This window comes from Pseudomonas sp. B414, from assembly GCF_055408445.1.
Window position 1 is genome coordinate 111,856 of the sequence record NZ_JBUZTQ010000005.1, and the last position, 57,671, is coordinate 169,526.

A 57,671-nucleotide genomic window follows, 5' to 3' on the forward strand; every position below is an offset into this window, starting at 1 on the left:
CGGCGCCGATTTGCGCGTGGTGCAAATGCTGCTGGGGCACAGTGACCTGTCCACAACGCAGATTTACACCCATGTTGCCCGTGCCCGCCTGCAAGACCTGCACGCCCGCCATCACCCGCGTGGCTAGTCGGAGTCGGTCATGCAGGCCATCTGTGGTAGGCTTTGCCGGTTTAGAAAGCGCGCCGCCCAAACCCGTTGTTTCAGGACGGGTATCAGGGTTGGCTGCTTTGCCCGTCTTCAGGAGTTCCCATGCGTGTGATCCAGATTTTCGCCGCCGCAGCCATTGCGTTGGTCAGCACCTTCTCGTTCGCCGACACCGGCGCCGAACAAGCTATTCGCAAGAGCCTCGAAACCCTGCAACTGGATGTTCCGGTCGAGAGCATCAGCGCCAGCCCCATGGCCGGCCTGTATGAAGTCAAGCTCAAGGGCAGCCGCGTGCTGTATGCCAGTGCTGATGGCCAGTTCATCGTTCAGGGCTATATGTTCCAGCTCAAGGACGGCAAGCCGGTCAACCTGACCGAGCAGGCCGAACGTGTTGGCGTGGCCAAGTTGATCAATGGCATTCCGGTGGCAGAGACCGTCGTTTACCCTGCAATCGGTGAAACCAAGTCTCATATCACGGTCTTTACCGACACCACTTGCCCGTATTGCCACAAATTGCACGCCGAAGTCCCGGAACTGAACAAAATGGGGATAGAAGTGCGCTATGTTGCATTCCCGCGTCAGGGTCTTGGCTCGCCAGGTGACCAGCAACTGCAAGCGGTCTGGTGCTCGAAGGACAAGAAAACCGCGATGGACAAAATGACGGATGGCAAAACGGTCGAGGCGCCAAAATGCGCCAATCCGGTTGCCAAACAGTTCGCCATGGGGCAATCCATCGGGGTTAACGGCACGCCAGCCATTGTTTTGGCTGACGGTCAGGTAATTCCGGGCTATCAGCCTGCTGCGCAGGTTGGCAAGCTGGCACTCAGTGTTAAATAATCCAGCGTCGTCACGCTAAGCCTGTGACGATCATGGCGGGGCCGTTCAACGGCCCGGCTATCTATAGAGAGCCGTGGCAATCCACGGCTGTTTTTCACGGCCGACCTTGAGTCGGCCGTTTTATGGGGAGTTCAGCGTGAATCCGGTCAAAGTAGGTATCTGTGGGCTCGGGACCGTCGGTGGCGGCACCTTCAACGTACTAAAGCGTAACGCCGAGGAGATTGCCCGCCGTGCCGGGCGTGGTATCCAGGTTGCGCAAATTGCCATGCGTACGCCAAACCCTCAGTGCGACATTACCGGTACCCCCATTACCAACGATGTATTCGCTGTTGCGACCAACCCTGAAATCGACATCGTTATCGAGCTGATTGGCGGTTACACCATCGCTCGCGAACTGGTGCTCAAGGCCATCGAAAACGGCAAGCACGTCGTGACTGCGAACAAGGCGCTGATTGCCGTTCACGGTAACGAAATCTTCGCCAAGGCCCAGGAAAAGGGCGTGATCGTTGCCTTCGAAGCTGCCGTTGCTGGCGGCATCCCGGTGATCAAGGCCATCCGTGAAGGCCTGTCGGCCAACCGCATCAACTGGGTGGCGGGCATCATCAACGGCACCGGTAACTTCATCCTCACCGAGATGCGCGAAAAAGGCCGCACGTTCGAAGACGTGCTGGCTGAAGCGCAAGCCCTGGGTTATGCCGAAGCCGACCCGACGTTCGACGTTGAAGGTATCGATGCGGCGCACAAACTGACCATTCTGGCGTCGATTGCCTTCGGCATTCCGCTGCAATTCGACAAGGCCTACACCGAAGGCATCACCAAGCTGACCACTGCTGACGTAAATTACGCAGAGGCCCTCGGTTATCGCATCAAGCACCTGGGTGTTGCGCGCAGCACGGCCAATGGTATCGAACTGCGGGTTCACCCGACGCTGATCCCGGCTGACCGCCTGATTGCCAACGTCAATGGCGTGATGAACGCGGTGATGGTCAACGGTGATGCTGCCGGTTCGACCCTGTTCTACGGTGCTGGTGCAGGCATGGAGCCAACGGCTTCGTCGGTGGTTGCCGACCTGGTGGACGTGGTTCGTGCCATGACCAGCGACCCTGAAAACCGCGTACCGCACCTGGCCTTCCAGCCGGACCTGTTGTCCGACCACCCGATCCTGCCGATCGAAGCCTGCGAAAGTGCCTACTACCTGCGCATCCAGGCCAAAGATCACCCGGGCGTACTGGCTCAAGTAGCCAGTATCTTGTCCGAGCGAGGCATCAACATCGAATCGATCATGCAGAAAGAAGTCGAAGAGCACGACGGTCTGGTGCCAATGATCCTGTTGACCCACCGGGTGATCGAACAGCACATCAATGACGCCATTGCCGCGCTTGAAGCGTTGCAGGGCGTAGTCGGCCCGGTCGTTCGCATCCGCGTTGAACATCTTAATTAATTGATAGTGCCAGGCGGCAGCTACCTGCCGCCTGGCACTCAAACCGAAGGTTTGAAACCATGCGCTATATCAGCACCCGTGGCCAGGCACCGGCCCTGAATTTTGAAGATGTGTTGCTGGCCGGTCTGGCCAGTGATGGCGGTTTGTATGTACCGGAAAACCTGCCGCGCTTTACCCAAGAGGAAATTGCTTCCTGGGCCGGCCTGCCGTATCACGAGCTGGCCTTTCGGGTTATGCGCCCGTTTGTCACCGGCAGCATTCCTGATGCCGACTTCAAAAAGATTCTCGAAGAAACCTACGGCGCGTTTTCCCATGCAGCTGTAGCGCCACTGCGTCAGCTCAATGGCAACGAATGGGTGCTTGAGCTGTTCCACGGCCCGACCCTGGCGTTCAAGGACTTTGCCCTGCAACTGCTCGGCCGCCTGCTTGATTACGTGCTGGCCAAGCGTGGCGAGCGCGTGGTGATTGTCGGCGCTACCTCCGGCGATACCGGTTCGGCCGCGATTGAAGGCTGCAAGCACTGCGAAAATGTCGATATTTTCATCCTGCACCCCAATAATCGGGTGTCGGAAGTTCAGCGTCGGCAGATGACTACGCTGTTCGGTGACAACATCCATAACATCGCCATCGAAGGCAACTTCGATGACTGCCAGGAAATGGTCAAGGCCAGCTTCGCCGACCAGGGCTTCCTCAAGGGCACACGCCTGGTGGCAGTGAACTCGATCAACTGGGCGCGGATCATGGCCCAGATCGTTTACTACTTCCATGCCTCCCTGCAACTGGGCGGGCCGCACCGTTCCGTGTCGTTCTCGGTGCCTACCGGCAACTTTGGCGACATCTTCGCGGGCTACCTGGCGCGCAATATGGGCTTGCCGATCAACCAACTGATCGTGGCCACCAACCGCAACGATATCCTGCACCGCTTTATGAGCGGCAATCAGTACGCCAAGGACACCCTGCACGCGACCCTGTCGCCGTCGATGGACATCATGGTGTCCTCGAACTTCGAACGCCTGCTGTTCGACCTGCATGGTCGCAATGGCGCAGCTGTTGCCGGCCTGATGGATACCTTCAAGCAAACCGGCAACTTCAGCGTTGATGAAGACCGCTGGACCGAAGCGCGCCGTCTGTTTGACTCGCTGGCAGTGGATGATGAGCAAACCTGCGAAACCATCGCCCAGGTGTTTGCCGAAAGCGGTGAAGTACTGGACCCGCACACCGCCATCGGCGTGCGTGCTGCCCGCGAATGCCGCCGCAGCCTGGATATCCCGATGGTTATCCTGGGCACTGCACACCCGGTCAAGTTTCCTGATGCGGTTGAAAAAGCCGGTATAGGAAAAGATCTGGAGCTGCCGTCGCACCTTTCTGACTTGTTTGAAAGAGAGGAGCGCTACACCGTGTTGGCCAATGACCTCATGGCTGTCCAGGCCTTTGTCAGCCTGCATGGCAACCGAGGCAAGCCTCTCTGAAGGCATTTGTCTTACGCGTTTTGAAGCCCGTCATCTGACGGGCTTTTTTGTTGTTGCGTGGCAAACTTTCCAGGCTTTCGCCCCCGTATGTTGGTGGGTGCCCGCTCAAGGATGGTGTCATGTCACGTATTCATCAGACATTCCAGTCATGGATGTACCTGGTGCTGCTCATGGGGTTGTTGACCTGTATGCAGCCAGCCCTGGGCGACCATGGATTGCCTTACAGGCTCACGGCAAGTTTTGTCGCGCTCAAGCCGTTGCAACTGAGCCCCGCTGAACAGCAATGGCTGGCCCGTTACGCAACGCTGCGTGTCGGTATCGCCCTTGGCGATTATGAACCGGTCGATATCATCGATGATCGCGATTACTACCAGGGCCTCAGCGCCGATTACCTGAGCATGGTTCGCGACAGGCTGGGGGCGTCTGTCGAGGTTCTGGGCTACCGCAAACGCGATCAGGCAGTTGCCGATCTGCTGGCCGGTAAAATCGACATCCTGACCAGTGCCAGCGGTTTCGAGCGGGGAATAGAGGGCATTGCCTTCTCCCGGGAGTACATGGCTGACCAACTGGTAATGGTCGGTCGCGCCAGTGACTTTGAGCCGGTTAAAGACTGGGCCGGTAAAAAGCTCGGCTTTATAGACGGTTCTGTCGATATACAGACTGCCCACGGGTTTTACCCTGACAGCGAAATCATCCTCGTACCCAATTTACAGAGCGCGATGGAAGCGTTGTCTGAAGGGGATATCGATATTTTTATCGGTAATGAACTCATGGTGCAGTCATTCAAAAGTGTTCGGCCTTATTCCGGTGTGCGCATCATGGGTGACAGCAGCTTGCCTGCTCCGGGTTTTGCATTTGCTACCCGCCGTTCTGAGCCGCAACTGACCGACCTGCTCGACAAGGCGCTGGAAAACATTGATGAGGCCATCTCACGCATGGTTCTGGCACGCTGGACGAGCGGCCTTGAAGGCAGCATTGCGCAGCAGAACATCAACCTGCTTACCGACGAGAACGAGTGGATCAAGCGTCATCCGGTCGTGACCCTGGCAACCCAGCAGTTCCCCTTGTACGCCTTCAGGACCGGGGATGGACGCTGGGCGGGGTTAAGTATCGATATTCTGGCGCGCATATCACGTATGACCGGGCTGCAGTTTGTTCACAAAGAAGCGTTTTCAACGGCGCAGGTTCTCGACATGCTTAAAAGTGGCGAGGCGCAAATGAACTCAAGCCTCTCCAGAAGCCGCGAGCGTAAAGCCTTTCTTGACTTCACTTACTCATATGGCGGGGCACCCTGGGTATTTGTGGTGCGTGTCAATGACTCCCGGCTGGGCTCACTGGATCAACTGGCGGGCAAGGTGTTGGTACTTCCGGCCAGACACGCCCTCGAAGACCTGATTCGGCGTGAGTACCCTGCAATCACCTTGCGTTTGGTCGATACCTACGCCCAGGCCCGTCACGCAGTCGCCAAGGGTGAGGCGGATGCAACGATTCAGACTGAGACTCAGGCTCACCTGTATCCGCCAGGGCGTTTGAAGGTAGGGCGCAGTGTCGATGGGCAATGGGCTGCCGCCAGTTTTTCGATAAATGCCCAATACCCTGAGCTGCTAAGCATCATGAACAAGGCGCTGGAGGCTATGCCAGCAACTGAAGTTCGAGCGTTGCGAACCAAATGGCTGGGGGGGGTTGGCAAGCCTCTGGTAATCGAGAGCGGCTTGTATCATTCGGCCTGGTCGTACTGGGCCATTGCGGCTTTGATTGCTGTTGGGTTCATGCTGTTTTCTTGGAACTGGTTTCTGCGCAGACAGCTCGTGATCGGGCGCCAGTTTGAGCAAACCCTGCGGGAGCGTTTGGAACTCAATCGGCGTTTTTTTGATGGGATTCCCAGCCCGATCTTTGTGGTTGGCCTTGAAGGTGAGTTGATCACCTGTAATCAAAGCTATGAAGAGCATTTGTCCGTTCAACTGGAGCAGGTTTGTGGGCTGAAGGTTACTGATATCAATCTTTTTTCACACGAGTTGGCTGAGCAGTTTCAGCGTGAATTCATGGGCATGCTCCAAAGCCGAAAACCTTGCTACAAAAAACGCTGGGTGGAGTTTAAAACGGGGGGCATGGAAATCTATCAGTGGGTCGTCCCGTTTTATTCTGTAACCGGGCGACTGGAGGGGTTGGTCGGGGGGTGGTTCGACAAATCTGAAACCAGAAAATGGGCCTCGAAAGCCCGTATTAGCTTGTGAGTGTCCGGTTGTGGAATTTTCCTACTAGATTTACAGATATGTCCTATGTTTCTTGGCAGCTTGGCCTACTAAGGTTCACCCCTTCAGTAATCTTGGGTTTAACTCCTTAAGGCCTCCAGATGCGACCTCTGAAAGTATTGATTCTTGAAGACAACCCCTTTCAATTGATGGTGTTGCATCAAATGCTGAACGCTTTCCGTATTTTTGACGTTGTGACGGCTGAAAGCGTGGACTCTGCCCGCGATTCGCTGTTGCGGCGCGGCGCAATGGATGTCGCTATTTGTGATCTCTATATGGAAGGGGTATCAGGGTTGGAGTTGATCAACGAATTGGCCCAAAAGCGCAGTGCGACAGCGTTGATCATTTTGAGTGCTGCTGCGCCCCAGGTTGTCGAAATGGCAGCCCGTATGGCCCGCAGGCAGGGCCTGAAGGTATTGGGCTGTTTGTCCAAGCCTGTGAGCATGGGCGGGTTGGGGCAATTGCTGGACTCCTATCAGAGCACCCGGGTAATCGCCGGAGGCATCAGGGCCAATTAATTGCCACGGCCAAGGAACTTCCCAAGGCGTTGGTATGTCTGATTTTTCATCAACAGGAGCAGGCTTATTGCTCCGATGCTTGTAGCCCGTTGAGCGGGTCTGTATGACCTTGTTAAACCCCGGGCAGCCTCCCCACTGCTCGGGGTTTTTTTATCCTTTTTTATCCTTTTTTGTCATTGAACATCCAGTTTTGACAAGGGTGCAGGCCCTACTTTCATCAACACTTCATTGACGTTGCGAATGACCTCGCGGCCTTGCGGTGTGTCTGAGCAGCCGACATAGATGGACTGATAATCAGGTGCGCCCTGAATCGGAAAAAATATCAGCGCGTCAGATGACAACCCTTGCTGGCTGGCTTTGGCCTGAATTTCCGGCCAATACCCCAACAGGGTCGGCATGCGCCCTGCATGCTGCATCTGCAGCAGGCTGCCCAGCGGATCGTTACCATAATGCATGACAATCTGACTGGCAGGGCTGAGCGCCAGCTGGTTATCGATCCACACGCCATAACTGCGCTTGGCGATAACTCCAAGCTTCAAGGTTTGTGCTTTGAGCAACGCCTGCAAATCCACCTTGTCATCATGAATAAAGGGTTCGATCAGTGGGCGGTCCTCGCGCAGAATCGCCATGCCGTTGCTGTGCATGGTCGCAACAGGGGTGGAGTAGACAATCGAGCGAGCCCGAGCGGGGTTCCAGATCAGGGCCGGATCACAGTTCAGGGCCGGTTCTTCAAGCATTTGCAAGGCGCGAGCCCGGTTAACCCGCAGGACGACATGCTGGTATTGCGGCATGCTGGCGATCAGGACAGGCATCATCTGGTCGATCATGCCCTGACCTTTTTTCTCCCCCTCGAACACCGTCAACGGCGGCAGATCACGCAGCAGCCAGGTGAGCTTTTGCTCGGCCTGACTGTCAACTGCCCAGCACAATATCAGTGAGGTGATCAGGCCAGGGCAAAGGCTTCGCCATTTCGAGCGATAAGTCATCGTGCTGGTCTCCTTTGGATGCCACAAAACATGGCAACTGGCCTAAATGGCACCCGATTGCTTGAGGGTGCCGATCGCCGCAGCGTCGTAACCCAAGCCACTCAATACCTCATGATTATGGGCGCCCAATTCGGGCCCGACCCAATCGGCCGAGCCGGGCGTATCGGACAGCCGTGGCACGATGCCGGGCATTTTGAAGTCTTTGCCGTCAGGCAGTTTGGCTTGCAGAAACATTTCCCGAGCCAGAAACTGTGGGTCGCTGAACATGTCTTCTGCCGAGAATATCCGGCTGGCGGGCACTTGCGCGGCGGTCAATTGCTCAAGCACCGTCTCAAGTGGCAATGAGCCGACCCAGCGATCAATCACGCCGTACAACTCGTCGCGACGGGCGTCACGGCCATCGTTGCTGGCCAGCGCCGGGTCATTGGCCAGGTCATCGCGGCCAATGATCTGCATAAAGCGCTTGAAGATGGCGTCGCCATTGGCACCGATCTGAATGTGCTTGCCGTCCAGGCTGGTATGGATCGAAGAGGGGGTAATGCCTGGCATGATATTGCCCGTGCGTTCGCGGATAAAACCGAACACATCGAACTCCGGGACCATGCTTTCCATCATGGCAAAAATGGCTTCGTAGAGCGCCACGTCCACCACCTGGCCCTGGCCGCCGTTGACCTCGCGATGACGCAAGGCCATCAGGGCACCTATCACGCCCCATAGCGCGGCAATCGAGTCGCCAATCGAAATGCCGGTGCGCACCGGCGGCCGATCCTCAAAGCCTGTGATGTAACGCAGTCCGCCCATGGACTCGCCCACCGCGCCAAACCCAGGCTGGTCTTTCATCGGCCCGGTCTGGCCAAAGCCGGACAGGCGCACCATCACCAGCTTGGGGTTCAGTGCATGCAACACATCCCAGCCCAGCCCGAGTTTCTCCAGCACGCCGGGGCGGAAATTTTCGATCAGGATATCGGCGTCGGCCAGCAACTGTTTGAGAATGGCCAGGCCATCCGGGTGCTTGAGGTTCAGGGTCAGGGATTTTTTGTTGCGCGCCTGGACGAACCACCACAGCGACGTACCCTCATACAGCTTGCGCCATTTTCGCAGCGGGTCGCCGCCATCGGGGGACTCGACCTTGATCACCTGTGCGCCAAACTCGGCGCAGATGCGCGATGCAAAAGGCCCGGCTATCAGGGTGCCCAATTCGACGACTTTGAGGCCTGAAAGGGGTTTGGTGGCGAGCGGCATGTGGAATCCTTGTCCAAAGGGCGAGCGAGTACAGCCTTTTAACATAGGTGGCGGCTGGCAAGAAGCTGGCCGATTCGTTCAATGGCAGTGTATCGGTTAGACTTGCCGCCTTTCTCCGTATCAAGAAGCCCGTTCATGGCACAGCCGTCCACGACCTACAAGTTTGAACTCAACCTCACCGATCTCGATCGCGGGGTCTACGAAAGCGTCAAGCAGACCATCGCCCGTCACCCTTCGGAAACCGAAGAACGCATGACCGTGCGCCTGCTGGCCTACGCTTTTTGGTACAACGAGCAGTTGTCTTTTGGTCGTGGTCTGTCTGATGTAGACGAGCCAGCCCTGTGGGAAAAAAGCCTGGATGACCGTGTTCTGCACTGGATCGAAGTCGGCCAGCCCGATGCCGACCGACTGACCTGGTGCTCGCGCCGTACCGAACGCACCAGCTTGCTGGCCTATGGCAGCTTGCGTGTGTGGGAAGGCAAGGTGATCCCGGCGATCAAAAATCTGAAAAACGTCAATATCGCTGCCGTCCCGCAAGAGATTCTTGAGGTGCTGGCCAAGGATATGCCACGGGTTATCAAGTGGGACGTAATGATCAGCGAAGGCACGATTTTTGTGACCGACGATCGCGGCCAGCACGAAGTTCAGTTGCAGTGGCTGCAAGGCGACCGCGGCTAAGCGTCACCACTTTTTTCACGTTTAAGAGACTCTCCACCCGCTTATGCGCATCGAACCTCGTCCACTGCCGCAAACCCTGCCTTTTTTGGGCGAAATGCCCGCCCTGTTGACCCGTCTTTATGCAGCGAGGGGTGTGCAGTCGCAAGCTGAACTGGACAAGAGCCTGGCGCGGCTGATCCCGTACCAGCAGCTCAAGGGCATCGATGCTGCGGTGGATTTGCTGGTGGTGGCGCTTGAGCAACGTCAGCGCATTCTGATCGTCGGTGACTTTGACGCCGATGGCGCCACCGCCAGTACGGTCGGCATGCTCGGTTTGCGTTTGCTGGGGGCGGCCCATGTCGATTATCTGGTGCCCAACCGCTTCGAGTACGGCTACGGCCTGACCCCGGAAATCGTTGAGGTTGCGCTGACTCGTACCCCGCAGTTGCTGATTACGGTCGACAATGGCATCTCCAGTATCGAAGGCGTGGCCGCGGCGAAAAAGGCAGGTTTGAGCGTGCTGGTCACCGACCACCACTTGCCCGGCAGCGAATTGCCGGCGGCAGATGCCATCGTCAACCCCAACCAGCCTGGTTGCGAGTTTCCGAGCAAGGCGCTGGCAGGGGTAGGGGTTATCTTCTATGTGCTGATTGCTTTGCGTGCACGCTTGAACAGCCTGGGCTGGTACCAGAACAGCAAGGCGCCGAACATCGCCGAGCTGCTGGATCTAGTGGCTCTGGGCAGCGTGGCCGACGTGGTGCCGCTGGATGCCAACAACCGGATTCTGGTGCATCAGGGGCTGGAGCGCATCCGTGCCGGGCGTGCCCGGCCGGGGCTCAAGGCGATTCTGGAAGTGGCCAAGCGTGACCACTCGAAAATCACCTCGACTGATCTGGGTTTTATTCTGGGGCCGCGCCTGAATGCTGCCGGGCGTCTGGACGATATGAGCCTGGGTATTGAATGTCTGCTTACCGACGACGCCAATGCGGCGCGGGAAATGGCCGCGCAACTGGACGAGATGAACCAGGACCGCAAATCCATTGAGCAGGGCATGCAGCGCGAAGCGCTGGCCCAGCTCAAGGACCTGACCATCGACAGCATGCCGTTTGGCCTGTGCCTGTTTGACCCCGAGTGGCACCAGGGGGTGATCGGGATTCTGGCTTCGCGGCTCAAGGAGCGCTACTTCCGCCCGACCTTTGCCTTTGCCGATGCCGGTGACGGCATGCTCAAGGGCTCAGGGCGCTCGGTGCCGGGTTTTCATATTCGTGATGCGCTTAGCGTGGTAGCGGCACAGCACCCGGACTTGATCAGCAAATACGGTGGTCATGCCATGGCTGCGGGGCTGACCTTGCCCGAAGCCAATTTCCCGTTGTTCTGTGAGGCCTTTGATGCCGAAGTACGGCGTCAACTGCGCGAGGAAGACCTGACCGGACGCATGTTGTCTGACGGCAGCCTGGCGGTTGAAGAGTTTCATCTGGAGCTGGCGCGGGCCTTGCGCAATGCCGGGCCGTGGGGACAACACTTCCCCGAGCCGTTGTTCCACGGAGTGTTTCAGCTGGTGGAACAGCGTATCGTTGGCGAGCGGCATTTGAAGGTGGTGCTCAAGACCGAATGCGGCAGCGTAAAGCTAGACGGCATCGCCTTCGGGATCGATCGCGAAGTGTGGCCGAATCCGACCATTCGCTGGGTCGAACTGGCCTACAAGCTCGACCTCAACGAGTTTCGCGGCAATGAAACCGTGCAACTGATGATTGCCCATATCGAGCCGCGTTAAACCCATAATTTTCCTGGCCCCTCTCTCTCTGTGGGAGCTGGCTTGCCTGCGATGGCATCACCTCGGTTTACCTGAAAGACCGCGTCGATTGCATCGCGAGCAAGCCCGCCCCCACAAATCTGCGCACCGCCCACAACTTGAACTCCCCCTCATCCAGTGTTGTCGACTAGGCTCTAACGAAGTATCTGGAGCCCGCCCACTGGAATTAGAGGTGACCCATGAGTCTGCTGCTCGAACCCTATACCCTGCGCCAATTGACCCTTCTTAACCGCATTGCGGTCTCGCCAATGTGCCAGTACTCCAGCGTCGATGGGCTGGCCAATGACTGGCATTTAGTCCATCTGGGCAGCCGTGCCGTTGGCGGTGCCGGGCTGATTTTTACCGAAGCCACCGCCGTCACCCCGGAAGGTCGTATCACCGCACAGGATCTGGGCCTGTGGAACGATGAACAGATTGAGCCCCTGCAACGCATCACCCGCTTTATTCGCGCCCAGGGTGCCGTGGCCGGTATCCAGTTGGCCCATGCCGGGCGCAAGGCCAGTACCCACCGGCCCTGGCTGGGCAAGCATGGCAGCGTCAAAGTGGAAGAGGGCGGCTGGGTGCCTGTCGGGCCATCGCCGATTGCCTTCGACCCGCAACACACTGCGCCCATGCAACTGGATGAAACCCAGATCAATGAGGTAATCCAGGCTTTTGTGGCCGCCGCCAAACGGGCGCTGGAAGCCGGTTTCTCGGTGGTTGAGGTGCACGCTGCTCACGGTTACTTGCTGCATCAATTTCTTTCGCCGCTGAGTAACCAGCGACGTGACCAATACGGCGGTTCGTTCGAGAATCGCATCCGCCTGGTGCTGGAGGTGACCGAAGCCGTGCGCGGCGTGTGGCCGCAGGAGCTGCCGCTGTTCGTGCGGGTTTCGGCCACCGACTGGGTGGAAGACGGCTGGAACCCTGACGAAACCGTCGAGCTGGCGCGACGCCTCAAGGCATTGGGCGTGGACCTGATCGATGTATCGTCAGGCGGTACCGCAGCCAATGCCGAGATTCCGGTGGGGCCGGGTTACCAGACCCGCTTTGCCGAGCGCGTGCGCAAGGAGGCCTGCATCGCCACTGGCACGGTGGGCATGATCACCGAACCGGCGCAGGCCGAGCATATTCTGCGTACCGGGCAGGCCAATCTGATCCTGCTGGCCCGCGAACTGTTGCGTGACCCTTACTGGCCGTTGCATGCAGACGATGATTTGGGCGGTAAAAAGGCCATCTGGCCAGCCCAGTATCAGCGTGCTACCCATCGTGACCAACCGATTCATGAGTCCGACCTGCGCGACTGATAACAATCGCTTTTTACGATAAACCCGCCTGCTGGCGGGTTTTCTGGCTCCCCCTGACCCTGTTACGAGAGGATGCTTATGAGTTTGCTCGACCAACTACTTAAATCCGGCCAACAGATGCTGGAGAAAAAAACTTCTGCCCAAGGCAAGGCCACTCAGGGTGGCCTGGGCGGTCTGCTCGGTGGTTCCGGCGGCATCGGCGGCTTGCTCTCGGGCGCCGGTGGCGGTGCGTTGGCCGCCAGTGCCCTGGGCCTGTTACTGGGCAACAAGAGTGCACGCAAATATGGTGGTAAGGCGTTGACCTATGGGGGGCTGGCCGCTTTGGGCGTGCTGGCCTACAAAGCCTATGGCAACTGGCAGGCCAGCCAGGGCACCGCACCGCAAACCGAACCGCAGACCATTGACCGTGTACCCGCGCCGCAAGTGGAGCAGCACAGCCAGGCGATCCTTAAAGCCCTGGTGGCTGCCGCCAAGGCTGACGGTCATGTCGATGAGCGCGAGCGCCAACTGATCGAGGGTGAACTCAACAAGCTCAATGGTGACCCTGCGTTGCGCCAATGGCTGCAAGCCGAGTTGAACAAACCGCTGGACCCGGCCGAGGTGGCCAGAGCCGCCACTACCCCGGAAATTGCCGCCGAAATGTATATCGCCAGCCTGATCCTGGTGGATGAAGAACATTTCATGGAGCGTGCCTACCTGGAGGAGCTGGCCAAACAGCTCAAGCTCGACCCGGGCCTCAAGAGCGAACTGGAAGCCCAGGTCAAGCAGGCACAGGGCTAAAGCAGAGTACGGTATGTCTGAATAACCGCGTTGACTTCATCGCGAGCCAGCCCGCTCCCACAGATCTGCGCTGAACTTGTGGGAGCGGGCTTGCTCGCGATGAGGCACCGCTCTATATCTGATTTAAACACCTCGGCGCTTCGATCCCCTGCAACTTCCCCGTCATAATCCCCTGCTAGCCTGCCCGCCAGAAATAATTTGTTACGTATGATCAGGAAGCCGTAATGAGCGACGAGAAAGACCAGGACACCCGACTCCCGGCCGATAGCAGCCGCCGCCGATTCCTCGCCGGTGCTGCCGCACTGGGTGTAGGTGCCGCCACCTTGAGCGCTTGTGGCGGTCTTGAGCATGACCGTCCCGTTGAGGCGCAACCGCTGACCCCGGCCGAGCTGGACAAAAAACTCCACGAACAGGTCAAGACCATCGTGGTGATCTACGCCGAGAACCGCAGCTTCAACAACTTGTTTGCCAACTTCCCAGGCGTTGCAAAGCCGCTGTCGGCCCTTAAACCAGTCGACTACCAGCAGCGCGACCGCGATGGCAGTCTGCTGCTGACCTTACCGCCAGTCTGGGGCGGGGTGGCGCAGGTGGGGCCGCAGATGATCGATGGGGTGACCTATGCCCCAGGCGTGCAGTACCAGGAAATCTTGCCCAACGCGCCCTTTGCCCTGAAGGGGCCGAATCAGGAAGACCTGCCACTGAACCTGGTGACTCGCGACCTGTGGCATGTGTTCTATCAGAACCAGATGCAGATCAATGACGGCAAGAACGACCAGTTTGTCGCCTGGGGCGACTCCGGTGGCTTGCCCATGGGTTACTACGGCCAGTCGCAATACTCGCTGCGCCTGTGGGATGTGGCCCGGGAATTCGTGCTGTGCGACAACTTCTTCCAGGGTGCCTTTGGCGGTTCATTCCTCAACCACCAGTACCTGATCAGCGCAGCGGTGCCGTTCTACCCGAATGCGTCCACCTCGGTGGCCGAGGCACAAATCGCTGTTTTGCAGGGTGACGACCCTACCGGCACGCGCCTCAAACCATTGGCAAAGTCCCCGGCCAGCGCCATGACCGGCGCCCCGCAGTTCGGCCCCAGTGCCCTGACCCCGGACGGCTATGCGGTCAATACCATGGCCCCGCCTTACTGGCCGACCTGGATCCGCGACCCTGAGCGCCCTGACTACGCCAAGCCTGATCTGCCGAGTGTGCTGGTGCCACAAACCCACGAGCATATCGGCGACAAGCTGAGCAAAAAGAACATCGACTGGGCTTGGTACGCCGGTGCCTGGCAAGCCACGCTGGAGCAGTTCAAGGGCTCGGAAGGCATCCCCAAAATTCCCAACTTCCAGTACCACCATCAGCCGTTCAACTACTTCGTGCGTCAAGGCCCCGAAAACCCGGGCGAGCGCAACAAGCGCCTGCGAGACGGCGGCCTGGGCGACGAGGCCAGTACCAACCGCTTTCTGGCCGACGCCGAGGCAGGCAAGCTGCCCGCAGTGAGCTTCTACAAGCCCCAGGGCAACCTCAACCTGCACGCGGGCTATGCCGATGTGGCGGCCGGTGACCGCCACCTTGACCGTGTCCTCAAGGTGCTGCGCAACAGCCCGCAATGGCAGAACATGGTGGTGGTGTTGACGGTTGATGAGAACGGCGGCTGGTGGGACCACGTAGCGCCGCCCAAGGGGGATCGCTGGGGCCCGGGCACAAGGATTCCTGCGCTGGTGGTGTCACCCTTCGCACGCAAGGGTACGGTGGATCACACGGTGTATGACACGGCCTCGATCCTGCGCCTGATCACCCGGGTGCATCAGCTGGAAACGCTCGATGGCCTCAAACAGCGCGACGAGGCCATGAAAGCCCGCGGGCAGGCACCCATGGGGGATATGACCAATGCGCTGATGTTCTGACGTATTTCATGTGGGAGCGGGCTTGCTTGCGATGGCTCAACTTAGTCATTCAGTAGACCTTCACCGCCTGCATCGCGAGCAAGCCCGCTCCCACAGATGCACTAGATTGTTCAATCTCCTACTTATTTAGTGCGCTTTTAAATGTAGGAATATTTGTCTATTGCTGTGCGTTCTGTCTCAACGCCTGTACGAATCATTGCGTACCCTCGGCTATACTCACCATCATTTAAATGGCACCCGAGGATCGACTGTGAAGAACTGGACGTTACGCCAACGCATCTTGGCGAGCTTTGCTGTAATCATCGCCATTATGCTGCTGATGGTTGTTGCGTCTTACTCGCGCCTGCTGTCGATCGAAACCAGCGAAGAAACGGTGCAGTCCGACTCGGTTCCCGGGGTGTATTACAGCTCGATGATTCGCAGTGCCTGGGTCGACAGCTATGTGCTGACCCTGGAGCTGGTGGGCTCGATCAACCAGCGTGATCTGACCAACGAAGACCGCAAGTTGTACGCCAGCTTTGAAGATCGCTTGCAGAAAGAACTGGAAAACTATCGCGGCACCATCTTTGAGGGTGAAGACAACACCCATTTCGAGGACTTCGAACGTCTGCATAAAGAATACGATGTGTTGTTGGCCAAGGTTCTTGAACTGTATGAAAACAAGGATTTCGTCCAGGCGCACAAGGTACTCAGCGAGCAACTGGCCCCAGCATGGATGGACGGGCGCAAGCTGCTCAACAATATTATTGAAGGCAATCGCGAGTCGGCTACCCATGCGACTGACAATATTGCCCATGCGGTAATGACCGCCAAAGTCAGCATGATCATCTCACTGGTGATTGCCGTGCTGGCCGCAGCGCTGTGTGGTTTCCTGTTGCTGCAGGCAATCATGTCGCCGATGAAACGCATCGTTTCGATTCTGGAAGTGATGCGTTCCGGTGACTTGAGTTCGCGTTTGAACCTGGAGCGCAAGGATGAATTTGGCGCGGTGGAAACCGGCTTCAACGACATGATGGCCGAGCTGACCACCCTGGTATCCCAGGCCCAGCGTTCCTCGGTACAGGTCACCACCTCGGTGACTGAAATCGCCGCCACCTCCAAGCAACAGCAGGCTACGGCCACTGAGACTGCAGCCACTACCACCGAAATCGGCGCTACATCCCGGGAAATTGCGGCCACGTCCCGTGACCTGGTGCGCACCATGACCGAAGTGACTTCGGCGGCCGATCAGGCCTCGATCCTCGCCGGTTCCGGGCAGCAGGGCCTGGCCCGCATGGAAGAAACCATGCACTCGGTGATGGGCGCTGCCGATCTGGTCAACGCCAAGCTGGCGATCCTCAACGAGAAGGCTGGCAACATCAATCAGGTGGTGGTGACCATTGTCAAAGTGGCCGATCAGACTAACCTGCTGTCGCTCAACGCTGCCATCGAAGCCGAAAAAGCCGGTGAATACGGCCGCGGTTTCGCCGTGGTCGCCACCGAAGTTCGTCGCCTGGCTGACCAGACTGCCGTGGCCACCTACGATATCGAGCAGATGGTGCGCGAGATTCAGTCGGCGGTGTCCGCTGGCGTGATGGGCATGGACAAGTTCTCCGAAGAAGTGCGCCGCGGCATGTCCGAGGTGCAGCAGGTGGGCGAGCAGCTGTCGCAAATCATCCATCAGGTCCAGGCTCTGGCGCCGCGAGTGCTGATGGTCAACGAAGGCATGCAGGCTCAGGCCACGGGCGCTGAGCAGATCAACCTTGCACTGGTGCAACTGGGTGATGCCAGCAGCCAGACCGTCGAGTCCCTGCGTCAGGCCAGCTTTGCGATCGACGAACTCAGTCAGGTTGCAGTCGGGCTGCGCAGCGGCGTTTCGCGCTTTAAAGTCTGATGAGCGAGCTTCTGGCCAGGCACACCGGGGCAAAGGCGTCGAAAAAACGCCTGTTCCTGGTGTTTTATATCGGCGATGAGCGCTATGCCCTTGCCGCCACGGATGTGGTCGAGGTGCTGCCGCGCTTGCCGCTCAAGCCCATCGCCCAGGCCCCCGCGTGGGTGGCGGGGGTGTTTGCCTATCGCGACCGGATGATCCCGGTGATCGACATCAGTGCCATGACCTTTGGCACCGAAGCCGTGGCCCGCACCAGCACCCGGCTGGTGCTGGTCAACTATCGCGGGCAATTGCTCGGCCTGCTGCTTGAACAGGCCAGTAATACATTGCGTTGCGACCCGGCGGACTTTCAGCCCTACGGCCTGGATAACCGCGATGCGCCCTATCTGGGGCCGGTGCGTAAGGACGAGGCCGGGCTGTTGCAGTGGTTGAGTGTCGATGACCTGCTCAGCCCTGCGGTGTCGGCACTGATCTTTGCTCAAGGCGAAGATGATGTCTGCGCGCAGGTGGCCCCATGAGTGTTGATCAACGTTTTTTCGATTATCTGAAACAGCGTATCGGCCTGGATGTGGCCTCGGTTGGCCCGGCGATTATCGAACGTGCCGTGCGCCAGCGCTGCATTGCCCTGAATATGGCCGATAACGATCACTACTGGCAGCGCCTGCTCAGCTCCCAGGATGAACAACAGGCGCTGATCGAATCTGTGATCGTGCCTGAGACCTGGTTCTTTCGTTATCCCGAATCCTTTGCCACCCTGGGCCGTCTGGCCAGACAGCGTCTGGCAGAAATCGGCAGCCGACGTGCGTTGCGGATCCTGAGCCTGCCGTGCTCAACCGGTGAAGAGCCGTATTCGATCGCCATGGCGCTGTTTGATGCCGGCTTTGCTGCGCATCAATTCAAAGTCGACGCGCTGGATGTCAGCCCGCTGTCGGTGCAGCGTGCGCAAAATGCGCTGTATGGCAAAAACTCGTTTCGTGGCCAGCCTACGGATTTTCGCGAGCGCTACTTCAGCCCTGAGAACGACGGTTATCAATTGTCGCAGAGGGTATGCGGGCAAGTCAGCTTCACCTCAGGAAACTTGCTCGACCCCATATTGCTGGCCAGCCGCGAGCCCTATGACTTCGTGTTCTGCCGCAATTTGCTGATCTACTTTGATCTGAAAACCCAGCAGCAGGCACTGGATGTGCTCAAGCGCCTGACCCGCGATGACGGTGTCCTGTTTATCGGCCCGGCCGAGGGCAATTTGTTGAACCGCCTGGGTATGCGCTCGATTGGCGTGCCGCAGTCGTTTGCCTTTTGCCACAGCCATGAACCATTACCTGCCGCCCGCCCTGTGCCGGCTGAACCCAAGCCGTTGCCCCGCTCAAAGCCGTCACCCCCTGTACCGCCACCGGCGATCCGGCCTTTTGCCCCGCGCCCTCAAGCAGCGGTCGCGCAAAAAGCGGTTTCGCGGGTTGATGAGCCGAAGGTGTTGCTTGAGCAAATTGCCACCTTGGCCAATGAAGGCAAAAGCGGTGAGGCTCGCGCCGTTTGCGAACAGTTTTTGCAACTGCATGACCCCCAGGCCGAGGTGTTTTACTGGTTGGGCCTGCTCAGTGATGTTCAGGGCCAGACCTCAGAGGCCCAGGGCTTTTATCGCAAGGCGCTGTACCTGGAGCCCCAGCATTCAGAAGCACTGGCCCATCTGGCGGCGCTGCTGGCTTCACAAGGCGATGAAGCAGGTGCCCGGCGCTTGCAAGAGCGCGCAGCCCGTAACGGGCGTTCCACTCAAAGTGAGCGTAAACAATGAGCGCTTTAGCAGCACAAAGCTTGATTCACTCCGAAGCGCAGGCCATTGATGATTGCTGGAACCGCATTGGCATCTACGGTGACAAAAGCTGCCCGTTGTTGCCCCAGCATATTCATTGCCGTAACTGCGACACTTATGCCGCTGCCGCAACCCGCTTGCTCGACCGTTATTCATTTGAGCAGGAAAGCCAGGAGCTCCAGGCCCCGCAAGCCCATGAACAAAAGGTCGCGACCAGCTCACTGGTGATTTTTCGCCTGGGTGAAGAGTGGCTGGGGCTGCCCACGCGCTGCCTGGATGAGGTGGCGCCGATGCAATCTATCCACTCTCTGCCGCATCAGCGTTCCCGGGCCTTGCGCGGTGTCGCCAATGTGCGCGGCACCCTGGTGCCGTGCCTGTCGCTGGTTGAGCTGTTGGGGCTCGATCCTGCCGAGCCGGGTGCCTCATCATCGCAGCGGGTGATGCCGCGCATGCTGATTGTGGCGGCCCACGGCGGTGCCGTGGTGTTGCCGGTGGATGAGGTGGACGGCATTCATAATCTTGCCGAGCAAGCAATCAATGCTGCATCGCTCTCCGGTGAGCATGCCAGCGCCAAATACACCCGCGGTGTGCTGCAGTGGAAAACCCGCAGCCTGCGTTTACTGGATGAAGAGCAACTGTTGAGCGCGATCACCCGGAGCCTTACATGACCCCCGAGCAAATGCGCGACGCCTCGCTGCTTGAATTGTTCAGCCTGGAGGCCGAGGCGCAAACCCAGGTGCTCAATGCGGGGCTGTTGGCGCTGGAACGCAATCCGACCCAGGCCGACCAGCTGGAAGCCTGCATGCGCGCGGCCCACTCGCTCAAGGGAGCGGCACGAATTGTCGGGGTGGATGCCGGGGTCAGTGTCTCCCATGTCATGGAAGACTGCCTGGTCAGCGCCCAGGAAGGCCGCCTGTACCTGCAACGCGAACATATTGATGCGCTGTTGCAGGGCTCCGATCTGCTGATGCGTATCGCCACACCCGGTAATACCGTCACCCCTCAAGACATTGACGCCTATGTGGCGCACATGAATGAGTTGTTGGACCCCTCTGCGCCGAGTGTGCGCATGGCTCCACCCGAATTTGATGTGTCGCAACTGTTGCTGGCGCCGACGCCTGCTGCCCCGGCGCCACTGCTTGAGCCAGTGCCCGAACCGCAGCCCGAGCCGGAGGCGGCGCCCGATCCTGTGCGCCGTCCCCAGCGCCTGACCGAAAGCGGTGAGCGGGTATTGCGAGTCACGGCCCAGCGCCTGAACAGCCTGCTTGATCTGTCGAGCAAATCCCTGGTAGAAACCCAGCGCCTCAAGCCCTTTCTGGTGACGTTGCAGCGCCTTAAGCGCATGCAAAGCACCAACCTGCGGGCCATGGACACCCTCAACGAGCATCTCAAGGTTGCGGGCATCAGTCATGAGGCCGAGCAGGCGCTGGTTGATGCCCGGCAGATTCTGGCCGACTCCCAGCACCTGCTCAGCGAACAGACTGCCGAACTCGACGAGTTTTGCTGGCAGGCTGGCCAGCGCGCGCAATTGCTCTACGACACTGCTCTGGCTTGCCGTATGCGTCCGTTTGCCGATGTGCTGGTGGGACAAGAGCGCATGGTGCGTGATTTGGGGCGTGCCCTGGGCAAGCAGATTCGCCTGGAAATCGAAGGCGAAAAAACCCAGGTTGACCGCGACGTACTGGAAAAGCTCGAAGCGCCCTTGATCCATTTATTGCGCAATGCCGTCGATCACGGCATTGAAACACCCGAGCAGCGCCTGCTGGCCGGCAAGCCTGCCGAAGGCCTGATTCGCTTGCGCATCTCCCATCAAGCCGGCTTGCTGGTGCTGGAATTGAGTGATGACGGTGCCGGTGTCGACCTGGAGCGTCTGCGCCGCACCATCGTCGAACGTCAGCTGTCCACGGCGGACACCGTGGCGCAACTGAGCGAAGAAGAGCTGCTGACCTTTCTGTTTTTGCCGGGCTTCAGCCTGCGCGACACCGTGACCGAAGTGTCGGGGCGCGGCGTGGGGCTGGATGCGGTACAGCATATGGTGCGCCTGTTGCGCGGCGCCATTGTGTTGGAGCACACCCCGCAGCATGGCAGCCGCTTCCATCTGGAAGTGCCGCTGACCCTGTCGGTGGTGCGCAGCCTGGTGGTTGAAGTGGCAGACGAGGCCTACGCCTTCCCGCTGGCCCATATCGAACGCATGCGCGACCTGCAGCCGGATGAAATCGTCCAGCTCGAAGGTCGTCAGCATTTCTGGCACGAAGGCCGGCATGTGGGGCTGGTTGCCGCCAGCCAGTTGTTGCAGCGCCAGCCCGGCCAGAGCGACGATGAAACCCTCAAGGTAGTGGTGATTCGCGAGCGCGACGCGGTGTATGGCGTGGCTGTTGAGCGTTTTATCGGCGAGCGTACCCTGGTGGTCTTGCCTCTCGATCCACGCTTGGGCAAGGTGCAGGACATTTCTGCCGGCGCTTTGCTGGACGATGGTTCGCCGGTGCTGATCGTGGATGTTGAAGATATGCTGCGATCGGTCGACAAACTGCTCAATACCGGGCGGCTGGAGCGTATTGACCGGCGCAACCGGCATACCGCTGAACTGACCCGCAAACGTATTCTGGTGGTGGATGACTCACTGACGGTGCGTGAATTGCAACGCAAACTGCTGCTCAACCGCGGCTATGAAGTGGCCGTGGCGGTTGACGGCATGGACGGCTGGAATGCCTTGCGTGCTGAACACTTCGATCTGTTGATTACCGATATCGATATGCCGCGCATGGATGGCATCGAACTGGTTACCCTGTTGCGTCGCGATAACCGATTGCAATCGATGCCGGTGATGGTGGTGTCGTATAAAGATCGTGAAGAAGACCGTCGGCGCGGCCTGGATGCAGGAGCCGACTATTATCTAGCCAAAGCCAGTTTCCATGACGATGCCCTGCTTGATGCAGTGGTTGAACTCATTGGAGGAGCCCAGACATGAGAATCGCCATCGTCAACGATATGCCCCTGGCGGTTGAGGCCCTGCGCCGGGCGCTGGCCTTCGAGCCTGCGCACCAGGTGATCTGGGTGGCCGGTGATGGTCAGGAAGCCGTGCGCCTGTGCGCCGAGAACACCCCGGACCTGATCCTGATGGACCTGATCATGCCGGTCATGGACGGCGTTGAAGCCACGCGCCGGATCATGGCCGAAAGCCCCTGCGCCATCGTGATTGTGACCATCGACCGCGAGCAGAATGTTCACCGTGTATTTGAAGCCATGGGCTTTGGCGCGCTGGATGTGGTGGACACCCCAGTACTGGGTGGCAGCAATCCCAAGGAAGCGGCGGCGCCCCTGCTGCGCAAGATCCTCAATGTCGGCTGGTTGATGGGCCAGAGTGAAAAACGGGTCAAGTCGGTGGTGGCCCAGCCTCGCGTCCAGGGTGGGCGGGGCGCGCTGGTGGCCATCGGCTCGTCGGCGGGCGGCCCGGCAGCGCTGGAAACCTTGCTCAAGGGGCTGCCGAGGAACTTTGAGGCCGCCATCGTGCTGGTCCAGCATGTTGACCAGGTATTTGCCGCTGGCATGGCCGAGTGGCTGAGCAGCTCATGCGGACTCAATGTGCGCCTGGCTCGCGACGGTGAAGCGCCGCAGGTGGGCACCGTGCTGCTGGCAGGCACCAACCACCATATCCGTTTATTGAAGAACGGCACGTTGGCTTATACCGCTGAGCCGGTAAACGAAATTTATCGACCTTCGATAGATGTTTTTTTTGAAAGTGTTGCCCAGTACTGGAATGGCGATGCGGTGGGTGTGCTGTTGACCGGCATGGGGCGTGACGGGGCTCAAGGCCTCAAGCTCATGCGCGAACAAGGTTTCCTCACCATCGCCCAGGACCAGCAGAGCAGCTCGGTGTACGGTATGCCCAAAGCGGCGGCCGCCATCAATGCTGCGGTTGAAATCCGGCCATTGGACAAGATTGCGCCACGCTTGCTGGAGAAATTTGCCAAATGATTGGTAAAACCCGGCAGGACTGGCTTGAAGGTAGTAATTCAGGTGAACGCGCATGAACGACTTGCAGTTGGACGACGTTAAAACTGATGAAAACGCGGCCATGGTGTTGCTGGTAGATGACCAGGCAATGATCGGTGAAGCCGTGCGCCGGGGGCTGGCCCTCGAACAGAACATTGATTTTCACTTTTGTGCGGACCCGCATCAGGCTATTGCCCAGGCCATCCGTATCAAACCGACAGTGATTTTGCAGGATCTGGTGATGCCGGGTCTGGACGGCTTGAGCCTGGTGCGCGAGTACCGCAACCACCCGGCGACGCAGAATATCCCGATAATCGTGCTGTCCACCAAAGAGGACCCGCTGATCAAAAGCGCGGCGTTTTCGGCCGGGGCCAATGATTATCTGGTGAAACTGCCGGACAACATCGAGCTGGTGGCGCGTATCCGCTATCACTCGCGCTCTTATATGACGCTGTTGCAGCGAGATGCAGCCTACCGTGCGTTGCGGGTCAGCCAGCAGCAGTTGCTGGATACTAATCTGGTGCTGCAACGGCTGATGAACTCCGACGGCCTGACCGGGCTGTCCAACCGTCGGCACTTTGATGAGTACCTGGAGCTGGAGTGGCGCCGTGCCATGCGCGAGCAAACCCAGTTGTCGTTGTTGATGATTGATGTGGATTATTTCAAATCCTACAACGACAGTTTTGGTCATCTGGACGGTGATGAAGCGTTGCGCAAGGTGGCCGGTGCCATCCGTGACGCCAGCAGCCGGCCGTCGGACCTGCCGGCGCGTTATGGCGGTGAGGAGTTTGCCATTGTGTTGCCCAACACTTCCCAGGGTGGTGCGCGATTGGTGGCGGAAAAACTGCGCATGGCGGTTGAGGCCATGAAAATCCCGCATATTTCACCCGTGGCTGGCTCCAGCCTGACCATCAGTATTGGCCTGTCGACCATGACTCCGCAGCAGGGCAGTAACTGCCGCGAGCTGATTTCGGCGGCGGACAAGGGGCTTTATCTGGCCAAGAAAAATGGGCGGAATAAGGTGGGGATTGAGTGATTTTTGTGGGGGCGGTAACTGTGCCATTGCGTACATATCCGGCATTTTCGTCTAACTGAAATGCTGGTTTCGCTCTAGTAGCGAGCACTTTTGGGAAGGACCTAAAGGGAACTCGAATGTCCTCGCCCCATCGTACGGCCTTTGTGGGAGCGGGCTTGCCCGCGATGGCATCCCCGAGGATTGCCAGACAGACCGCGTCGCTTGCATCGCAGGCAAGCCAGCTCCCACAGGTTTTGTGTTGTTTCACACAGTCGTTGTTCACAGAACCATTGTGGGAGCGGGCTTGCCCGCGATGGCATCCCCGAGGCTTGCCAGGCAGACCGCGTCGCTTGCATCGCAGGCAAGCCAGCTCCCACAGGTTTTGTGTTGTTTCACACAGTCGGTGTTCACAGAACCCTTGTGGGAGCGAGCCTGCTCGCGAAGGCATCCCCGAGGATTGCCAGGCAGACCGCGTCGCTTGCATCGCAGGCCAGCTCCCACAGGTTTTGTGTTGTTTCACACAGTTGGTGTGTTCACAGAACCATTGTGGGAGCGGGCTTGCCCGCGATGGCATCCCCGAGGATTGCCAGGCAGACCGCATCGCTTGCATCGCAGGCAAGCCAGCTCCCACAGGTTTTGTGTTGTTTCACACAGTCGGTGTGTTCACAGAACCATTGTGGGAGCGGGCTTGCCCGCGATGGCATCCCCGAGGATTGCCAGGCAGACCGCGTCGCTTGCATCGCAGGCAAGCCACACAGGTTTTGTGTTGTTCATACAGTCGGTGTTCACAGAACCCTTGTGGGAGCGAGCCTGCTCGCGATGGCCTCTACGACGACTGCGACAGGTTTCCTGGGAGCAGGCGAGCCAGGGTTTTTTGCAGGGTATCCACCAGCGTGCGCGTGGTCTGGTCTATTTCGACATTGACCCGGTCGCCCACCTGCAAACTGCACAAATTGGTCAAGGCGAGGGTTTGCGGAATCAGGTTGACGGTCACTGTGTGTCGCTCTTCATCCAGGCGATCGATGGTGAGGCTGCAGCCATGCAGACCGATAAAACCCTTTTTGAACAGATAGGCAAAAGTCGACGCATCCAGCTGGAACTGCGCCGTCACCGTCTCGCCCAGTTGCTGCCATGACACTACCTGCGCGGTGCTTTCAACATGGCCGTACAGTGCATGCCCGCCATTTTCGTCGCCAGTACGATGTGAGCGCTCAATATTGACCCGGTCATTGATGTTCAAGTGTTTGAGCGTGGTGATCTCGGCCGTTCGGTGAGAGATATCAAACGTCGCGGTGTCTGCAGAATAAGCCACTACGGTCAGGCATGTGCCGTTGACCGACACGCTGGCACCGATTTCGACGTTGTCGAATAGAGAAGATTCCTGGGCCAGGACGATACGATTATGCCCTGGCTCCGGGTGTACGGACAGCACCCGGGCGGTGCCTTGAACAATGCCGGTATACATCAGGAAATTCTCCTTTTAAGCAGCATCAAACCTGTGGGAAAGGCAGTTTTATAACAGTGTTTATAGCGTTTCTGGTAGGGGGCGGCGATCGCCAGTTCGTGGATGCCTTTATCGAACTGGCTGTAGCTCACGGAGCCGCTACCCGGATACCAATCCCTGTTTGCTGACCACATAACCCCGCCAGGCGGGCTGCTGATACGCTCTGTTTGCGGTATACTCCCCGGCTTTGTAAAAATCGCCTACGAGTGCCGCCAGCCATGGAAATCAACCCGATCCTTAACAGCATCAAGGACCTGTCAGAGCGCTCCGAAACCATTCGGAGGTATCTTTGACTACGATCAAAAGCATGAGCGTCTGACCGAAGTCAATCGCGAGCTTGAAGATCCGAGTGTCTGGAACAACCCTTCGTACGCCCAGGAGCTGGGGCGCGAGCGCTCCCTGCTGGCGCAGATCGTTGAAACCCTCGATGAGATGCACACCGGTCTGGCCGATGCCAAAGACCTGTTGCTGATGTCTGCCGAGGAAGAAGATCAGGCCGCTGTAGACGATGTTGCCGCTGAAGTGGAGCGTCTGCGCGAAGCCCTTGAAAAACTCGAATTCCGCCGCATGTTCAGTGGTGAGATGGATGCCAACAACGCTTACCTGGACATTCAGGCAGGCTCCGGTGGCACCGAAGCGCAAGACTGGGCCAATATCCTGTTGCGGATGTATTTGCGTTGGGCCGACAAGCGCGGCTTCGAAGCCACCATCATGGAACTGTCTGCCGGTGAAGTAGCCGGTATCAAAGGCGCGACCGTGCATATCAAGGGCGAATACGCCTTTGGTTGGTTACGTACCGAGATTGGCGTCCATCGTCTGGTTCGCAAAAGCCCGTACGATTCGGGCAACCGTCGTCACACTTCGTTCTCGGCTGTGTTCGTTTCGCCGGAAATCGACGACAACATTGAAATCGATATCAACCCGTCAGACCTGCGGATCGACACCTATCGTTCCTCCGGTGCCGGTGGTCAGCACGTAAACACCACCGACTCGGCCGTACGTATCACTCACGTACCGACCAACACCGTGGTGAGCTGCCAGAACGAACGTTCGCAGCATGCGAACAAAGACACCGCGATGAAAATGCTGCGGGCGCGTCTTTACGAGCAGGAAATCCAGAAGCGCAACGCCGCTTCCCAGGCCCTGGAAGACACCAAGTCGGATATCGGCTGGGGTCATCAGATCCGCTCGTATGTACTCGATGCCTCGCGTATCAAGGATTTGCGTACCAACATCGAACGCAGCGACTGCGACAAGGTGCTCGACGGCGATATCGACGAATACCTGGTAGCCAGCCTGAAACAAGGGCTGTAAGTCGGCAACAAACCGTGTGCGAAGCCAGTGCGATGCCCAGAAGGCGCGCTAAAGCCCGCTTCCCCCTGCCGCAAGGCGGGGGCAACGAACCTGTGATGGAATTTTTAAAGACATGAGCGACCAACAACTCGATCCGCAAGACCTGCAACAGGAAGAAAACGCCCTGATCGCCCTGCGCAAGGAAAAACTTGCAGCCGAGCGCGCCAAGGGCAATGCCTTCCCGAATGACTTCCGTCGTGACAGCCTCTGCGCCGACCTGCAGAAGAAGTACGCCGAGGCGACCAAGGAAGAGCTGGCTGAAGCCGCCATCCCGGTCAAGGTTGCTGGTCGCATCATGCTTAACCGTGGCTCGTTCATGGTGATCCAGGACATGACCGGTCGCATCCAGGTCTACGTCAACCGCAAGACCCTGCCGGAAGAAACCCTGGCCGCCGTAAAAACCTGGGACCTGGGCGACATTATCGCCGCTGAAGGCACCCTGGCCCGTTCCGGCAAAGGCGACCTGTACGTTGAAATGACCAACGTGCGCCTGTTGACCAAATCCCTGCGCCCGCTGCCGGACAAGCACCACGGCCTGACCGACACCGAGCAGCGCTATCGCCAGCGTTACGTTGACCTGATCGTTAACGAAGACGTGCGCCACACGTTCCGTGTGCGCTCGCAAGTGATCGCCCATATCCGCAGCTTCCTGATGGCTCGCGATTTCCTTGAAGTGGAAACGCCGATGCTGCAAACCATCCCCGGTGGTGCAGCGGCCAAGCCGTTTGAAACGCATCACAACGCCCTGGACATGGACATGTACCTGCGCATTGCGCCGGAGCTGTTCCTCAAGCGTCTGGTGGTGGGTGGTTTTGAAAAGGTGTTCGAGATCAACCGCAACTTCCGTAATGAAGGCGTTTCGACTCGTCACAACCCAGAATTCACCATGTTGGAGTTCTACCAGGCTTACGCCGACTACGAAGACAACATGGACCTGACCGAAGAACTGTTCCGTGAACTGGCGCAGCTGGTTCTGGGCACTACCGACGTGCCGTATGGCGACAAGGTGTTCCACTTCGGCGAACCGTTCGTGCGTCTGTCGGTGTTCGACTCGATCCTCAAGTACAACCCCGAGCTGACCGCTGACGACCTGAACGACATCGACAAGGCTCGCGCCATTGCCAAGAAAGCCGGCGCCAAGGTGCTGGGCTTCGAAGGTCTGGGCAAGCTGCAGGTGATGATTTTCGAAGAGCTGGTCGAGCACAAGCTGGAACAACCGCACTTCATCACCCAGTACCCGTTTGAAGTGTCGCCTCTGGCCCGTCGTAATGACGAGAACCCGAACGTGACTGACCGCTTCGAACTGTTTATCGGTGGCCGTGAAATCGCCAATGCCTACTCCGAGTTGAACGACGCGCAAGACCAGGCCGAGCGCTTTATGGCTCAGGTAGCTGACAAGGACGCTGGCGACGACGAAGCCATGCATTACGATGCCGACTTCGTACGCGCCCTGGAATACGGCATGCCGCCGACTGCCGGTGAAGGTATCGGTATCGACCGTCTGGTGATGTTGTTGACCAACTCACCGTCGATTCGCGACGTGATCCTGTTCCCGCACATGCGCCCGCAAGCGTAACGATGCAGAATAAAAAGCCGCCGATTTGAGGCGGCTTTTTATTGCCTGCCAGGTAGATAAAACTTTCCATTGTGGGAGCGGCGGTGCGACGACTCGACTTGCTCGCGATTGCATCACCGCGATGCCCAGACATACCGCAGCGCCTGCATCGCGAGCAAGCTCGCTCCCACAGGTTTTACACACTAAGAAGGAATTTATCGTGAACCTTGTCAGGTCCCCCAAAGGTGCGGTAACTATCGCCGTGGCAGTGGCTGAAAGTGTTCAATACCAGGGGCGCAAGGCCAGTCGTCATGGTAGTGAGCAGCGTCGTCAGTTGATCCTCGATGCCGCCATGCGCATTGTGGTGCGCGACGGTGTACGCGGGGTCCGGCATCGGGCGGTGGCGGCAGAAGCCGGGGTACCGTTGTCGGCAACCACCTACTACTTCAAGGACATTGACGACCTGCTCAATGACACCTTCGCCCAGTACGTTGAGCGCAGTGCGGCCTATATGGCCAAGCTCTGGCAAGGTACTGAAGACAAGTTGCGCGCGATGATGGCCAGCGGTGATGGTAGCCAGCAGGCACGTGCCAGGCTGGCGGATGATATTGCGCAGATGACCGCCGATTATCTGCAGCATCAACTACAGACCCGCCGCGAGCACCAGATGGCTGAGCAGGCCTTCCATCAGGCAGCCCTGATCAATCCACGGCTGGCGGTGCTGGTGCGTGCCCATCAGCAGATTTTCCTGCAGGGCGCCGGGCAGATCTTCGAGGTGCTAGGCTCCAGGCAGCCACAGCAGGATGCCAAAGTCTTGACGGCGATTATCGCTCGGATGGAATATCAGGCCCTACTGGATGGCGCGCAGCCCGAGGCGGATGACGACCGGCTGGCTATTCTTACGCGTTACATGCACTTGGTGTTGGTTGCTCTATAGAAGGATTCAGGCATGAAAGCTTGGCGCGTGATGCTTATGGCATTGTCGTTTTTGATGTTGAACGGCTGTCTGGTGACCTTTAGCCAGGCGCCGCTTGTGGCGCAGCCGGCACCTAAACCGCTGCTGGGCAAATGGGTCAGCAAGGATGCCTGGGGCCAGGCGCGTAATCTTGAGATCAGTGCCATCGACAAAACCCGTTATCAGGCCGTGGTCTATCCCAAAGGCGAGCCCAAGGCCCGCGAGCGTTATGTGTTTATCGTGGCCCGCCACGGCAGCCGCTGGTATGCCTCGGCAGCGATACCGGCCAAATTGGGCGGCAATTACACCCTGAGCGGTTTTGAGCTGACCGATAACGGCGAACTGGTGATCTATGATCTGGACCTGGATCAAATCAAGCAGGCCATCGGCCAGTCGGCCTTGAGTGGGGAGCCCGTGGAAACCGCCGAGGGCTCGGGCACGCTGATCAAAAGCCCGTCGGCTGAAGTCTTCGCCTACCTCGACGATCCGGCCAATTCCGACGTATTTGTTGAAGCAGCCCGCTATAAACGTGTGACCAAATAACGCTGTTAATTGAAGGAAGCTGCCGGTGGACGACTACCAGCGCACGATACGCACCTTGTCTGACCGCATCGTGCTGGCACAAACCCCGATCCGCGTGCTGGATGCGGTGAAGTGGGACGACAGCATCCGCCAGGGTTTTTTAAAGGCCAAGGGCAAGCAAATGCCCGAGGTCAATCGCGACTATTACCTGGGGCGGCCGTTATCCTTTGATTCGGCGGCGGTAAAGTCCGAGTTCCAGAATATCGAGCGTGATATCACCCGTCAGTTGGGGCAGTTCAACCCGGTCGGGCAGATCATGCGGCGCATGTGCAAAGAGTACCGGATGGTGGTGCGCATGCTTGAGGCGCGCGGCACTGAAGACTTCGGGCTGATCTCCCAGGAACTTTATGGCGCGGCCTCGGATGCCTTCCATGCCGGTGATCCGACCCTGGCCGACCTGGGCCTGATGATGTCCGACTACCTGGACAATATCGACGGCCGCGGCGCACTCAAGGACGAAGCCAAGACCTTGACCGCCAAAGATGCCGTGCACTTGCTGCAAAGCCGCCTCAACAAGGTGTTTGGCGAGGCCGAGGAAACCATTCGGGTGTTCGAGTCCGATGGCATCGTTGCCGACGCGGCGGCGGGCGCCGACTACATCAAGATCCGCACCGATGCGATGTTCAACGAGCGTGACGTGCGGGCGCTGGAAGTCCACGAAGGGCTGGTGCATGTGGGCACCACGCTCAATGGTCTCAACCAGCCGATCTGCACCTTCCTGTCCAAGGGCCCGCCATCGTCCACCGTGACCCAGGAAGGCCTGGCGATCCTGATGGAAATCATCACTTTTGCCTCCTACCCCAGCCGTCTGCGCAAACTGACCAACCGCACCCGTGCCATTCATATGGTGGAGGAGGGCGCGGACTTTATGCAGGTGTACGAGTTCTTCCGTGAGCAAGGCTTTGAGATGCCAGAAAGCTATGGCAATGCGAGTCGGGTTTTCCGTGGATCGGTGCCAAATGGCCTGCCATTCACCAAAGACTTGTCCTACCTCAAGGGCTTTATCATGGTTTACAACTACATTCAGCTGGCCGTGCGTAAAGGCAAGCTGGAACAAGTGCCACTGCTGTTTTGTGGCAAGACGACCCTGGAAGACATGCGAACCCTGCGCCAGTTGGTGGATGAAGGTTTGGTGGTCGCGCCCAAATACCTGCCGGATCAGTTCCGTGACATGAATGCACTGTCGGCCTGGATGTGCTTCTCCAACTTCCTCAACCACTTGAGCCTTGACCGTATCGAAGCGGATTACTCGAATATTCTGTAAATCTTGAATTAACCACTTCCCCTTGTGGGAGCGGGCTTGCTCGCGATGCAGACCACGCGGTTTGTCAGGTAAACCGAGGCGATGCCATCGCGAGCAAGCCCGCTCCCACCTAATTTATTCAGGCGATTGGTTCAAATGAAAACCCTGGCTGTACTCTGCCTGCTGTTGACCCTCAGCGGCTGTAGTTCATTGCTGTTCTACCCCGAGCAAGGCCAGCCGATTACCCCCACGGCGGCCGGCCTGGACTATCGCGATGTCACCCTGACGGCCGCCGATGGCACGCGCTTGAACGGCTGGTGGTTGCCTGCCAAAAAAGGCGTACCGCTCAAGGGCACGGTGCTGCACCTGCATGGCAATGGCGGCAATTTGGCTTATCACCTGGGCGCCACTGCATGGCTGCCTGCGCAGGGCTATCAAGTGCTGATGTTCGACTATCGCGGCTATGGACTGTCCCAGGGCTCGCCGAACTTGCCGTCTGTGTATCAGGATATCGATGCGGCGTTTGACTGGTTGCAACATCAGCCGCAAACCCAGGGCTTACCGCTGATTGTGCTGGGCCAGAGTCTGGGCGGTGCGATGGGGATTCATTACCTGAGCGAGCACCCGCAGCAACGAGCACGTATCAAGGCGATGGTGCTGGATGGCGTACCCGCCAGCTACCGTGAAGTCGGGCAGTTTGCCTTGAGCACGTCGTGGCTGACCTGGCCGTTGCAGGTGCCGTTGTCCTGGCTGGTGCCCGATGCCGACAGTGCCATTTATGCAATGCCGCACATGGGCGGCATGCCGATGCTGATCTACCACAGCCTGGATGATCCGGTTGTGCCGCTTTCCAACGGCCTGCGCCTGTATCAGGCTGCGCCCCCGCCCAAAGTGCTGCAACTGACCCGTGGTGGCCATGTACAGACCTTTGCCGACCCCACCTGGCGCCAGGTGATGCTGCGCTACCTGGATGATCCACAACATTTCAATGGCGTGCGGCGATTGGGCGAAATCGCCAATTACCCCGCCTCACCGAACACTGAACTTGAAACCGAGAGCCAACAATGAGTGAAGAACGCAACGCCATCCCCCTGATCATTACCGGTATTTGCAGCATCATCGGTACGGTGGGCGCCCTGTGGTACTACGGCTACCTGCATTTCGCCAAGCCTGAAGACGCCTTGCTGCTCAGCGACTTCACCATGCTCAAAACAATTCCAGGTGAGGACTACAAAGTCTCCCTTACGCCAGCCAACCAGGTGGCGCAGTGCATCGACGGCATTATCGTGTTGTTCGATACCGAGCAGAAGGGTTTGACCGGGGTGCTGGTCAACAACAAGAAACAGGCAGTACGTTGCCTGGGGCAGGAAACGCCGAAGCTGGAGCAATAAGAGCAAACTGTTCCGGGAACTGTGGGAGCGGGCTTGCTCGCGATGCAGGCGATGCGGTATGTCAGCTAAACCGCAGTGATGCCATCGCGAGCAAGCCCGCTCCCACAAGAGGGAATATATTCGTGCTAAAAAAGCCCCGCCTGATCGCTCAGGCGGGGCTTTTTGTCATGGCCTTACTGCATCGCTGTACGCGGTGCTACCGGCTGGTTGTCGTTGGAGATAGTCACTTCAACACGACGGTTCTGGGCACGGCCCGAATCGCTGCTGTTGTTGGCCACCGGGTATTCCTTGCCATAACCCTGAGCCACGATGCGGGTCGGGTCTACACCTTTGCGTACCAGTGCATTACGCACCGATTGGGCACGACGCTCGGACAGGGTCTGGTTGAATGCCGCCGAACCCACGCTGTCGGTGTAACCTTCAACAATCACTTTGCGGTCCGGGTTCTGCATCAGGTACTCGGCCAGGGTATTGATATTGCGCATGCCGTTGGGTTGCAGCTCGGCCTTGCCGAACTGGAACAGCACATCACCAAAGGTCACCAGGGTGCCACGTTCGGTTTGCTTGGCGTTCATGCCTTTGAGTTGCTGGATCTGCGCATCACGGGCATCAAGTAGTGCCTGGTTGCGGGCCGCACCGGCGTTTTTCAGGTTGTTTTCCGCAGTACGCAAGGCGATGGTCTGCTTGGCCACTTCAACACGCTGGTTGGTCAGGTAGGAAAGCTGGTCAACCTTGGTCTCGTCTTCCTTGTTCAGGTAAGCCTTTTCAGCCTTGTCCAGCCATTCGCTGGCGTCCTTGGTTTCCAGGGCAGCAACCTTGGTGGATTCAGGGTTGGTTTGCAGCGCCGAGAAGTTGGTCTTGGCGTTTTCCAGGTTGACGTTTGGCTGGTGCGAGCACGCCGCCAGGCCAACGCTCAGGGCCAACAGGGCAGGGATCATTACTGTATTGCGCATGATATTGAGTCCTTTTTATCGATTAGGAATGCGGTGTCGCAGGTGCAGTCAAAAAAGGGCAGCGTTTACTGAACGCTGCGCATGCCTTCCTGACGCAGTTGCTGAACGGCATTCTGAGCATCCTGTACCGCCTTCTCGGCTTTGGCCGCCTGGGCTTTGCGCTCTGCTACACGAGCATCCCACTCTGCCTGTTCGGACAGACGACGGGCCTCATCGTATTTTTTGTCATGCATCGCCAACTCGGCTTGCTTGAGCTTGTCCTGGGCCGATTTCATTTCTACCGGTGCATATTCGGTCGCACCTGCGCTCACGGCGTTATTGACCGCCGATTGAGTCACGGCGTACTGCTCGGAAGGTGGATTACCGGCACAACCGGCCAAAACGAAGCTGGTGCCGATTGCCAGCGCAGCCAGTTTTAGCCCGCGCAGGCGAGGTGAGGTGGTTTTGACAGTGCGGGTCATCATGGTCTTCAACTCCATTGGGAAGCTCCTTAGAAACAGCAAATTCCATCACGACTGGTAAGGTCACCCGGAGTGTTGGAACACGAGTTCCAGCGGTGATGGTTAATGGCTGTGACCGGAGCGATTTTTGAATAGTTCAAAAAAAGATGGCATTTGGCCTAAAAGATTTTCTGACCGATTGGTCAGCGCAGTTTTGTAAATCTGCGCCGCCCATGACTTGCCAGCAACCGCCTTTGCAACGCACTCTTGGGGTACGAGCTGTCCCCGGATCCTGCTGGAGAAATTGCTGATGACCGATATTGATGCACGCTTGCGCGATGATGTTCACCTGCTGGGTGAGCTGTTGGGTAATACGATTCGTGACCAATACGGCGAAGCCTTTCTCGCCAAGATCGAGCTGATTCGCCAGGGCGCCAAGGCCGACCGGCGCGGCACCACGGGCGAGGAATTGAGCGCCATTCTCGATGCCCTGAGCGATGATGAAGTGCTGCCTGTGGCACGGGCGTTCAACCAGTTCTTGAACCTTGCCAATATCGCCGAGCAGTACCAACTGATTCACCGGCGTGAAGAAGGCCAGGCTGAGCCTTTCGAGGCGCTGGTGCTGCCGCAGTTACTCGATCGCCTGCTGGCCGAAGGGCATGATCCGGAGTCGCTGGCGCGACAGGTCAGCCGTCTTGAAATCGAGCTGGTGCTCACCGCACACCCCACTGAAGTAACGCGCCGCACCCTGATTCAAAAGTACGATGCCATTGCCGAGCAACTGGCGGCCCAGGACCATCGTGACCTGACCTTCGCGGAAAAATCCGAAATCGAGCAGCGCTTGCAACGGCTGATCGCCGAGGCCTGGCACACCGAAGAAATCCGCCGCACCCGACCGACACCAGTCGATGAGGCCAAGTGGGGTTTCGCGGTGATCGAGCATTCGTTGTGGCACGCCGTGCCGCATATGCTGCGCAAGGCCGACAAGGCCCTGTATGCCGCCACCGGGTTGCATTTGCCCCTGGACGCGGCACCGATCCGCTTTGCGTCCTGGATGGGCGGTGACCGCGACGGCAACCCCAATGTCACCGCCCCTGTAACCCGTGAAGTGCTGCTGCTGGCGCGCTGGATGGCAGCCGATCTGTACCTGCGTGATCTCGACAAGCTGGCCGCTGACCTGTCGATGCAGCAGGCCACGCCGCAACTGCTGGCTGCAGCCGGGGAAAGCGCCGAGCCCTATCGCGCCGTGCTCAAGCAGCTGCGTGAGCGCCTGCGTGCTACCCGTAACTGGGCCCACAGTGCCCTGAGCAGCGCTCAGCCTGCTTCGGCAGATGTATTGCACGACAATCGCGAACTGCTGGCGCCGTTGCAGCTTTGCTATCAATCGCTGCACGCCTGCGGCATGGGGGTGATTGCCGATGGTCCCTTGCTCGATTTCCTGCGCAGGGCAGTAACTTTTGGCTTGTTCCTGGTGCGACTGGATGTGCGTCAGGACGCGGCCCGCCACACCTCGGCCATGACCGAAATCACCGATTACCTGGGCTTGGGTCGCTATGAAGACTGGGACGAAGATGCGCGCCTGATCTTTTTGATGCGCGAATTGAACAACCGTCGCCCGCTACTGCCGGGCTACTTCAAACCTGCGGCCGATACCGCCGAAGTGCTGGCGACCTGCCGCGAAGTGGCCGCTGCACCGGGGGCTTCGCTGGGTTCTTATGTGATCTCCATGGCCGGTGCCGCCTCCGATGTGCTGGCGGTGCAACTGCTGCTCAAGGAGGCCGGGCTGGAGCGGCCGATGCGTGTGGTGCCGTTGTTTGAAACCCTGGCTGACCTCGACAATGCCGGGCCGGTGATCGAGCAGCTGCTGCTGTTACCGGGTTATCGGGCCCATCTGCAGGGGCCGCAGGAAGTAATGATCGGCTATTCCGATTCGGCCAAGGATGCCGGCACCACGGCGGCGGCCTGGGCGCAGTATCGGGCCCAGGAGTCACTGGTCAATATCTGCCGTGAGCAGGGTGTTGAGCTGCTGTTGTTCCACGGTCGCGGTGGCACCGTGGGGCGTGGCGGTGGCCCGGCCCACGCGGCGATTCTGTCGCAGCCGCCGGGGTCGGTGGCGGGGCGCTTCCGCACCACCGAGCAGGGAGAAATGATCCGCTTCAAGTTCGGCCTGCCGGATATCGCCGAGCAGAACCTCAACCTGTATCTGGCCGCGGTGCTGGAAGCCACCTTGCTGCCACCACCGCTGCCCGAGCCGGGCTGGCGGGTGCTGATGGACGAATTGGCTGCTGACGGGCTCAAGGCCTACCGTGGTGTAGTTCGCGACAATCCGCAGTTCGTCGAGTACTTTCGCCAGTCCACCCCGGAACAGGAACTGGGCCGTTTGCCCCTGGGCAGTCGCCCGGCCAAGCGCCGTGCTGGCGGGATTGAAAGCCTGCGCGCCATCCCGTGGATTTTCGGCTGGACCCAGACCCGTCTGATGCTGCCCGCCTGGCTGGGCTGGGAAACTGCCCTGAGTCAGGCACTGGAGCGCGGTGAAGGCGAGCAACTGGCCCAAATGCGCGAGCAGTGGCCGTTCTTCCGCACCCGTATCGACATGCTGGAGATGGTCCTGGCCAAGGCCGATGCCGATATCGCCCGGCTTTATGACGAGCGCCTGGTGAGCCCCGAACTGCTGCCATTGGGTGCGCACTTACGCGACTTATTGTCGCAGGCGTGTTCGGTGGTTCTGGGCTTGACCGGTCAGGCACAGTTGATGGCACATAGCCCGGAGACCCTTGAGTTCATCCGTTTGCGTAACACTTACCTGGATCCGCTTCATCTATTGCAGGCTGAACTGTTGGCCCGGTCGCGGCGCCAGCAATCTGCCCAGGACAGCCCTCTGGAACAAGCGTTGCTGGTGACTGTGGCCGGGATCGCGGCGGGCTTGCGCAACACCGGCTAAGGCAAAAGAACGGTAAATGTCGCGCCAGAGCGTACGGGGGCAGGGCAGAGCGGCTGCCGATCCCTGTGCGGGCGCGACACTTTATTGTGGGGTTGCGACCTGTGACACCCGGCCGCACAGGCCCGTTTAGCTGTGATTTTTCCTACTTTGGGCGGCTTGTGTGGGCCGGGCCTGCTGTGTATCTTGATCAGCCCTTGGCCGTTTTGACGGCCATAACCCGATTTTGAGGCTGGCCCAAAGAGGCGAGTCTGTTGTCATTTAAATAAAAAATTTGAGGAGCACATCGATGCGCGTAATTCTGCTGGGAGCTCCCGGGGCCGGTAAAGGTACTCAGGCAAAGTTCATCACTGAAAAATTTGGCATCCCGCAAATCTCCACCGGCGACATGTTGCGTGCAGCCGTGAAAGCCGGCACCGAGCTGGGCCTGATCGCCAAAGGCGTGATGGACAGCGGCGGTCTGGTATCCGATGACCTGATCATCAATCTGGTGAAAGAGCGCATTGCTCAGCCGGACTGTGTAAACGGTTTCCTGTTCGACGGTTTCCCGCGCACCATTCCGCAAGCTGAAGCCCTGGTAAAAGCCGGTGTTGAGCTGGACCACGTGCTGGAAATCGCCGTTGAAGACGAAGAAATCGTTCAGCGTATTGCTGGCCGTCGTGTACACGAAGCGTCGGGCCGGATTTACCACACTGTCTACAACCCGCCAAAGGTTGAAGGCAAGGACGATGTAACTGGCGAAGAGCTGGTACAGCGCAAGGACGACACCGAAGAAACCGTTCGTCACCGTCTGTCTGTCTACCATTCGCAGACCAAGCCGCTGGTGGACTTCTACCAGAAGCTCGCCGCTGCCCAGGGCAAGCCGAAGTACAGCCACGTTGAAGGCGTTGGCTCGGTAGAATCGATCACGGCCAAGGTGCTTGAAGCCCTGAGCTGATAAGTCGATTTTGCGATGTCACAACAGCCCGCTTGCGGGCTGTTGTTGTTTATACTGCTGCACTTTTTTCAATTCTGATTCTGACGGGAACACCGATGAGCACCTTGCTGGCCCTGGATACCGCGACTGAAGCTTGCTCAGTTGCCTTGTTGCACGATGGCAAGGTTACGAGCCACTACGAGGTGATCCCGCGCCTGCACGCGCAAAAGCTGTTGCCGATGATCAAACAACTGTTGGCCCAGGCGGGTGTTGAACTGTCGGCAGTCGAGGCCATTGCCTTCGGCCGCGGGCCGGGTGCCTTTACGGGGGTGCGTATTGCCATTGGCGTGGTTCAGGGCCTGGCGTTTGCTCTGGAGCGTCCGGTGTTGCCGATCTCCAACCTGGCGGTATTGGCACAGCGAGCCCATCGCGAGCACGGCGCAACCCAGGTGGTGTCGGCCATCGATGCGCGCATGGACGAGGTGTATTGGGGCTGCTATCGCGAAGAAGCGGGGGAGATGCGACTGCAAGGCGCTGAAGCCGTATTGGCACCTGAAGCTGCGGCCTTGCCCGATGGCGCCACAGGTGACTGGTTTGGCGCGGGTACTGGCTGGGGTTACGCCGAGCGTTTGCAGGTCAAGCCATACGCGATGGACGCGGGCATGCTGCCTCACGCTGAAGACCTGCTGACCCTGGCCCGCTTTGCCTGGGCCCGCGGTGAAGCCATTCGTGCCGATGATGCGCAGCCGGTGTATCTGCGTGACAAGGTAGCGGCTACAAAAGCTGAACGTAACGCTTGATCCGCTGCCGCTACGCATAATAGCCGGCTCATTTGCTTAGTCCGGCCAGCGCCGCTAAATTGTATCTATCGTTACCGAGCTTGCTGCCATGCGCATTGACGGCTTTTCTTCCCAGTCCTACCCGATCAAGCGCAAGCCGCGTAAAGGCCAGCCGCTGCTTGATGAGTCGGTCGAGGACAGTGAAGCCCCGCTCGATAACGCTCCGCAAGCGGCTCGCCCATCCCCTTCCGGCGAGCGCATCAGTCAGTTGCCGGTTCGCTCCCAGGACATGATCTTCCAGCGTGCCATGAGCAAAAGTGCGGCCAGCGCTCTTGCCAGCTACCTGACCACCGCAGGTTTTGTCGACTGGGATACCGAAGTGTTGGGGCTGGACCTGTATATTTGAGCCATGACTCATACGCCTTTGCCTTATTTCCTCGGTTGCCCGTCCTGGAGTGAAAACGCCTGGCGCGAAGGCCTCTACCCGCAGAACGCTCGCCCTGCAGATTTTCTAAGTCTGTACGCGCAGGTGTTCAACGCAGTCGAGGGCAACACCACCTTCTATGCCAGGCCCGCCCCGACCACGGTCGAACGCTGGGCGCAAAGCTTGCCCGAACGCTTTCGCTTTACTGCCAAATTTCCGAGGGATATCAGCCACGGCGGTGATTTGCGCCAGCAGTTGCATGCCGCCGATGATTTCCTGCAGCTGCTGCGGCCCCTTGGGGCGCGCGTGGCGCCATTCTGGCTGCAACTGCCGGCAAGCTTCGGCCCGCAGCGCCTGGCCGAGCTGGTGAGCTTTATAGACGCTCTGGAGCGCCCGCTGGCGGTTGAGGTGCGTCACCCGGAGTTCTTTGCCAGGGGCGATGCCGAGCGGCTGCTCAATCGCTTGCTGATGGATCGCGGGGTTGAGCGTATCTGTCTGGACCCGCGGGCATTGTTCAGTTGCGACTCGACTGATCCCGCCGTGCTTCACGCGCAATCGAAAAAACCCAAAGTGCCACCGCGCCCGGCAGCCTTTACGCAATTCCCGCAGGTGCGCTTTATTGGCCGCCCGGAGCTGGAGGCCAACGATCCGTATTTGCTGCCCTGGATTGCAAAGGTCGCGGGCTGGATCGAGGAAGGGCGCACGCCTTATGTGTTTCTGCATACGCCGGACAATCATCGGGCGCCAGAACTGGCACGGCGTTTTCATCAGCAATTGAGTGAAAGGTTACCGGGGCTGCCGGTATTGCCCGAACTGCATCAGCCGTCGACAGTCGAGCAACTGGGGCTGCTTTAAGCCGCCATACGTAGGTTGTTGACCACCAGCGGCCGCGCCCAGCTCATATCGAAGTCCATTGCTCGCTGTTGTTCGATCAGGGTCAGGGCATCGAATGGCTCGGCGGGCGGTGGCAGCAGGTCCAGCTCAAACTCGGCGATCGGCAGATGCAGAGGGCGTGGCTCAGGCCCCGGGCCCGGGTCAGGTAGCGGATGGCCCTGAGCCATGACCAACGGCCGCACCCAGGTCGCGGTGAAATCCTGTTGCTGTTGTTGAACGATGATCTCTTCCGGCGGGTAGGGCACTGCAGGTGGTGGCAGCAAGTCCAGCTCGAACTCGGCAATGGGCAGAAACAGGGCTTGCGGCGGGCGTAGCTCGGTGTCCTGAACCTCGCAACGGCGCTGGGTGACGATATTGCCCAGCACCTCGGTACCGCCGTGTGGTTCGGTATGTTCATCCTTGGCGCCGGGTGCCACATCGATCGCCGCATATTCTTCAGTACTGGACTGCTCGGCCAATGCCTGGGCGTAGAAGTCCTTCCACAGGTGATTGACGCTGCCTGTGATCTGCGAATTTTGTCGGCCAAAGTCGCCAATTGGCGCAATAAAACCGACGGATGCGTAATGAATGTCTGACATAGCTCTCGGACGACGCCCGGCTCTGGCAAAATGGCGGATATTTCATTTATCGGCAGCCTTTGCCGATCATTAAATTTTTGAGCGTGTTTTTAGATGATTGAGCAAGCAGCGGGCTGTCGTATCAAAGTCGAGGCGTTGGACGAGGCTTATCAGGCCCTGGCCGAGCAATGGGCTGAGCGTCTGGGTTTGCCCCTGGACGAGCCGGATGCCGAGTTCGCCTTGCAGCTAAGCGCCCAGGGTTTGCAGCTGCAGCAACTGGGCCCGGATGCACCGGGCCCGGTGCGGGTTGATTTTGTCGAAGGCGGTGCGGCCCACCGGCGTTTGTTTGGCGGCGGCACCGGGCAGATGATTGCCAAAGCGGTGGGTATCCAGCAGGGCGTACGCCCGCGGGTGCTGGATGCCACTGCGGGGTTGGGCAAGGATGCATTCGTGCTGGCCAGCCTGGGCTGCGAAATGAGCCTGATCGAGCGTCAGCCGCTGATTGGCGCCTTGCTGGAAGACGGTCTGGCCCGTGGCCTGGATGACTTTGAAGTGGCGCCGATCGTGTCGCGCATGCATTTGCTCAAGGGTAATTCGATTGAAGTGATGCGTAACTGGGAGGGCGAACCGCCGCAGGTGATCTACCTGGACCCGATGTTCCCCCATCGCGAGAAAACCGCATTGGTGAAGAAGGAAATGCGCCTGTTCCGCCCTTTGGTGGGCGATGACAATGATGCCCCGGCACTGCTTGAGGCGGCGCTGGCGCTGGCGAGCCATCGGGTGGTGGTCAAGCGCCCGCGCAAGGCACCGTGCATTGCCGGGCCAAAGCCGAGCCATGCATTGGATGGCAAGTCGAGCCGTTACGATATTTATCCTAAGAAAGCGTTGAAACCTTAATCCTCACAAATACTCTGTCAATTGTGGGAGCGAGCAAGCCCGATCCCACAAAAGCTGCACCAGCATCAAGGTGTTTGCTTCAGGTCGGCCGATAGGCCCGCATAAATACCGCCACCACTTCCTGCACATGGGCCTCGCTCTCCTCAGGCCCCGGTGGCTCACCGCCGGCAAACAGCAGGCGAAAGTTCGGTGCGCCCTTGAGCATGCAGAAGAAGTGCTCCGCCGCGTAATGGGGGTTGTCGATCTGCAGCGCGCCGCTCTGATCCATCTTGCGCAGCAACCCCTCCATTTCGTGCACCACGCGTTCCGGCCCGGCTTCCAGGAATATCTGCGACAGCTTGGGGTCCTGGCTGCCCAGGGCGACCATCAGACGGTGCAGGTTCAGCGATTCCTCACTGTTGATCAGCACCTGAAAGCCTCGGGCAATGTTCAACAACACCGTCTCGATAGGCTTGCCTGCAGGCAATTCAAAAAAAAGTACCGGCAACTGCTCGGTGCATTTGGACATGATTGCCGATGAAAACAGCGTCTCTTTGTCAGTGAAGTGGCTGTAGACCGTCAGTTTTGATACGCCTGCCAGGCCTGCAACCGCATCCATGCTGGTATTGGCATAGCCCTTGGTCAAAAACAGGGATTTGGCGGCGTCGAGGATCGACTGGCGTTTTGCCAGGTCCTTGGGGCGGCCGAGTGTATTGGGGGGTAAAGGATTGTCAGACATATCCGTTTATTACTGGACTGGTGAGTTTAGTATTAATAACATGCAGCCAGTATAAATATTCCAAGCCCCATTAGCGAAAGGTCGTCACCATGTTGCGCCATGCCTTGCCCCGCGCTGTGCCTCTGTGTCTGGTAATTTTATTGTCTGGGTGTGGGCAGCAAGAGCCTGCCAAAATCAGCATCAGCCCGGCGATGGTGGTGCAGCCGCAACCTTCGGCGCTGGCCAGCCAGAGCTACCCTGGCGAAGTGCGGGCGCGGTTTGACCCGCAACTGGCGTTTCGTATTGGCGGCAAAGTCACCCGGCGTCTGGTGGATGAGGGCGAGCGGGTCAAGGCCAATCAACCGCTGGCCGAACTGGACCCCCAGGACGTGCGCCTGCAACTGGATGCAACCCGTGCCCAAGTGGCGGCAGGGCAGGCCAACCTGAATCTGGTGCGGGCTGAGCGCGACCGTTACAAGACCCTGCTGGATCGGCAGATGGTCAGCCGCTCGCAGTTCGATAACGCCGAAAACCTCTATCGCTCAGGCGAGGCCAAACTTCAGCAGCTCAAGGCCGAGCAGGATGTGGCCAGCAATCAGGCAAGCTATGCCGTGTTGCGTGCGCCACAAGACGGTGTAATCGCCCAGCGTCAGGTTGAAGTCGGGCAGGTGGTCAATGCCGGCCAAACCGTATTTACCCTGGCAGCCGATGGTGAGCGGGAAGTACTGATCAGCCTGCCGGAGCAGGATTTTGGCCGTTTCAAGATCGGCATGCCGGTGGCGGTGGAGCTCTGGTCGCAGCCCGGCCAGCGCTTCAGCGGGCGTATCCGTGAACTGTCACCGTCGGCCGACCCGAAGTCGCGCACTTTTGCCGCCCGTATCGCCTTTACCGCTGGCAAGGTGCCTGCCGAGCTGGGGCAAAGTGCCCGGGTGTTTATTCAGAGTGAAGGTGTCAGCTCGCTGTCGGTACCGTTGTCAGCCCTGACAGCGGAAAATGGTGCGTCTTATGTGTGGCGGGTGGGCCAGGGCAACAAGCTGGAGCAAGTGCCCGTACGTGTAGGGCCGTTTGGCGAAAGCAGCGTAGCGGTGCTCGAAGGCCTCAAGGCCGATGACTGGATTGTCGCCGCCGGTGTGCATGTGTTGCATCCCGGGCAGGAGGTGCGGCCGATTGATCGCTCCAACCGGGCTATCAATATCGCGGCGAAGGAGTAACACCCATGGGTTTCAACCTTTCCGCATGGGCATTGCGCAATCGCCAGATCGTCCTGTTCCTGATGCTGTTGCTGGCAATCGTTGGCGGGCTTTCCTACACCAAATTAGGGCAAAGCGAAGACCCGCCCTTTACCTTCAAAGCTATGGTGATTCGTACCCTGTGGCCGGGCGCCACGGCGGAGGAAGTCTCGCGCCAGGTTACCGAGCGTATCGAAAAGAAGTTGATGGAAACCGGTGAATACGAGCGCATTGTCTCGTTCTCGCGCCCCGGCGAATCGCAAGTAACCTTTATGGCCCGCGACTCGATGCATTCCAACCAGATCCCCGAGTTGTGGTATCAGGTTCGCAAAAAGATCAGTGATATCCGCTACACCTTGCCGCCGGATGTGCAGGGGCCGTTTTTCAACGATGAGTTCGGTACCACTTTCGGCAATATCTACAGCCTGAGTGGGCAAGGTTACGACTACGCAGTGCTCAAGGACTACGCCGACCGCATCCAGATCCAGCTGCAACGGGTCAAGGATGTCGGCAAGGTCGAGTTGCTGGGGCTGCAGGACGAAAAAATCTGGATTGAGCTGTCCAATCTCAAGCTCGCCACCCTGGGCCTGCCGCTGGCAGCGGTGCAAAAAGCCCTTGAAGAGCAAAACGCAGTGTCGACGGCGGGCTTCTTTGAAACCCCGACCGAGCGCGTGCAATTGCGCGTCAGCGGTAACTTCAAAACGGTCGAAGAGATAGAGCGCTTCCCCATTCGCGTCGGCGAACGCACCTTGCGCATCAGCGATGTGGCGGATGTGCGTCGCGGCTTTAATGACCCGCCAGCGCCGCGTATGCGCTTTATGGGCCAGGATGCGATTGGCCTGGCCGTGGCGATGAAGGATGGCGGCGATATTCTGGTCCTGGGCAAGGCGCTGGATACCGAGTTTGAGCGGATCCAGAGAAACCTGCCAGCCGGGATGCAATTGGGCAAAGTATCCGACCAGCCAGCGGCGGTGAAGACCAGCGTCGGTGAGTTCGTCCAGGTACTGGTGGAAGCGCTGGTTATCGTGCTGCTGGTGAGCTTCTTTTCGCTGGGTGTGCGCACCGGCATGGTGGTGGCACTGACCATCCCGCTGGTGCTGGCAATGACCTTTGCCGCCATGCATTACTTCGGTATCGGCCTGCACAAGATCTCACTGGGGGCCTTGGTGCTGGCGCTTGGCCTGTTGGTGGATGACGCGATCATCGCCGTGGAAATGATGGCAATCAAAATGGAGCAGGGCTACGACCGGCTCAAGGCCGCGAGCTTTGCCTGGACCAGCACCGCGTTCCCGATGCTCACCGGTACACTGATTACTGCCGCAGGCTTTTTACCGATTGCCATGGCGCAGTCGAGCACCGGTGAATACACCCGCTCGATATTCCAGGTAGTGACCATTGCCCTGCTGGCGTCGTGGGTGGCAGCGGTGGTGTTTGTGCCGTATCTGGGCGCGCTGTTGTTGCCGGACCTGGCGAAGATTCATGCGGCCAGGCATGGCACTGGGGCTGGCGTACCTGACCCGTACGCTACACCGTTTTATCAGCGGGTTCGACGGCTGGTGGAGTGGTGTGTAACCCGGCGCAAAACCGTAATTGCCCTGACTGCGTTGATCTTTATGGGCTCGGTGGTGCTGTTCAAGTTTGTTCCGCAGCAGTTCTTCCCGGCCTCCAGCCGCCTGGAACTGATGGTGGATATGAAACTGGCCGAAGGCGCTTCGTTGAGCAACACCACCGATCAGGTCAAACAGCTCGAAGCACTGCTCAAGGATCACCCGGGCATCGAGAACTATGTGGCTTACGCTGGCACCGGTTCGCCACGCTTTTACTTGCCACTGGATCAGCAATTGCCAGCGGCCAGCTTTGCCCAGTTTGTGGTGCTGGCCAAGACTATCGAGGATCGTGAAAACCTGCGCTCCTGGTTGATCGACACCCTCAACGAGCAGTTCCCGACGATACGTTCACGGGTAACGCGCCTGGAAAACGGTCCGCCTGTGGGCTATCCGGTGCAGTTCCGGGTCACCGGCGAGCATATCGAAGAGGTGCGGGCGCTGGCGCGCAAGGTGGCGGCCAAGGTTCGCGATAACCCCCATGTGGTCAATGTGCACCTGGACTGGGAAGAACCGAGCAAGGTGGTGTACCTCAATATTGATCAGGACCGGGCACGGGCCCTGGGTGTGAGCACGGCCAACCTGTCGCGCTTTTTGCAAAGCACGCTGCTGGGCTCCACGGTCAGCCAGTACCGCGAAGACAACGAGTTGATCGAGATTCTGTTGCGCGGTACGCCTCAGGAACGCACCGAGCTGTCGTTGCTGCCGAGCCTGGCGGTGCCGACCGACAATGGCCAGAGCGTGGCACTGTCGCAAATTGCGACCCTGGAATATGGCTTTGAAGAAGGCATTATCTGGCACCGCAACCGTCTGCCGAACGTGACCGTGCGAGCCGATATTTATGGCAAGGAGCAACCGGCCACTTTGGTCCAGCAGATCCTGCCGACCCTGGAAGACGTGCGTGCCGAACTGCCTGATGGTTATTTGCTGGAAGTGGGCGGTACTGTTGAGGACTCCACCCGGGGGCAGGATTCGGTAAAAGCCGGTGTACCGCTGTTTATCGTGGTGGTGCTGACCTTGCTGATGGTGCAGTTGCGCAGCTTCTCGCGCATGGTGATGGTGTTTCTGACCGCGCCATTGGGCCTGATCGGGGTGACGCTGTTCCTGCTGCTGTTTGGCAAGCCATTTGGTTTTGTGGCGATGCTGGGCACCATTGCGTTGTCGGGGATGATCATGCGCAACTCGGTGATCCTGGTGGATCAGATCGAGCAGGACAAGGCCGCGGGGCTGGACCCTTGGCATGCGATTATTGAAGCGACAGTGCGGCGATTCCGCCCGATTGTACTGACCGCCCTGGCGGCGGTGCTGGCGATGATTCCGTTGTCACGCAGCGTGTTCTTCGGGCCTATGGCAGTGGCTATTATGGGCGGGCTGATCGTGGCTACAGTGCTGACCTTGCTGTTTTTGCCAGCACTGTATGCGGCGTGGTTCAAGGTGAAGAAGGTCTAGGAGCAAGAGCTCACAGCCCACTCCCTGCGGGAGAGGGCTAGTGAGGGTTGCTCTTAAAGCGCCCCAAACACCTTCTTGGCCAAACTGGTCGCTGCTGCCGCCGGGTTCTGGCGGATGGTTTCTTCCTGTTTGCCGATCATTTCGAACAGGCCATCGAGCGCCTTTTCAGTGACATAACTCTCGATATTGGCGCTTTTGGCGTCCACCACACCAAAGCTGGCCGCTTGCCCGGCGAATGCGTTGTACTGCTGGGCCAGGCCTACCTTGTCTGTCGACGCCTTGACGATTGGCAGGAACTTGGCGCGGATCTGTGCGCGGCTGCTTTTGTCCAGGTATTGGGTGGCCGAATCCTGACCACCGCTCAAGATGCCCTTGGCATCCGCCACGGTCATTTTTTTCACCGCATCGACCAGCAAGGCCTGGGCCTGTGGCACGGCCGCTTCTGCGGCTTTGTTCATGCTGGTTTCAAGCTGGTCGACCTGGGTGCCCATGCCGAATTGCTTCATCTTTTTCGCGACTTTGCCCAGGTTGCCCGGCAACTCGATCTTGACCTCGGGGTTGTTGCTGAAACCACCCGGGGTGCCCAGTTGCTTGACGGCAATTTGCGCACCTTGGGTCAGGGCGTCTTTAAGGCCGCCCGTAGCGTCGCCTTGCGACAGGTCGCTCAGCGATACCGCCAGGGCATTGGCCGAAATCAGCAGGCCTGCGCACAGGCCTGCGAAGCGTAGAGAAGGACGCAGCATGGGGTAACTCCTTGATTAGCGAACCTGATCCACACGCAGGCGGATCGGTTGCTGGGTTTTTGCATTCAGATCGACGCTGTTGCGCTCAGTGCTGATAAACAGCAGCTGGCCGTTCTCTTCGATCCGCGCACTCACCGCGTAGGTATGGCCGGGCTTGACCTGCGCCGGGTCATAGGTCAGGTGAAACGGCAGCGGCACCTGGCCCTTGATCGGGCCGCTTTGCTTGGCAAGGGTCACCGCTGGAGCGTCGGCCAGGGAAACGTCTTGCAAGCTTACTTCCAGTGTAGCGGTAGGCGGCAGGGCGATACGTTGCAGGTAAAACACTTCACCGTCGAGGGACGCTTGCGGGGTGGAGGTCATCGAGCTACAGGCTCCAAGCAGGGCGGTCAGGCTCAGTAAGAGGACCTTTTTCATGGGGGTAAACTCCGTTTTATTTCCTGGGTGAGACATTTCACACTGGAGAGTGGAAAGGATTCTAGCAATGAAGTTCCCCGTGAAGCGGTAATCCTGTATCAGATAACCTCCTCTGTTTCAGCGCGTTATTCAGTCAGAAGTCACGTCTTGAGGGGCGATAGTCGAGCTATCGAGAACCAGGGTCGGATTGTCGGCACACTCCGGTTTGATGCCGTTGCCACCGGCAATACCACCGTCAGGAGTACTGACCTGCCAAGGGGTGGCATTGCATTCAGGGTGAGTGGCGTTGTCGATGGGCTGCTTGGCGTTGTTGCCGCCGTGAGTGCTGTCATCGGCCTGTTTGACTTGCCAGGGAGTGCCAGGATTGTTGGTTGTTTCGTTGTCTTGGATCATTTTCAGACTTCCTTATCGATTGACTTGCGTTGAATGTGTGCCGAAAAGTTCGGCACACATTCAAGGCTAGTTGCAGATGGAAGGGCTGAAATTGATCGAGAGGTTTCGCCAGTACTTTGCAGGTTTATCCGACGACCTCGGTCGTATCGGCTGCATCTTCACTGCGATGCAGCGCCACTTGACGAATTGACAGGCGAATTTCCGCAGGCAGCACGCGTTTGGCTGCTCCCTCGGCCAATTCACCGAGCAGTTCGTGGTAGCTCAGCTTGCCATTGGCGTCGCGGCGCAGTACGTCTTCTTCGAGCAAGGTCTGGATAAAGTGACGGAACAGGCTCTTGTCGAAGAATTCCGGGGCGTTGAGCCCATGCAGGATCGACAGGCGCTGGGCCATCATGGTGCACAGGTCTTCCAATTCCTCGGCGCTCAGGGTGTTCTGGCCGCTGTTAAGCAGCAAGGAGATGGCCATATAGAAGCGTTGCAGGGTTTGCGCAATGCTTTTGGACAGCAGTGTCAGCAATACAAAGTGTCTCGAACTTGGCGCAGGGCGCAGGTACACGCCTTTTTCGAAGCGTAACAAACCTTGCTCGACAAAGGCTTCCAGCCATTGGTCAACCACGCCGTCGAGCTCTTCCTCAGACCAGCGGATAAACAGCTCCGATTGCAGGTATGGATACAGCGCATGGGTGTAGCGCAGGATCTGTTCGCGGCTCATGCGCGACGTGCTCTGGAAGAAGCTGGCCAGCAACGACGGCAAGGCAAAGATATGCATCACGTTGTTGCGGTAATAGGTCATCAGAACCGCGTTTTGCTCATCCAGATAGAGGATCTTGCCCAGCGCATCGCTTTGCTCGGCCAGCAGGTTCATGTCCTTGACATGCTTGATCAGTGCCGGGCCGTCGCCTTCGGGCAAGGTGGTGTATGGCGAGTAAGGCACACGGCGCAGCAGGGCCAGATACAGATCCAGCACCCGGGCCATGGCTTTTTCGTCCAGGGCCAGGCGGGTAGTGGACAGCAAGGCCAGCGCCACCAGGTTTACCGGGTTGATGGCTGCAGCTTCATTCAGATGGCGGGCAACTTTATCGCCCAGACGGTTGGTGGTCTGGCTCAGCCATTCAGGGCGGTAGGACGGTGCAAGCTCCTGCTGGCGCCAGCCCGGCTGCTCCTGCTCAAGAAATTCGGCCAGTTTGATCGGCTCGCCGAAGTTGACCGCGACCTGACCGAACTTCTGCTTTTTAAGGGCGCCGATCACTTTGAAAATATCGAAAATCGATTCTTTTTTCTTGCTCGCACCGCGTAACTCGCCCAGGTAGGTACGGCCTTCGAGTACGCGCTCGTAGCCGATGTAGACCGGTACAAACACGATCGGCGTGCGCGATGAGCGCAAGAAGCTGCGCACGGTGATGGCCAGCATCCCGGTTTTCGGTTGCAGCATGCGCCCGGTGCGCGAACGGCCGCCTTCGACGAAGTACTCCACCGGGAATCCCTTGGTGAACAGGGTGTGCATATATTCGTTGAACACCGAGGTGTACAGCGGGTTGCCCTTGAAGGTGCGGCGCATGAAAAACGCCCCGCCACGCCGTAGCAGCGGGCCCAGTACTGGCATGTTGAGGTTGATACCGGCAGCAATGTGCGGCGGGGTCAGGCCGTTACGGAACAGCAGATAGGACAGCAACAGGTAATCGATATGGCTGCGGTGGCACGGTACGTAAATGATTTCGTGACCTTGGGCGACCTTCTGCACGCTCTCGATCTGGTTGACCTTGACCCCGTCGTAGATCTTGTTCCAGAACCAACTCAGCAGCACTTCAAAAAAGCGGATTGCGGTATAGGTGTAGTCCGAGGCGATTTCATTGGCGTAGCGCAGCGCCAGGGCACGGGCCTTGTCCGGTGAAATATTCTCGCGCTCGGCTTCATCGAGGATCGCCTGACGCACGGAAGGCTCGTTGACCAGACCCTTGACCAGCGTGCGCCGGTGCGACAGGTCGGGGCCGATGGTGGAGATTTTCAGGTTGCGAAAGTGCACGCGCAAAATGCGCTGGGCCATGCGCACGGTGCGTTCGTGGCCCTTGTTGAGATCGACCAGCTCTCGCATATGGATAGGGGCGGAGAACTGCACGCGGGTTTTGCGACCCAGAATCAGGATCCGCAGCATACGGCGCAAGCGCCCGGTCACGGCCCAGCTGTCGGCAAACAGCAGCTTCCAGGGGCTGGATTCGCTGTCGGGGGACTGGCCCCAGAACACGCTGACCGGAATGATTTGCGCATCCTCGCCCGGGTGCCGGGTCAGGCCGTCGACCAGCCGGGTCAGTACCGGCGGCGCACCGCGCTTGTCCTGACGGCCCAGCCAGTCCGGCTCGGGGGTCAGGTAGAAGAAGGCGGCAGGCTCGACCATCTCGCCCACGGCAACCGGCAGCACCGGGCGCGGCAGACCGGCCTTCGAGCATTCGGCGTCGACCACGGCCAGTTCGGTCAGCGAGGGCGACTGCAATACATAGAACACCGGTCGGCTGCGATCCAGGTTCAGGGTGAGGGACGACTGATTGATCGTCTCCGAGCGCACCCACAGGTACAGCAAGCGACGCAGGGCGCCAAATACAAGGCGACGAAATGGGGAGGGGGTCATACGGCTTCTGCGTTGGTGGATTAAAAAATCGTCGGCTAGTGTGCCGTATCTCCTGAAAATCGGCAAAAAAGCGGCGAAGTAATATTGATTGAGTGTTTTTTTACCTGACTTATACTCGAGGGTCTTTCGCGATGCTGCGTAAGACAAAATGTTCAAGAGTCAGGTTCAAACAATAGTTCTCACAGGGCCATATAACGAGCCCGATCAATAATAAAAAGGGGGGAAGGTTCCATGACTACACGTGTAACGGGCAATGTTAAGTGGTTCAACGATGCCAAGGGCTACGGCTTTATTCAGTGTGAAAACGGGGCTGATGTGTTTGTGCATTACCGCGCCATTCGCGGTGAAGGCCATCGCAGCCTGGCTGAAGGCCAGCAGGTCGAATACACCCAGGTCACAGGCGCCAAGGGCCTGCAGGCCGAGGATGTCGTGGGGTTGTAGCGCACTCATTGCCTCCCTTCCCTGTGGGAGCGGGCTTGCTCGCGATTCGGGCGCCGCGGTGCTTCAGGCAAACCGGGTTGATGCAATCGCGAGCAAGCCCATTCCCACAAAGGGGGGCAACTCAGGAACCGGTTTTCCAGGTGATTTCTTCCTGGCCGTCTTCGCTGATGCGGATCCAGCGGTCGGCATCCGCCTCACCCTGCTCTTCGACCCAGCTACCCGGTGCGCAACGCACTTCGATGTTCAGTGCCGCAAAAGCCGCCTTGGCGCAGGCAATGTCGTCTTCCCACGGTGTCTGGTCACTGTCCAGGTACAGGCTGTTCCATTTGCCCACGGCCTTTGGCATCCAGGTCACGGGTACGTTGCCGGCCATGCACTTCCAAGTTTCGCCTTTCTTTTTCCACTCGGTGCACGGCCCCAGCACTTCGGCCAGCCAGGCTTCGACGTCTTTGTAAGTGATCGCTTCTTTCAGGTAAATCTCGATATCGGGTTGGCGCATGGATGTCCTCACTGCGTGTCTGAAAAATCCATTCGCGGATTAGTCGGGCCAAGGGCATGTGCCCTTGGCCGTAAAGTGGGTTATTGAAGTACGAAGTAATCGTAGCGCATCGACACGGTCACCACTAAAGGCTCGGGGTGCTCGATGACCTGGGCCCGACGCTCGGCACTGGCACGCCAGCCATGGGGGGTCATGGCCAGCAGGTTGGCACGGTCCTGGGGTTCGCTCAGGCTGAGGGTGAACTCCAGTGTTTCGCTGTGTTGCAGCTGCATGCCTTCAGGCACCAGTGCCAAGTGCTTGTCGTCGGCATAGTCACGTACTTCGTCGTACAGGCGTTCGCGCAATTCCATCAAATGCCCGCGGGTCGGGCCTACACGCATCAGACCGCCACCGGGGGTGAGCAGGCGCTTGGCTTCGAGCCAGTCCAGCGGGCTGAACACGCTGGTCAGGAACTGGCAGCTGGCGTCTGCCAGTGGTACGCGGGCCATGCTGGCGATCAACCAGGTCAGTTGCGGGCTGCGTTTACAGGCGCGCTTGACCGCTTCGCGGGAGATATCCAGCGCGTAGCCATCGGCGTTGGGCAGCGCGTCGGCGATTTGCGCGGTGTAGTAACCCTCGCCACAGCCGATGTCCAGCCAGCGTTGCGGTGCGCGCTCGGCGGCCAGTTCGGCCAGACGCTTGGCCACAGGGGCGTAATGCCCGGCGTTAAGAAAATCGCGGCGGGCTTCAACCATGGCCTGGTTGTCGCCAGGGTCACGGCTGTTCTTGTGTTGCACCGGCAGCAGGTTCAGGTAGCCCTGGCGGGCACGGTCAAAGCGATGGCCGGCCGGGCACACCACACCATTGTCCAGCGCATTGAGCGGCTCGGAGCAGATCGGGCAGGCGAGCATCAGGCGAGCAACTTGATCAGGGTCTGGTAATAGATTTCGGTCAGCACATCAAGATCGCTGGCCAGAACCCGTTCATTGACCTGGTGGATGGTCGCGTTGACCGGGCCCAGTTCCACCACTTGCGTGCCCAGGGTGGCGATAAAGCGCCCGTCGGACGTGCCGCCGCTGGTGGAAGCCTTGGTTTCGCGTCCAGTTACCTGCTTGATGCTCGACGATACGGCATCCAGCAGGGCACCCGGCTCGGTCAGAAACGGCAGGCCAGACAGTGCCCAGTCGATATGCCAGTCCAGGCCGTGCTTGTCGAGAATGTCCGCCACGCGCTTTTGCAGGCCTTCAACAGTGGATTCGGTGGAGAAACGGAAGTTGAACACCGCCACCAGATCACCGGGGATCACGTTGGTCGCGCCAGTACCGGAATTGAGGTTGGAAATCTGGAAGCTGGTCGGCGGGAAAAAGGCATTGCCGTTGTCCCAATGCTCGGTGGCCAGTTCAGTCAGCGCCGGTACGGCCAGATGAATCGGATTTTTTGCCAGGTGCGGATAGGCCACATGGCCCTGCACGCCGCGAACGGTGAGCTTGGCGCCCAGGGAGCCGCGACGGCCGTTCTTGACCACATCACCCACCAGTGAGGTGCTCGACGGCTCGCCTACGATGCACCAGTCGAGGCGCTCGTTGCGTGCGGCAAAACGCTCGATCACGGCCTTGGTGCCGTGATGGGCCGGGCCTTCTTCGTCACTGGTGATCAGAAACGCGACCTTGCCCTTGTGGTCCGGGTAATCAGCGACAAAGCGCTCGGCGGCTACCAGCATGGCGGCCAGGCTGCCTTTCATATCGGCCGCGCCACGGCCGCAGAGCATGCCGTGCTCATCGATCAGCGCATCGAACGGGTCGTTCTGCCAGGCCTGCACCGGGCCGGTCGGCACCACGTCAGTGTGGCCGGCGAAGCACAGTACCGGGCCATCGTGTTTACCGTGGGTGGCCCAGAAGTTGTCGACGTCTTCGATGCGCATCGGCTCAAGCATAAAGCCGGCATCGCCCAGGCGCTGCATCATCAGCTTCTGGCAATCGGCGTCGATCGGCGTCACGGAAGGGCGACGGATCAGATCGCAGGCGAGTTGCAGGGTCGGCGAAAGGTCGGCGTGGGCCGTCATGGTAGGGACTCCGAAGCGGGACACAAGGCACAAAAGGGCGGATATCTTAAAGCAAAACGGCGGCCAGAGGCCGCCGTTTAGTGGTTGCAGTCAATTTATGCAGCCGGTTGCTCTTGTGCTTCTTCGACCGGTTTGGGCAGCGAAGACATAAAGGCCATGATCAGCGCCGCCAGATACGGCAACGATTGCACCAGCAGCATCACCACCCAGAAACGCATGTCGTTGCTCGGCAGGCCTTGTACGAAGAAGATCCCCAGTGCCGCGCCCCAGAGCAGCAACATGATAAACACCTCTTCGCGGGCTTCCGAGAGAGCGACCCAAAAGCCGTGGTTATCGGCGTTTTTAGGCGTACGGAAAAACGGAATGCTGGTGGTGAAAAATCCGTACAGCACCGCTTTAGCGATGGTGTGGGACAACGCCAGCCCGGCCAGAGCCGCCGCGAATGCGTCCTTGAGGTTGACCCCCATTGCACGGCGGTACAGGAAGATGATCTTGCCCACCTTGAACACAAATAGCGCCAGTGGCGGGATGGCGAAAATCAGCAGCGGCGGATCGACCCGCGTCGGCACGATAATCATCGCCGCCGACCACAACAGGGCGCCCACGGTGAAGAAGATATTCATGCCATCGGCCACCCACGGCAGCCAGCCCGCGAGGAAGTGATAACGCTGGCCACGGGTCAGTTCCGTGTCCTTGCCGCGCAGCAGGCTTGAAGAGTGACGCTTGATAATCTGAATCGCACCATAGGCCCAGCGGAATCGCTGTTTCTTGAAGTCAATAAAGGTATCGGGCATCAGGCCCTTGCCGTAGCTATTGTGGGAATAGGCTGCGGAATAGCCTTTTTCAAACACGCGCAGGCCCAGCTCGGCGTCCTCACAGATACACCAGTCGGCCCAGCCAAGCTCTTCGAGCACGGAGCGTCGGGTCATGGTCATGGTGCCATGCTGGATGATCGCGTCGCGGTCGTTGCGGGTAACCATACCGATATGGAAGAAGCCCTTGTATTCCGAGTAGCAGAGCTTCTTGAATTTGCTTTCGTTCTGGTCGCGGTAGTCCTGGGGCGATTGCACGATGGCGATTTTCGGGTCTGCAAAGTGCGGCACCATATGCTTGAGCCAGTTGCGATCCACGCAGTAATCGGAGTCGATCACCGCAATCACTTCGGCATCCGGCGCGGTGTGCGGGATCAGGTAGTTCAGCGCGCCGCCCTTGAAACCGGCCAGGGGCGCGACGTGGAAGAACTTGAAGCGCGGGCCGAGGCTGGCGCAGTAGTCGCGCACGGGCTCCCAGACGGCCGGGTCCTTGGTGTTGTTGTCGATGATCAACACTTCAAAGTCGGGGTAGTCGAGGTTGGCCAGGGCATCGAGGGTCTGTTTGACCATCTCCGGCGGCTCGTTGTAGCACGGCACATGGATCGAGACTTTCGGACGGTAGGCGTTATCGGCCTCGACCGGTAAAAATTCCCGTCGCCGTTTGCGAACCCATACCGCTTCGGCCAGTTCGTGGGCCTCGGTGAGCAGCACGATAAACACCCCGAGCGCACCCAGACCGAGCAAAAAGCCCACGGTCAGGCTGAACCAGGTGCTGTATTGCTGGCTGTAGTCGTAAGCGATCCACACCAGTACCGAGCCACAGAGGAACGCGGTAAAGGTCAGGAATGTACGCCCACGCTGGCGCAAGGCCGAGCCGTCGATCAGCAGCAGCGCCAGCGACAGCAAGCCCATCACCACCGAGCCGATGGCCAGTACGCGCCATTGCGGGATCGCGACCACCGGGCCTTCAAAGTTGAATTTTTGCTGGCGGGCAGCGTTGTACACGCCCCAGTAGGCGCCCACCGAACCTTCATCGCTGGCCTTCCACGGCTGGTCGAAGGCTTCGATCACAAAGTAGTTGTAGCCGCGACGGTTGAGGGTATTGACCAGCGTACGCAGGTAAATCGCCTGATCAGCCGGGGTGGCATCGGCGCCACCGCGCATGCGGCCATTGCTCGGCCAGCCCACCTCGGAAAGCAGCAGGGGCTTTTTCGGGAACATTTTTTTCAGGTCGCGGGCACGGTCCAGAACGAACTCACCGGCCTTGTCCACCGGGATAAATTCCCAGTACGGCAGGATGTGCGCGGCAATCAGGTCAACGTGCTTGGCCAGTTGTGGGTATTTCTCCCAGATGTGCCATTGCTCGGACGTGGTGACCGGTACCTTGACCGCGGCGCGAACCCGATCCAGCAGCACGATCAGGTCTTCGGGAGTGATTTCTTCGCGGAACAGGGCTTCGTTACCCACCACAACCCGCACCACGCTGCGCGAGTTGTTGGCCAGTTCGATGGCTTTCTGGATTTCGCGCTCGTTGCGCTCCAGGTCCGGGCTGATCCAGATACCGATGGTCACGCGCAAACCGAATTCTTCCGCCAGCGTGGGAATATCACCCAGGGTGCCGTCGACCGAGTAGGTACGGATGTTGTCGGTCAGCTTGCTGATGATCTCCAGGTCGCGACGCATTTCGTCGTCGGTTGGGTACTGGTCTTTCTGCGGGTACTGGCCTTGCTGGAACGGCGAGTACGAGAAGCCGGAGATCTGCTCGGGCCAGTTGGGCGCCGAGACCGGGCGATTGATCAGCGCCCAGAAGCCTGTGAACAGGGCGGCGATGGCTAATACCACCACCAGATTGAGTCCAAATTTACGCGATGACATAACTATTTCGGGTTCCAAAGGGAGTGGAACGAAGGTCGGTCGGCAGGTGCCAAGCGGCGCGCATCCTACACTGAGCTAGGACCCATCGTATAGCTGACGGTATTGGGTCTGGCATTTGGCAGTAGCAGCTGACTTAAGTTCTTTCTTTATTACTTGTAGCTCTTATCTTCATGCTAGGTAAGCTATTAAAGCAGGCTTGGTCGCCTAGCCTGTAGGAAAGATACTCAATGCAATGTAAGCCCCCTATAATGCGCGCCGGTTTTTGGGGTGTTGGTGATGAGTACAGAAGATCCACGTTTTGCCGGTGTAGCCCGGTTATACGGGCTGGAAGGCCTTGAACGACTGAAGGCGGCGCATGTGGCGATCGTCGGTGTGGGCGGTGTCGGGTCGTGGGCGGCGGAAGCGATCGCACGCTGCGGTGTTGGCGAAATTTCGCTGTTTGACCTGGATGACGTTTGCGTCAGCAACAGCAACCGCCAGTTGCACGCCTTGAGCACGACCATTGGTCGGGACAAGGTCGAAGTGATGGCCGAGCGTCTGCGCCAGATCAACCCGGACTGTGTGGTTCACGAAGTGGCGGATTTCGTCACCCGCGAAACCATGGCCGAGTACATCACCCCGAATATTGATTGCGTGATCGACTGCATCGACAGCGTGAATGCCAAGGCGGCGCTGATTGCCTGGTGCAAGCGGCGCAAGATCCAGATCATTACTACTGGTGGTGCGGGCGGGCAGATTGACCCGACGCTGATTCAGGTTTGTGATCTGAACCGCACATTCAACGACCCGCTGGCCTCGAAGGTGCGTTCCACGTTGCGCCGTGATTATGGGTTTTCCCGCACCATGACCCGGCATTACAGCGTGCCATGCGTGTTTTCCACCGAGCAGCTGCGCTATCCCAAGCCGGACGGCAGCATTTGCCTGCAGAAGAGTTTCGTGGGAGATGGGGTGAAGCTGGACTGCGCCGGCGGCTTTGGCGCGGTGATGATGGTTACGGCGACCTTCGGCATGGTGGCAGCCACCAAGGCGGTGGACAAGATTGTGGCAGGGGTAAGACGACCTTCGGAAAAGGTAAAGCCTGCACCACAGCAATAGTCAGCCCGCTCCCACAGCTTGCCCTGCAAGGCTCGGATTTTGTGAGCACTGAAAAACCTGTGTGAGCAGGCTTGCCTGCGATGGCATCCCCGCGGTTTGCCTGACAGACCGCGTCGCTTGAATCGCGGGCAAGCCCGCTCCCACAGCGAACCCTGCAAGGCTGGGATTTTGTGAACACTGAAAAACCTGTGGGAGCAGGCTTGCCTGCGATGGCATCCCCGCGGTTTGCCTGCCAGACCTTGCCGCCTGCATCGCGAGCAAGCCCGCTCCCACAGCGAACCCTGCAAGGCTCGGATTTTGTGAACACTGAAAAACCTGTGGGAGCAGGCTTGCCTGCGATGGCATCACCGCGGTTTGCCTGCCA

49 protein-coding genes and 1 pseudogene (1 of these 50 running past the window's edge) are annotated in these 57,671 nt (G+C 58.9%); 35 read left to right on the plus strand and 15 right to left on the minus strand.

All coding sequences use genetic code 11. From position 1 onward, the window contains the following. The 6 genes and pseudogenes from xerD to ACZRMH_RS06505 form a co-directional block, all read left to right on the plus strand. Positions 1-127, plus strand: the 3' portion of a protein-coding gene (gene xerD, locus ACZRMH_RS06480; protein ID WP_464012700.1) for a site-specific tyrosine recombinase XerD. Its footprint begins 770 nt before the window's first position; 127 of the gene's 897 nt are visible here — the last part of the coding sequence; its start codon lies beyond the left edge, outside the window; its stop codon occupies positions 125-127. 122 nt (positions 128-249) lie between these two features. Continuing rightward, positions 250-981, plus strand: coding sequence for a DsbC family protein (locus tag ACZRMH_RS06485; RefSeq protein ID WP_464012701.1), 732 nt, complete (start codon positions 250-252; stop codon positions 979-981). 136 nt (positions 982-1,117) lie between these two features. Further along, positions 1,118-2,422, plus strand: coding sequence for a homoserine dehydrogenase (locus ACZRMH_RS06490; protein ID WP_016781922.1), 1,305 nt, complete (start codon positions 1,118-1,120; stop codon positions 2,420-2,422). Between the two features lie 59 nt (positions 2,423-2,481). Beyond that, the gene (thrC, locus tag ACZRMH_RS06495) at positions 2,482-3,891 is read left to right on the plus strand and encodes a threonine synthase (RefSeq protein ID WP_464012702.1); all 1,410 of its coding nucleotides are present in this window, start codon (positions 2,482-2,484) and stop codon (positions 3,889-3,891) included. A 119-nt stretch (positions 3,892-4,010) separates the two neighbouring features. Next, positions 4,011-6,125 (plus strand): transporter substrate-binding domain-containing protein, encoded by a 2,115-nt coding sequence (locus ACZRMH_RS06500; protein ID WP_464012703.1) that lies wholly within the window; start codon positions 4,011-4,013, stop codon positions 6,123-6,125. A gap of 119 nt (positions 6,126-6,244) precedes the next feature. Continuing rightward, positions 6,245-6,619, plus strand: a pseudogene (locus ACZRMH_RS06505) (response regulator); the annotation flags it as partial. A 215-nt stretch (positions 6,620-6,834) separates the two neighbouring features. Here ACZRMH_RS06505 and ACZRMH_RS06510 read toward each other — a convergent pair. Continuing rightward, a complete protein-coding gene (locus ACZRMH_RS06510) occupies positions 6,835-7,647 on the minus strand; it encodes a TIGR02285 family protein (RefSeq protein WP_464012704.1) in 813 nt (270 codons plus the stop codon). 42 nt (positions 7,648-7,689) lie between these two features. Further along, on the minus strand, positions 7,690-8,889 hold the full coding sequence (locus tag ACZRMH_RS06515) for a CaiB/BaiF CoA transferase family protein (RefSeq protein ID WP_464012705.1): 1,200 nt from the start codon (positions 8,887-8,889) through the stop codon (positions 7,690-7,692). Positions 8,890-9,024: 135 nt separating this feature from the next. On the opposite strand from ACZRMH_RS06515, the gene ACZRMH_RS06520 reads away from it, so the two are divergent. The 12 genes from ACZRMH_RS06520 (at position 9,025) to ACZRMH_RS06575 (ending at position 24,032) form a co-directional block, all read left to right on the plus strand. Continuing rightward, positions 9,025-9,567 (plus strand): YaeQ family protein, encoded by a 543-nt coding sequence (locus ACZRMH_RS06520; RefSeq protein WP_464012706.1) that lies wholly within the window; start codon positions 9,025-9,027, stop codon positions 9,565-9,567. A 43-nt stretch (positions 9,568-9,610) separates the two neighbouring features. Then, on the plus strand, positions 9,611-11,320 hold the full coding sequence (gene recJ / locus ACZRMH_RS06525) for a single-stranded-DNA-specific exonuclease RecJ (RefSeq protein ID WP_464012707.1): 1,710 nt from the start codon (positions 9,611-9,613) through the stop codon (positions 11,318-11,320). 218 nt (positions 11,321-11,538) lie between these two features. Beyond that, positions 11,539-12,645: an NADH:flavin oxidoreductase/NADH oxidase gene (locus ACZRMH_RS06530; RefSeq protein ID WP_464012708.1), complete on the plus strand. Its 1,107-nt coding sequence runs from the start codon at positions 11,539-11,541 to the stop codon at positions 12,643-12,645. A 78-nt stretch (positions 12,646-12,723) separates the two neighbouring features. Further along, positions 12,724-13,425, plus strand: a complete 702-nt coding sequence (locus tag ACZRMH_RS06535) for a tellurite resistance TerB family protein (RefSeq protein WP_464012709.1) — start codon at positions 12,724-12,726, stop codon at positions 13,423-13,425. 224 nt (positions 13,426-13,649) lie between these two features. After that, positions 13,650-15,326, plus strand: a complete 1,677-nt coding sequence (locus ACZRMH_RS06540) for an acid phosphatase (RefSeq protein ID WP_464012710.1) — start codon at positions 13,650-13,652, stop codon at positions 15,324-15,326. A 250-nt stretch (positions 15,327-15,576) separates the two neighbouring features. Beyond that, entirely contained in the window at positions 15,577-17,199 is a 1,623-nt protein-coding gene (locus ACZRMH_RS06545) for a methyl-accepting chemotaxis protein (protein WP_464012711.1), read from the plus strand. Continuing rightward, positions 17,199-17,714: a chemotaxis protein CheW gene (locus ACZRMH_RS06550; protein ID WP_464012712.1), complete on the plus strand. Its 516-nt coding sequence runs from the start codon at positions 17,199-17,201 to the stop codon at positions 17,712-17,714. Before ACZRMH_RS06545 ends, ACZRMH_RS06550 begins: the two co-directional genes overlap by 1 nt. After that, positions 17,711-18,985: a CheR family methyltransferase gene (locus ACZRMH_RS06555; RefSeq protein ID WP_464012713.1), complete on the plus strand. Its 1,275-nt coding sequence runs from the start codon at positions 17,711-17,713 to the stop codon at positions 18,983-18,985. The genes ACZRMH_RS06550 and ACZRMH_RS06555 overlap by 4 nt, the downstream gene beginning before the upstream one ends. Beyond that, on the plus strand, positions 18,982-19,671 hold the full coding sequence (locus ACZRMH_RS06560; RefSeq protein ID WP_464012714.1) for a chemotaxis protein CheW: 690 nt from the start codon (positions 18,982-18,984) through the stop codon (positions 19,669-19,671). The genes ACZRMH_RS06555 and ACZRMH_RS06560 overlap by 4 nt, the downstream gene beginning before the upstream one ends. Then, entirely contained in the window at positions 19,668-21,971 is a 2,304-nt protein-coding gene (locus tag ACZRMH_RS06565; protein WP_464012715.1) for a response regulator, read from the plus strand. The genes ACZRMH_RS06560 and ACZRMH_RS06565 overlap by 4 nt, the downstream gene beginning before the upstream one ends. Beyond that, positions 21,968-22,978 carry a chemotaxis-specific protein-glutamate methyltransferase CheB gene (gene cheB / locus ACZRMH_RS06570; RefSeq protein WP_464012716.1) on the plus strand — a complete coding sequence of 337 codons (1,011 nt, stop codon included), beginning with the start codon at positions 21,968-21,970 and terminating at the stop codon, positions 22,976-22,978. The genes ACZRMH_RS06565 and cheB overlap by 4 nt, the downstream gene beginning before the upstream one ends. 52 nt (positions 22,979-23,030) lie before the next feature. Beyond that, a complete protein-coding gene (locus tag ACZRMH_RS06575) occupies positions 23,031-24,032 on the plus strand; it encodes a diguanylate cyclase (RefSeq protein ID WP_464012717.1) in 1,002 nt (333 codons plus the stop codon). A gap of 805 nt (positions 24,033-24,837) precedes the next feature. On the opposite strand, the gene ACZRMH_RS06580 is transcribed toward ACZRMH_RS06575, so the two are convergent. Beyond that, the gene (locus ACZRMH_RS06580) at positions 24,838-25,476 is read right to left on the minus strand and encodes a riboflavin synthase subunit alpha (protein ID WP_464012718.1); all 639 of its coding nucleotides are present in this window, start codon (positions 25,474-25,476) and stop codon (positions 24,838-24,840) included. Positions 25,477-25,733: 257 nt separating this feature from the next. Between ACZRMH_RS06580 and prfB the strand changes: the two genes are divergently transcribed. From prfB to ACZRMH_RS06615, 7 genes are all read left to right on the plus strand, one after another. After that, positions 25,734-26,829, plus strand: a protein-coding gene (gene prfB / locus ACZRMH_RS06585; RefSeq protein WP_464012719.1) for a peptide chain release factor 2 whose coding sequence is annotated in 2 segments (ribosomal slippage) — positions 25,734-25,805 and positions 25,807-26,829 — 1,095 coding nt in all. Because the reading frame shifts where the segments join, the coding sequence is not laid out codon by codon here. A 112-nt stretch (positions 26,830-26,941) separates the two neighbouring features. Next, complete coding sequence (lysS, locus tag ACZRMH_RS06590; protein WP_464012720.1) at positions 26,942-28,444, plus strand: lysine--tRNA ligase; 1,503 nt, start codon at positions 26,942-26,944, stop codon at positions 28,442-28,444. 199 nt (positions 28,445-28,643) lie between these two features. Then, positions 28,644-29,360, plus strand: a complete 717-nt coding sequence (locus ACZRMH_RS06595) for a TetR/AcrR family transcriptional regulator (RefSeq protein ID WP_464012721.1) — start codon at positions 28,644-28,646, stop codon at positions 29,358-29,360. A gap of 12 nt (positions 29,361-29,372) precedes the next feature. Continuing rightward, positions 29,373-29,921, plus strand: coding sequence for a hypothetical protein (locus ACZRMH_RS06600; RefSeq protein ID WP_464012722.1), 549 nt, complete (start codon positions 29,373-29,375; stop codon positions 29,919-29,921). A gap of 25 nt (positions 29,922-29,946) precedes the next feature. Beyond that, positions 29,947-31,224 carry a flavohemoglobin expression-modulating QEGLA motif protein gene (locus tag ACZRMH_RS06605; protein WP_464012723.1) on the plus strand — a complete coding sequence of 426 codons (1,278 nt, stop codon included), beginning with the start codon at positions 29,947-29,949 and terminating at the stop codon, positions 31,222-31,224. A gap of 135 nt (positions 31,225-31,359) precedes the next feature. Continuing rightward, positions 31,360-32,271, plus strand: a complete 912-nt coding sequence (locus ACZRMH_RS06610; RefSeq protein WP_464012724.1) for an alpha/beta hydrolase — start codon at positions 31,360-31,362, stop codon at positions 32,269-32,271. Beyond that, a complete protein-coding gene (locus tag ACZRMH_RS06615) occupies positions 32,268-32,594 on the plus strand; it encodes a hypothetical protein (protein ID WP_029611547.1) in 327 nt (108 codons plus the stop codon). Before ACZRMH_RS06610 ends, ACZRMH_RS06615 begins: the two co-directional genes overlap by 4 nt. 173 nt (positions 32,595-32,767) lie before the next feature. On the opposite strand, the gene lptF is transcribed toward ACZRMH_RS06615, so the two are convergent. Together lptF and ACZRMH_RS06625 are read right to left on the minus strand one after the other, a co-directional pair. Then, positions 32,768-33,547: a lipotoxin F family OmpA-related lipoprotein LptF gene (lptF, locus tag ACZRMH_RS06620; protein WP_464012725.1), complete on the minus strand. Its 780-nt coding sequence runs from the start codon at positions 33,545-33,547 to the stop codon at positions 32,768-32,770. 65 nt (positions 33,548-33,612) lie between these two features. Then, on the minus strand, positions 33,613-34,026 hold the full coding sequence (locus ACZRMH_RS06625) for a DUF4398 domain-containing protein (protein WP_019822131.1): 414 nt from the start codon (positions 34,024-34,026) through the stop codon (positions 33,613-33,615). A gap of 271 nt (positions 34,027-34,297) precedes the next feature. Between ACZRMH_RS06625 and ppc the strand changes: the two genes are divergently transcribed. From ppc to ACZRMH_RS06650, 5 genes are all read left to right on the plus strand, one after another. Next, the gene (ppc, locus tag ACZRMH_RS06630) at positions 34,298-36,928 is read left to right on the plus strand and encodes a phosphoenolpyruvate carboxylase (RefSeq protein WP_464012726.1); all 2,631 of its coding nucleotides are present in this window, start codon (positions 34,298-34,300) and stop codon (positions 36,926-36,928) included. Positions 36,929-37,214: 286 nt separating this feature from the next. Further along, positions 37,215-37,862 carry an adenylate kinase gene (adk, locus tag ACZRMH_RS06635; protein WP_464012727.1) on the plus strand — a complete coding sequence of 216 codons (648 nt, stop codon included), beginning with the start codon at positions 37,215-37,217 and terminating at the stop codon, positions 37,860-37,862. A gap of 95 nt (positions 37,863-37,957) precedes the next feature. Further along, complete coding sequence (tsaB, locus tag ACZRMH_RS06640) at positions 37,958-38,641, plus strand: tRNA (adenosine(37)-N6)-threonylcarbamoyltransferase complex dimerization subunit type 1 TsaB (protein ID WP_464012728.1); 684 nt, start codon at positions 37,958-37,960, stop codon at positions 38,639-38,641. Positions 38,642-38,729: 88 nt separating this feature from the next. Continuing rightward, on the plus strand, positions 38,730-39,026 hold the full coding sequence (locus ACZRMH_RS06645; protein WP_464012729.1) for a hypothetical protein: 297 nt from the start codon (positions 38,730-38,732) through the stop codon (positions 39,024-39,026). Between the two features lie 3 nt (positions 39,027-39,029). Continuing rightward, positions 39,030-39,899: a DUF72 domain-containing protein gene (locus tag ACZRMH_RS06650; RefSeq protein ID WP_464012730.1), complete on the plus strand. Its 870-nt coding sequence runs from the start codon at positions 39,030-39,032 to the stop codon at positions 39,897-39,899. Here the strand turns inward: ACZRMH_RS06650 and ACZRMH_RS06655 are convergent. Next, on the minus strand, positions 39,896-40,516 hold the full coding sequence (locus ACZRMH_RS06655) for an energy transducer TonB (protein WP_464012731.1): 621 nt from the start codon (positions 40,514-40,516) through the stop codon (positions 39,896-39,898). The genes ACZRMH_RS06650 and ACZRMH_RS06655 overlap by 4 nt on opposite strands. 93 nt (positions 40,517-40,609) lie before the next feature. Between ACZRMH_RS06655 and ACZRMH_RS06660 the strand changes: the two genes are divergently transcribed. Next, a complete protein-coding gene (locus ACZRMH_RS06660; RefSeq protein ID WP_464012732.1) occupies positions 40,610-41,392 on the plus strand; it encodes a class I SAM-dependent methyltransferase in 783 nt (260 codons plus the stop codon). A gap of 79 nt (positions 41,393-41,471) precedes the next feature. Here the strand turns inward: ACZRMH_RS06660 and ACZRMH_RS06665 are convergent, their stop codons facing one another. After that, on the minus strand, positions 41,472-42,110 hold the full coding sequence (locus ACZRMH_RS06665; RefSeq protein ID WP_464012733.1) for a TetR/AcrR family transcriptional regulator: 639 nt from the start codon (positions 42,108-42,110) through the stop codon (positions 41,472-41,474). An 89-nt stretch (positions 42,111-42,199) separates the two neighbouring features. Here ACZRMH_RS06665 and ACZRMH_RS06670 point away from each other — a divergent pair, with 89 nt between their 5' ends. Beyond that, positions 42,200-43,300, plus strand: a complete 1,101-nt coding sequence (locus ACZRMH_RS06670; RefSeq protein ID WP_464012734.1) for an efflux RND transporter periplasmic adaptor subunit — start codon at positions 42,200-42,202, stop codon at positions 43,298-43,300. 5 nt (positions 43,301-43,305) lie between these two features. Next, positions 43,306-46,371, plus strand: coding sequence for an efflux RND transporter permease subunit (locus ACZRMH_RS06675; protein WP_464012735.1), 3,066 nt, complete (start codon positions 43,306-43,308; stop codon positions 46,369-46,371). Between the two features lie 53 nt (positions 46,372-46,424). Here ACZRMH_RS06675 and ACZRMH_RS06680 read toward each other — a convergent pair whose 3' ends face one another. The 4 genes from ACZRMH_RS06680 to plsB all read right to left on the minus strand — a co-directional run bounded on the left by ACZRMH_RS06680 (position 46,425) and on the right by plsB (position 50,544). Then, a complete protein-coding gene (locus tag ACZRMH_RS06680; RefSeq protein WP_464012736.1) occupies positions 46,425-47,114 on the minus strand; it encodes a DUF4197 domain-containing protein in 690 nt (229 codons plus the stop codon). Positions 47,115-47,129: 15 nt separating this feature from the next. Continuing rightward, positions 47,130-47,528 (minus strand): YbaY family lipoprotein, encoded by a 399-nt coding sequence (locus ACZRMH_RS06685; protein ID WP_464012737.1) that lies wholly within the window; start codon positions 47,526-47,528, stop codon positions 47,130-47,132. A gap of 129 nt (positions 47,529-47,657) precedes the next feature. Continuing rightward, positions 47,658-47,921: a hypothetical protein gene (locus ACZRMH_RS06690; RefSeq protein WP_464012738.1), complete on the minus strand. Its 264-nt coding sequence runs from the start codon at positions 47,919-47,921 to the stop codon at positions 47,658-47,660. Between the two features lie 124 nt (positions 47,922-48,045). Next, positions 48,046-50,544, minus strand: a complete 2,499-nt coding sequence (gene plsB / locus ACZRMH_RS06695) for a glycerol-3-phosphate 1-O-acyltransferase PlsB (RefSeq protein ID WP_464012739.1) — start codon at positions 50,542-50,544, stop codon at positions 48,046-48,048. Positions 50,545-50,775: 231 nt separating this feature from the next. On the opposite strand from plsB, the gene ACZRMH_RS06700 reads away from it, so the two are divergent. Continuing rightward, complete coding sequence (locus ACZRMH_RS06700; protein ID WP_016781967.1) at positions 50,776-50,985, plus strand: cold-shock protein; 210 nt, start codon at positions 50,776-50,778, stop codon at positions 50,983-50,985. Between the two features lie 121 nt (positions 50,986-51,106). Here ACZRMH_RS06700 and ACZRMH_RS06705 read toward each other — a convergent pair whose 3' ends face one another. From ACZRMH_RS06705 to ACZRMH_RS06720, 4 genes are all read right to left on the minus strand, one after another. Further along, complete coding sequence (locus ACZRMH_RS06705; RefSeq protein ID WP_464012740.1) at positions 51,107-51,484, minus strand: hypothetical protein; 378 nt, start codon at positions 51,482-51,484, stop codon at positions 51,107-51,109. 80 nt (positions 51,485-51,564) lie between these two features. Beyond that, positions 51,565-52,374: a putative RNA methyltransferase gene (locus tag ACZRMH_RS06710; RefSeq protein WP_464012741.1), complete on the minus strand. Its 810-nt coding sequence runs from the start codon at positions 52,372-52,374 to the stop codon at positions 51,565-51,567. Further along, positions 52,374-53,525, minus strand: coding sequence for a succinyl-diaminopimelate desuccinylase (gene dapE / locus ACZRMH_RS06715; protein WP_464012742.1), 1,152 nt, complete (start codon positions 53,523-53,525; stop codon positions 52,374-52,376). The genes ACZRMH_RS06710 and dapE overlap by 1 nt, the downstream gene beginning before the upstream one ends. A 95-nt stretch (positions 53,526-53,620) precedes the next feature. Next, the gene (locus ACZRMH_RS06720) at positions 53,621-56,212 is read right to left on the minus strand and encodes a glycosyltransferase (RefSeq protein ID WP_464012743.1); all 2,592 of its coding nucleotides are present in this window, start codon (positions 56,210-56,212) and stop codon (positions 53,621-53,623) included. A gap of 276 nt (positions 56,213-56,488) precedes the next feature. On the opposite strand from ACZRMH_RS06720, the gene tcdA reads away from it, so the two are divergent. Continuing rightward, on the plus strand, positions 56,489-57,307 hold the full coding sequence (gene tcdA, locus ACZRMH_RS06725; RefSeq protein WP_464012744.1) for a tRNA cyclic N6-threonylcarbamoyladenosine(37) synthase TcdA: 819 nt from the start codon (positions 56,489-56,491) through the stop codon (positions 57,305-57,307). Positions 57,308-57,671 lie beyond the last annotated feature (364 nt).

Coding starts and splice junctions, on each gene's coding strand:
- ACZRMH_RS06485 (WP_464012701.1), top strand. CDS start 250: ATGCGTGTGATCCAGATTTTCGCCGCCGCAGCCATTGCGTTGGTCAGC.
- thrC (WP_464012702.1), top strand. CDS start 2,482: ATGCGCTATATCAGCACCCGTGGCCAGGCACCGGCCCTGAATTTTGAA.
- ACZRMH_RS06500 (WP_464012703.1), top strand. CDS start 4,011: ATGTCACGTATTCATCAGACATTCCAGTCATGGATGTACCTGGTGCTG.
- ACZRMH_RS06510 (WP_464012704.1), bottom strand. CDS start 7,647: ATGACTTATCGCTCGAAATGGCGAAGCCTTTGCCCTGGCCTGATCACC.
- ACZRMH_RS06515 (WP_464012705.1), bottom strand. CDS start 8,889: ATGCCGCTCGCCACCAAACCCCTTTCAGGCCTCAAAGTCGTCGAATTG.
- ACZRMH_RS06520 (WP_464012706.1), top strand. CDS start 9,025: ATGGCACAGCCGTCCACGACCTACAAGTTTGAACTCAACCTCACCGAT.
- recJ (WP_464012707.1), top strand. CDS start 9,611: ATGCGCATCGAACCTCGTCCACTGCCGCAAACCCTGCCTTTTTTGGGC.
- ACZRMH_RS06530 (WP_464012708.1), top strand. CDS start 11,539: ATGAGTCTGCTGCTCGAACCCTATACCCTGCGCCAATTGACCCTTCTT.
- ACZRMH_RS06535 (WP_464012709.1), top strand. CDS start 12,724: ATGAGTTTGCTCGACCAACTACTTAAATCCGGCCAACAGATGCTGGAG.
- ACZRMH_RS06540 (WP_464012710.1), top strand. CDS start 13,650: ATGAGCGACGAGAAAGACCAGGACACCCGACTCCCGGCCGATAGCAGC.
- ACZRMH_RS06550 (WP_464012712.1), top strand. CDS start 17,199: ATGAGCGAGCTTCTGGCCAGGCACACCGGGGCAAAGGCGTCGAAAAAA.
- ACZRMH_RS06555 (WP_464012713.1), top strand. CDS start 17,711: ATGAGTGTTGATCAACGTTTTTTCGATTATCTGAAACAGCGTATCGGC.
- ACZRMH_RS06560 (WP_464012714.1), top strand. CDS start 18,982: ATGAGCGCTTTAGCAGCACAAAGCTTGATTCACTCCGAAGCGCAGGCC.
- ACZRMH_RS06565 (WP_464012715.1), top strand. CDS start 19,668: ATGACCCCCGAGCAAATGCGCGACGCCTCGCTGCTTGAATTGTTCAGC.
- cheB (WP_464012716.1), top strand. CDS start 21,968: ATGAGAATCGCCATCGTCAACGATATGCCCCTGGCGGTTGAGGCCCTG.
- ACZRMH_RS06575 (WP_464012717.1), top strand. CDS start 23,031: ATGAACGACTTGCAGTTGGACGACGTTAAAACTGATGAAAACGCGGCC.
- ACZRMH_RS06580 (WP_464012718.1), bottom strand. CDS start 25,476: ATGTATACCGGCATTGTTCAAGGCACCGCCCGGGTGCTGTCCGTACAC.
- lysS (WP_464012720.1), top strand. CDS start 26,942: ATGAGCGACCAACAACTCGATCCGCAAGACCTGCAACAGGAAGAAAAC.
- ACZRMH_RS06600 (WP_464012722.1), top strand. CDS start 29,373: ATGAAAGCTTGGCGCGTGATGCTTATGGCATTGTCGTTTTTGATGTTG.
- ACZRMH_RS06610 (WP_464012724.1), top strand. CDS start 31,360: ATGAAAACCCTGGCTGTACTCTGCCTGCTGTTGACCCTCAGCGGCTGT.
- ACZRMH_RS06615 (WP_029611547.1), top strand. CDS start 32,268: ATGAGTGAAGAACGCAACGCCATCCCCCTGATCATTACCGGTATTTGC.
- lptF (WP_464012725.1), bottom strand. CDS start 33,547: ATGCGCAATACAGTAATGATCCCTGCCCTGTTGGCCCTGAGCGTTGGC.
- ACZRMH_RS06625 (WP_019822131.1), bottom strand. CDS start 34,026: ATGGAGTTGAAGACCATGATGACCCGCACTGTCAAAACCACCTCACCT.
- ppc (WP_464012726.1), top strand. CDS start 34,298: ATGACCGATATTGATGCACGCTTGCGCGATGATGTTCACCTGCTGGGT.
- adk (WP_464012727.1), top strand. CDS start 37,215: ATGCGCGTAATTCTGCTGGGAGCTCCCGGGGCCGGTAAAGGTACTCAG.
- tsaB (WP_464012728.1), top strand. CDS start 37,958: ATGAGCACCTTGCTGGCCCTGGATACCGCGACTGAAGCTTGCTCAGTT.
- ACZRMH_RS06645 (WP_464012729.1), top strand. CDS start 38,730: ATGCGCATTGACGGCTTTTCTTCCCAGTCCTACCCGATCAAGCGCAAG.
- ACZRMH_RS06650 (WP_464012730.1), top strand. CDS start 39,030: ATGACTCATACGCCTTTGCCTTATTTCCTCGGTTGCCCGTCCTGGAGT.
- ACZRMH_RS06655 (WP_464012731.1), bottom strand. CDS start 40,516: ATGTCAGACATTCATTACGCATCCGTCGGTTTTATTGCGCCAATTGGC.
- ACZRMH_RS06660 (WP_464012732.1), top strand. CDS start 40,610: ATGATTGAGCAAGCAGCGGGCTGTCGTATCAAAGTCGAGGCGTTGGAC.
- ACZRMH_RS06665 (WP_464012733.1), bottom strand. CDS start 42,110: ATGTCTGACAATCCTTTACCCCCCAATACACTCGGCCGCCCCAAGGAC.
- ACZRMH_RS06670 (WP_464012734.1), top strand. CDS start 42,200: ATGTTGCGCCATGCCTTGCCCCGCGCTGTGCCTCTGTGTCTGGTAATT.
- ACZRMH_RS06675 (WP_464012735.1), top strand. CDS start 43,306: ATGGGTTTCAACCTTTCCGCATGGGCATTGCGCAATCGCCAGATCGTC.
- ACZRMH_RS06680 (WP_464012736.1), bottom strand. CDS start 47,114: ATGCTGCGTCCTTCTCTACGCTTCGCAGGCCTGTGCGCAGGCCTGCTG.
- ACZRMH_RS06685 (WP_464012737.1), bottom strand. CDS start 47,528: ATGAAAAAGGTCCTCTTACTGAGCCTGACCGCCCTGCTTGGAGCCTGT.
- ACZRMH_RS06690 (WP_464012738.1), bottom strand. CDS start 47,921: ATGATCCAAGACAACGAAACAACCAACAATCCTGGCACTCCCTGGCAA.
- plsB (WP_464012739.1), bottom strand. CDS start 50,544: ATGACCCCCTCCCCATTTCGTCGCCTTGTATTTGGCGCCCTGCGTCGC.
- ACZRMH_RS06700 (WP_016781967.1), top strand. CDS start 50,776: ATGACTACACGTGTAACGGGCAATGTTAAGTGGTTCAACGATGCCAAG.
- ACZRMH_RS06705 (WP_464012740.1), bottom strand. CDS start 51,484: ATGCGCCAACCCGATATCGAGATTTACCTGAAAGAAGCGATCACTTAC.
- ACZRMH_RS06710 (WP_464012741.1), bottom strand. CDS start 52,374: ATGCTCGCCTGCCCGATCTGCTCCGAGCCGCTCAATGCGCTGGACAAT.
- dapE (WP_464012742.1), bottom strand. CDS start 53,525: ATGACGGCCCACGCCGACCTTTCGCCGACCCTGCAACTCGCCTGCGAT.
- ACZRMH_RS06720 (WP_464012743.1), bottom strand. CDS start 56,212: ATGTCATCGCGTAAATTTGGACTCAATCTGGTGGTGGTATTAGCCATC.
- tcdA (WP_464012744.1), top strand. CDS start 56,489: ATGAGTACAGAAGATCCACGTTTTGCCGGTGTAGCCCGGTTATACGGG.